This is a genomic window from Phaeobacter sp. BS52, assembly GCF_045040595.1.
GTDB lineage: Bacteria > Pseudomonadota > Alphaproteobacteria > Rhodobacterales > Rhodobacteraceae > Phaeobacter > Phaeobacter piscinae.
In genome coordinates, this window is record NZ_CP090662.1 from 2,970,686 (window position 1) to 3,028,356 (window position 57,671).

Consider the following 57,671-nt stretch of genomic DNA (forward strand, 5'->3'; position numbering starts at 1 on the left):
CCGGCCAGTCACGGTTAGAGAAGAACTCTTCCCACAGCACTTTGCCAATCATCAACGTGTCAGATCCACCCAGCAGTGATGGGATCACAAATTCGCCCAACGTCGGAATGAAGACGAGGAAACAGCCCGCGATAATACCTGCGCGGGACAGGGGAATAGTGACTAGCCAGAAGGCCTCCATGCGCGAGCACCCCAGATCTTCGGCAGCCTCAATGAGCGAGCCATCCAACCGTTCCAGCGCAGAATAGATCGGCAGGATCATGAACGGCAGATAAGTGTAGACGATGCCGATATAGACAGCGGTATTGGTGTTCAGGATCGTCAGCGGTGTATCAATCAGCCCGGCCCATATCAGGAACTGATTCAAAAGACCCTCGTTCGACAGGATTCCCATCCAGGCATAGACCCGGATCAGAAAGCTGGTCCAGAACGGCAGGATCACCAGCATCATCAGCGTTGGGCGCCATTCCGAAGGCGCGCGTGCCATGCCGTAGGCCATCGGATAGCCGACCAGCAACGTCAGAATTGTTGAGACGACCGCAATGCGCAGCGAGCTGAGGTAGGCTTTCCAGTAGAGATCATCCTCGGTGAGCCACGTGAAATTCTCAAAATCAAGATCCGCAAGGAAGGCGCCGATACCGGTGACCCAGTCGAACTGCGGCATATAGGGCGGGCGCGCAACGGCGGCATCCGACAGCGAGATTTTGAAGACGATGGCGAAGGGCACAAGAAACAGCGCCAATAGCCAGGCATAGGGTATGGCGATCAGGATGAAGCGGCGCATCAGTTCGCCAGCAGAACACCGGCGGTGGCTGTCCAGGACAGCCAGACCGGGTCTTCCCAGGTAAAGGCGCGGCGTGCAATGCGACGGGTATTGGCGGCCTGTGCCTTGATCACCGCACCGGAGGGCAGCTCAACATGATAGGTGGAGATATTGCCAAGGTAGGCGATATCGAGAATGCGCCCCTGCACCGTGTTGTCAGCCTCCGCCGGGCGCTCCGCGCTGATCGTGACTTTCTCAGGGCGGATCGCCAGATGGCAGTCCTGCCCATCGGAGAAGTATGCCTGACTTTTGACCGTGAGCGGGGCGGCGCCGTCTTTCCAGTTGACCGCGTATTGTTCGGGGCCGGTGGGGGTGGCTGTGCCGCCGATGATGTTCACATCGCCGATGAAATCCGCAACATACAGAGAATTTGGGGTCTCATAGATCCGGTCTGGCGTGGCCACCTGCACGATCCGACCATTGTCCATCACCGCCACGCGGGAGGCGACAGTCATCGCCTCTTCCTGATCATGGGTGACAATGACAAATGTGGTGCCGGTTTTTTCCTGAATATCCATCAGTTCAAACTGGGTATCCTGGCGCAGCTTCTTGTCGAGCGCGCCGAGCGGTTCATCCAGCAGCAGCAGTTTCGGAGCTTTTGCCAGCGACCGGGCCAAGGCAACCCGCTGACGTTGGCCACCGGAGATCTGGTGCGGTTTGCGACGGGCGAATTTCTCAAGCCGGGTCAGCCGCAGCATTTCCTGCACCCGTTCGGCGATGTCATGCTTGGGCTTATTCTCGCGCTTCAGTCCAAAGGCGATATTGTCCCAGACGCTCAGATGCGGAAACAGCGCGTAGGACTGGAACATCATATTCACCAGCCGCTTATTCGGGGGGACCGGGGCAATATCCTGACCTGAAAGGAAAATCTTGCCTTCGGTTGGGGTCTCAAACCCGGCAAGCATCCGCATCATTGTTGTTTTGCCACAGCCCGACGGGCCAAGCAGGGCAAAGAACTCTTTCTCGTAAATCCCGAGCGTCAGATCATCAATGGCGGTGAACTCGCCAAAGCGTTTGGTGACGTTCTGGAATTGGATCAGGGGCTTGGCCTCCGGATCGTTCCAGGGTTCAAAAACAGGAATGGTCACGCGAGCCCCCAATAATAGACACAGGTTGTGGAACGGGCACGGAACAGCTGCCGACGTCCCCAAAAGGTAAAACGCGGGGCACATACGATGCCCCGCGTGATCAGCAGTGCCGGATCAGGTCCCGGACTTGATCTTGGTCCACATGCGGGTGGCCTTGCGCTGTACCTTGGGCGGATAGGCTTCTTTGATGTAGAGGTTTTTCAGGGTCTCTTCGCTTGGGTAGATCGCGGGATCACCGATCACATCTTCCTCAAGGAACTCTTGGCTCGCCTTGTTGCCATTGGCGTAGTAAACGTAGTTGGAGGCAGCCGCCATATTCTCGGCTTCCATTATGAAGTTCAGGAACTTATGCGCAGCCTCTGGGTTTGGGGCATCCACGGGGATTGCCATCTGGTCGAACCACATCAGAGCGCCTTCCTTGGGGGCGTTGAAGACGATTTCGACGCCGTTGTCGGCCTCATCCGCACGGTCACGGGCCTGCAGAATGTCGCCAGACCAGCCAAAGGCGACGCAGATATCGCCATTTGCCAAGGCGTTGATGTATTCGGAGCTGTGGAATTTCTTCACATAAGGACGGATGGACATCAGCACCGGCTCTGCCTTGGCCACAACATCGGGGTCCATGCTGTTGGGATCTTCGCCAATATACTTCAGCGCCGCTGGGATCATCTCATCAGGTGCATCCAGGAAGTAGACGCCACAATTGGCCAGTTTTTCCATGTTCTCTGGGTTGAACACCAGTTCAAGCGAGTCGATCGGTGCATCGGCCCCCAGCGCTTCCTCCACCTTGGCCGTGTTGGCGCCGATACCGGTCGTGCCCCACATGTAATTCACTGAATAGAGGTTGTCGGGATCATAACGGGCGGTGCGATCCTCGATCACATCCCACATATTGCCTGCGTTCGACAGTTTGCTCGTATCCAGTTTCTGAAACGCACCGGCCTGGATCTGTCGCGCCAGGAAGGACCCGGTTGGAACCACGACGTCATAGCCCGATCCGCTTAGCCAGCATTTTGGTTTCCAGCAATTCATTGCTATCGAAGACGTCATAGATCAGATCGATGCCGGTTTCGGCTTCGAATTTTTCCAGCAGGTCTTCGTCGATATAGTCGGACCAGTTGTAAACGCGAACTTCTTCGGCGACGGCGGCCGCACTGCTCAGCGCCACGATGGCGGTCAATGTCATCGTCTTGAGTGTCATGAGTATCTCCCTGTGCGTGCCGGTTTCCGTGCCCGGCTGGTAAGGATTTGATCAAGTTTTGCCTCATTCGGCAATACTGTTTATGTTTTCACCTGGGAAAACTTGGTGCAAGCTGCCCAAAATTTAGGAGGGATTCCGAAGGTGAACCTGAGCCAACCAGACGCATCATCCGTCAGTCAGCCGACCGCGAAACTGCTTGGCGCATGAAACCGTCTATCAGACCTTGCGTGGGCAGATCCTGTTCGGCGATCTGGCGCCGGGGCAGGCGGTGACCATCCAGGGCCTGGTCGAGTCGCTGGGGGCTGGCATGACCCCTGTACGAGAGGCGATCAGGCGGTTGATTTCAGACGGGGCGCTGGTGTTTCAGGGCAATCGGCGTGTCTCTGTCCCGATGCTGCAGGAAAGCGACCTGAGTGAGCTGATTTATGCAAGAAAAACAATTGAGTGTCAGCTTGCGAGATTGGCGACAGAACGGGTTTCCCCAACGGATATCTCAGCCTTGGAAGCAATAGACACGGCCTTGGATCAGGCGATCTCTGCAGGGGATGTGGCGGGCTATCTGGTGCAGAACTACCAATTCCACACACGGCTCTATGCCCATGCCGACGCGCCAATCCTTACAGATCTTGCGGATCGGCTCTGGCTGCGCTTTGGTCCGTCGCTGCGGGTGGTCTGCGGGCGCCTTGGCACCCAGAGCTTTCCTGATCGCCATAAAGACATTCTGGAAGCCCTGCATCGCAAGGACGCAGATCTGGCCGCCTTGGCAATGGAACGAGATGTGGCCCAGGGGATGGATCAGGTGCGACAGGGGCTCACACAGGCAGGCTGATTCGATTGACATGGTGGAATTTGATCATATTCTGGGGCCAATCTCTTCTTTCAGGAGTCTGTCCCATGACTGCGATTACAAATCACCTGCCCACAGCCGAGCTTCAGGCGCTGGACGCGGCCCATCACATGCATCCTTTCACCGCCAATGGCGAGCTGGCTGAAAAAGGTGCGCGGATCATCGCCCGCGCCCGCGGCGTCACGCTGACGGACAGCGAAGGGAATGAGATCCTGGATGCCATGGCTAAGCCTCTGGTGCGTGAATATCGGCTATGGCCGTGACGAGCTGGCGGATGTCGCGGCGCGCCAGATGCGTGAGCTGCCGTATTACAACACCTTCTTTCAGACCACCCATGCGCCAGCAATCGCGCTGGCGGCGAAGATCGCTGAACTGGCGCCTGAGGGGCTGAACCATGTGTTCTTTGCCGGGTCAGGATCTGAGGCAAATGACACCAACATCCGCATGGTGCGCCACTATTGGGCGATGAAGGGCAAGCCGACGAAATCGGTGATTATCAGCCGCAAAAATGGCTATCATGGTTCCTCTGTCGGCAGTGGCAGCCTCGGCGGTATGACGGCGATGCATGAACAGGGCGGCCTGCCGATCCCGGATATTCATCATATCAATCAGCCGAACTGGTGGGCCGAAGGCGGCGATATGTCGGCTGAAGACTTCGGTCTCGTTCGGGCGCAAGAGCTGGAGCAGGCAATTCTTGAGCTGGGCGAAGATCGCGTTGCGGCGTTTATTGCCGAACCGGTGCAGGGTGCCGAGCGGTGTGATTGTCCCCCCCGCAACCTATTGGCCGGAAATCCAGCGCATCTGTGACAAATACGAGATCCTGCTGATTGCAGATGAGGTGATCTGCGGGTTTGGGCGGACCGGAAATTGGTTTGGTAGCCAGACTGTGGGCATTCGTCCCGACATCATGACAATCGCCAAGGGGCTGTCCTCCGGCTATGCGCCGATTGGCGGCTCGATTGTCAGCGATGAGATCGCGTCGGTGATCGGGTCCGGCGAATTCAATCACGGATACACCTATTCGGGCCACCCGGTGGCGGCGGCTGTTGCACTCGAAAACCTGCGTATTCTGGAAGAGGAAGACATCGTCGGCCATGTGCGCGATGTGGCCGCGCCTTATCTCAAGGAAAAATGGGAGGCGCTGGCAGGCCATCCGCTGGTGGGGGAGGCCAAGATTGTCGGCATGATGGGGTCTATCGCGCTAACCCCGAACAAGGAGACACGTGCGGCGTTTGCTGCTGAGGGCGGCACGGTCGGGTATATCTGCCGTGAGCGCTGTTTTGCCAACAATCTGGTGATGCGCCATGTCGGTGACCGGATGATTATCTCGCCGCCGCTGGTCATCACGCCGGAGGAGATCGACACCCTCATCGCGCGGGCGCGTCAATCCCTCGATGAATGCTATGCGGCCTTGCAGGAACAGGACATGCTGCACAGCGCCTGACATCAGGCTTGCGACTGACTGAAGAGGGCGCCAGTTCCAGCTTGGAACTGGCGCCTTTATTACGTCTGCGAATCCGTTTCGCGTAGTCAAATTCATCTATTGAAGTGTTTCCGGTAACGGTTTGCTGTGTTCAATCACGGCGTGCATGGATAGATTTTCCATTTGATCTGGGTGCGGACAATTGTCGTTTTTCAGCACTGGCCCGTCGTAAAACATACCGTCAACCGCACTGTCGGCCCTAAGGTAAATTGCAGAGATGATCCGGACGATCCGGTTGCGCACCAACACTCGGGTGTGCTTACATCGCGACAGAAGTGCAGAGCCAATCTGCCGAACCAAACCAGGGAGCCTCACTTGGCTGATGCGTCAAACACGAGCGCGTTCGTTGAATTCGAACGCGTGCAGAAGAGTTATGACGGCGAGAACCTCGTTGTCAAAGATCTGAACCTCACCATGCCGAAAGGCGAATTTTTGACAATGCTGGGCCCGTCCGGTTCGGGTAAGACAACCTGCCTGATGATGCTGGCGGGGTTCGAGACTGCGACCCATGGTGATATCCGGCTGGGCGGCGTCTCGATCAACAATATCCCACCCCACAAGCGCGGCATCGGGATGGTGTTTCAGAATTACGCGCTGTTCCCCCATATGACCATTGCCGAAAACCTCAGCTTTCCGCTGGAGGTTCGCAACATGGGCAAATCCGAGCGTGAGCAGAAAGTGAAACGCGCGCTTGATATGGTGGAGATGGGCGCCTTCGGGGGCCGTCGGCTAAGCCCAATTGTCCGGTGGTCAGCAACAGCGGGTCGCCTTGGCACGGGCACTGGTGTTTGAACCGGAACTGGTTCTGATGGACGAACCACTGGGGGCGCTGGACAAGCAGCTGCGGGAAAAGATGCAGTTCGAAATCACCCATCTGGCACATCAGTTGGGCATCACCACGGTTTACGTGACGCACGACCAGACCGAAGCGCTTACCATGTCGGATCGCGTCGCTGTCTTCAACGACGGCCGTATCCAGCAGCTGGCGCCGCCGGATCAGCTGTATGAAGAACCGTCCAACAGTTTCGTTGCGCAGTTCATCGGCGAGAACAACACGCTGGAAGGCACTGTAAAAGAGGTCAACAACGGTATCGCGCTGGTGCAGCTGGACGATGGCGAGTTGATCGACTGCAAACCGATCAACGTGTCCAAGCCAGGTGAACGGACCCGTGTTTCGATCCGTCCCGAACGCGTCGAATACAATAAGGACCGGATGCAGGAAGGCGCTCATACGCTGAAAGCGGAAGTGCTGGAATTCATCTACATGGGCGATATTTTCCGCACCCGCCTGCGGGTTGCCGGCAATGATGAGTTCATCATCAAAACCCGTAACGCCCCCGATCAGGAACGGCTGAAGCCCGGTCAGCAGATCGAAATCGGCTGGCTGCCTGACGATTGCCGCGCGTTGGACGCCTAAGCCTCCACGCGTGCCCGAACCCCCGGCAGTGAACGACCGGGGGACGACGATCAAGACAAATAATAATTTCAACAAGGAGTAGAGTGTCTATGAAACTCACCAAACTGACTGCCCTGGCGGCCACCACGGCGTTGTGTGCGCCGATGGCGATGGCTGCCGATATGGCCAACGAAATGACCATCGTGTCCTGGGGCGGCGCCTATCAGGAAAGCCAGCTGAAGGCATATGTCGAACCCTATCAAGAGATGCACCCTGATCTGAAAGTGATCTGGGACGAAAGCTCGGCTGAAGCGACCGCAAAAATGCGCGCCATGACCGAAGCGGGCAATGTGACCTGGGATCTGGTCGACGTGGTTGCCTCCGACGCCATGCGTATGTGCGACGAAGGTCTGGCCGCTGAGCTGGATCACGACGAAGTGCTGGCTGCGGCGCCCGATGGCACCCCCGCAAGCGAAGACTTCGGCGAGCTGATCGTCAGCGACTGCTTTGTCCCGCAGATCGTATATTCGACCACCTTCGGCTACCGCATGGACAAAGTGGGTGACACCCCGCCGTCCTCCATCTGCGATATCTTTGACACTGCAAAATATCCGGGCAAGCGCGCCCTGCAGAAGCGTCCGATCGACAACGTTGAATGGGCTCTCTACTGCGACGGCGTTGCCAAGGACGAGATCTATGATGTGCTGGGCACCGATGAGGGTGTGGAGCGCGCGCTGGCCAAGCTGGACAGCATCAAGGATCAGGTTGTCTGGTGGACTGCCGGTGCAGAAACGCCTCAGCTGCTGGCTGACGGTGAAGTTGTGATGGGCTCGACCTTTAACGGTCGTCTGTTCTCCGCAATCGCCGAGCAGAACCAGCCAATCGACATGCTGTGGGACATGCAGTCCTTTGACCTCGATGGTTGGATCGTGCCTGCTGACCTGCCCGAAGATCGCAAGGCGCGCGTGATGGACTTCCTGAAGTTCGCCACCGACACCCAGCGTCTGGCTGATCAGGCGAAATTCATCTCCTATGGTCCGGCACGTGCATCGTCGGCACCGCTGGTTGGTAAGCACGCCGTTCTGGGTATCGATATGGCGCCGCACATGCCGACCGATCCGGCAAATGCCGGCAACGTGCATGTCTATGACTACGAATGGTGGGCCGATAACCGCGATGATCTGGACGCAAAATTCCAGGCATGGCTGGCCAAGTAATCTGTTCCTGAACAGACACTGACATCATCGGGAAAGGGCTGTGTGCCTGGCGCACGGCCCTTTCTCCACCAACAAAAAATTCCGACGGGGGCTCCTACCCATGAGCGATACCACCCACACCGGACCGGTCCTGGCCGCCGATGGCACGCCGCTGAAGCGTAGCCTGGCCCGAGCTCTCCGGATGCAGAAAATCCGCGCCCTGATGTTGATCGCGCCGCTTCTGCTGTTTGTTCTTCTGACCTTCATTCTCCCGATTGCCGACATGTTGTTCCGCTCGGTTGAGAATAGGATCGTCTCTGATACCTTGCCCAAGACCGTGGTTGCGCTCCAGGACTGGGATGCAAATTCGGGCGTGACGCCGGATGAGGCGATATTCGCGGCGCTGGCTGCTGACCTTCAGGTGGCCGCGCAGGAAAAAACTCATACCCGTGTCGGTTCGCGCCTGAACTACGAAAACCCAGGTATTTCCTCGCTGTTCCGCAAGGCTGGGCGCAAGGTCAAGCGCTGGGATCTGGCTGAGGATGGCCCGTTCAAGCAGCAGTTCCTCAAAATCGACGAAGATTGGGCTGACCCCGAGGTCTGGCGCACCATTCAGACCTATTCCGGCGCCTATACCAACGGGTACTTCCTGAATGCTGCCGATTTCCAGAAAGGTGCCGAAGGGGCTGAACTGCGACCGGAAAACGAACGCATCTATGGCACGCTGTTCTTGCGCACCCTGATCATGTCGCTGGCGATCACTGTGAGCTGTATTATCCTGGGCTATCCCGTGGCCTGGATCCTGGCGAATTTGCCGTCGCGTACCGCAAACCTGCTGATGATCCTGGTACTCCTGCCGTTCTGGACATCGCTGCTGGTGCGGACCTCCGCCTGGAAAGTCATGTTGCAGCAGCAAGGTGTCATCAACGATACGCTGGTCTGGTTGGGACTGGTTGCAGATGACGCACGTCTGGTGATGATCAACAACCAGTTCGGCACGATTGTGGCGATGACCCACATCCTGCTGCCGTTCATGATCCTGCCGATGTATTCTGTTATGCAAACGATCAACCCCTCCTATCTGCGCGCGGCCAAATCTCTGGGCGCGACCAATTGGACAGCCTTCTGGCGGGTCTATTTCCCGCAGTCGGTGCCGGGTATCGGTGCGGGGTCGATCCTCGTCTTCATTCTGGCGATTGGCTACTACATCACGCCGGAGCTGGTTGGCGGCACCAAGGGTGTCTTCATCTCCAACCGGATTGCCTTCCACATCTCGCAATCGCTCAACTGGGGTCTTGCTGCGGCACTTGGCAGTATTCTGCTGGTCGTCGTCCTAGCGCTCTACTGGGCCTATGACAAGATTGTCGGCATCGACAACGTGAAACTGGGATAAGACACATGGCTTTGACACCTGTTGAAAACCAAACTCCCGGTTTTGTCGCGCTTGTTGCGGCGGCTGCCGGGGCCTTCTTCGGCCTCTTCGTGGGGACCGCCCAGGGCTCCGGGCTTCTCGGGGTTCTGATTGGGGCGGCTCTTGTCGGCGGGCTTGGATTTGCCCTCGCCGGGATGCGCGATCAGGAGCGGCCGATCCGCTGGGTCCTGATCGCAGCCTTCGCTGTTGCGGGCTTCGTGATGGGCGGTCTGCTTAGCCGCTGTAATGGGATTGCTGTTCGGCGCTTTTGTCGGCTGGTTCATTTTCTGGCTCTCGACATCGCGCTACCGCGTTCACTTGGCGCCATATCTCACTCCGGGGCAGGTGCTGTGGCACTATACGTTCCGGGTGATTTGTGGGGCGATCTTCATCTTCCTGATTACGCCGATTCTGGTGGTGATGCCGCTGTCGTTCAACGCACAGGACTTCTTCACTTTTACGCCGGAAATGATCCGCTTCGATCCTGAAGGCTATTCGCTGAAACACTACCGCGATTTCTTCACCAACGCGGATTGGCAGCAGGCGATGTGGAACTCCATCAAGATCGCACCGATGGCGACCATCCTGTCGGTGGGCTTCGGCACGCTCGCCGCGATTGGCCTCAGCCAACCGCATGTGCCGTTCCGTCGCGCCATCATGGCCATTCTGATCTCGCCCATGATCGTGCCGCTGATCATTTCGGCTGCGGGTATGTATTTCTTCTACAGCCGGATTGGCCTGCAGGGGACATATTTTGGTGTGGTTCTGGCCCATGCGGCATTGGGGATCCCCTTTGTGATCATCACCGTGACTGCAACGCTGGTTGGTTTTGATCGCTCGCTCACACGGGCTGCGGCGAATATGGGGGCTGGTCCTGTGACCACCTTCTTCCGCGTGCAGATGCCCCTGATCCTGCCCGGTGTGATCTCCGGCGGTCTGTTTGCTTTCATCACCTCGTTTGATGAGGTTGTGGTTGTACTGTTTGTCGGCTCGGCCGGACAGAAAACACTGCCCTGGCAAATGTTTATCGGCCTGCGTGAACAGATTTCCCCCACCATTCTGGCGGTGGCGACCATTCTTGTTGTGGTCTCGATCTGTCTGCTCACAGTGGTTGAGATGCTGCGCCGTCGTTCCGAACGCTTGCGCGGGATGAGCCCGAGCTAAGATATATGTCACCCAATGAAAAAGGCCCCGGTCTTCACCGGGGCCTTTTGCGTTTCGGGGGCTGGGATCAGAGACGTTCGATTGCCAGGGCAATGCCCTGACCGCCGCCGATGCACATGGTGATGAGCCCTTTGGAGCCACCGATGCGCTCCAATTCATAAAGTGTCTTCAGCGTGATGATCGCACCGGTCGCACCGACAGGATGGCCAAGCGCAATGGCTCCGCCATTCGGGTTCACCTTCGCAGGATCCAGCCCCAGCTCCTTGTTCACGGCAAGCGCCTGCGCCGCAAAGGCTTCGTTTGATTCGATCACATCGAAATCAAAGGCGGACAATCCGGTTTTCTTCAGCAGGTTCTGCACTGCGGGAACCGGGCCAATGCCCATGACCTCGGGGCGGACACCGGCGTGCGCGTAGCCCAAAATGCGCGCTTTGGGTTTCAGCCCGGCCTGCCGCGCTGCGTCGGCCGTGGCCATAACGATGGCAGCCGCGCCGTCGTTGATACCGCTGGCATTGCCGAGCCGTGACGCGGCCGTCTTTCTTGAACACAGCTTTCAGCCCGCCCAGTGTCTCTAGCGTGCTGGCTTTGGGATGTTCGTCTACGTCAAACGGCACCATGTCCCGCTTTACCTTCACTTCAACCGGGGTGATCTGGCTGGCGAAATATCCGGCCTCGATCGCTGCGGCAGCGCGGGTCTGGCTGGCGAGGGCAAATTCATCCATCTGGGCGCGGGTAATGTCATGTTCATCCGCGACGTTTTCGGCGGTCACCCCCATGTGGCCGGTTCCGAACGGGCAGTTCAGCGCGCCCAGCATCATGTCCAGTGCCCGCGCATCACCCATTTTCTGACCCCAGCGTGCGCTTGGCACGATGAAGGGGCTGCGCGACATATTTTCGGCACCACCGGTAAGGGCAAATTCCGCATCCCCCAGCATCAGTGACTGGATGCCGGAGACAATCGCCTGCGCGCCAGATCCACAAAGCCGGTTGACGTTCATCGCTGGCGTGCCGTTGGGGATGCTGGCCTGCATCGCCGCCACGCGGCTCAGGTACATGTCGCGGGGTTCGGTGTTGATCACATGGCCAAAGACCACATTGCCGATCTGTTCGGGCGCGACGCCGGAACGTTCCATGGCGGCCTTGGAGGCCACGGTTGCCAGATCAATCGGCGTGGTGCTGGCAAGCGACCCGCCAAAGGTGCCGATGGCGGTGCGGGCGCCATCCAGGATCACGATATCGGTCATTTCTCTCTCCTCATAGGTTTGGCGCAGAGTATGCAGATGCAGCATGGCCTGTCCCGCAGAACGTGCCGTCAAAACACGACGGCCGTGCCACGGCGTCTGTTTGACAAATAGGTCGTAAAGGCGCAGTGATTCCGTCATGACGGAACATGTAGACGATATCCTAACCTTGCTGCCTGCCCGCCTGAAAGAGGCGCGCCGGGCCCAGGGTCTCAGCCTTGAGGCGGTGGCGAATCTCTCTGGGGTGAGCCGCTCTATGGTGAGCCAGATTGAACGCGGTGAAAGCTCCCCGACGATTGCGACCCTATGGAATTTGACGCGCGCGCTTCAGGTTGATTTTGCCGGGCTGTTGGACAGCAATGAGGCGCAGGACAGTATCGAAATCCTGCGCGATGGCGATGTCCCGTCGATTGAAAATATGGGCGAGGGGTGCCTGATCCGCATTCTGTCCCCGCCGGAAGACGCTGGTGGCCACGAGGTCTACGACATCCGGCTCAAGGATGGCGGTGCGCTAAACAGTCAGCCGCACGGGCGGGGGACTGTTGAGCATGTAACCGTGCTGGAAGGGGCCGTGGCGCTCACCTCCGGCAGTGCGACCGATCGGCTGCATGCAGGGGATACCGCACGATATGCCGCAGATGTGACCCATTCTATTGCAGCATTGGGCGGTGCGGCCCGCGTTTTCCTGATCGTGAAAAACGCATGACGCAAGTTTGTCGCGGGGATTGTCCATTTTGACGGATATACATCCGCTATCCTGAAATCTCCTATTTCGGAAATTCATCCGTTATGCTAGAACTCCGACTCGAAAGAGAAGGAGTTCCCGCATGTCTACTGATTTTCTGACCGACATCTCCAAGACCCTGGAAGAGATCAAAGCCGATGGTCTCTACAAGCGGGAACGAATGATCACCTCCCCTCAGGGGGGCGAGATCCGGGTTGGGGATGCTGAGGTCATCAACCTTTGTGCCAACAATTACCTGGGCTTGGCAGACCATCCCGACCTTATTGCTGCGGCACGCGGCGTGATGGATGACAAGGGTTTTGGCATGGCCTCCGTCCGCTTTATCTGCGGCACGCAGGATATCCACCGGGAGTTGGAGCAGCGTCTGGCGAAGTTTCTCGGTAAGGATGACGCGATCCTGTTTGCGGCCTGTTTCGACGCCAATGGCGGGTTGTTTGAGCCTCTGTTGGGGCCGGAGGATGCGATCATCTCCGACAGTTTGAACCATGCCTCGATCATCGACGGCATCCGCCTGTGCAAGGCGAAGCGCTATCGTTACCTGAACAGCGATATGAACGACCTTGAGGCCTGGCTGAAACAGGCCCGGGAGGATGGCGCGCGGCATATCATGATCGCCACCGACGGCGTGTTCTCGATGGATGGTTATCTGGCAAAACTGCCTGAGATCCGCGCGCTGGCGGACAAATATGATGCCATCGTGATGGTGGATGACTGCCATGCCACCGGCTTCATGGGCGCCACGGGTGCGGGCACGCCGGAGCATTTCGGGGTGGATGTGGATATCGTCACCGGAACATTGGGCAAAGCACTTGGGGGGGCCATCGGCGGTTATATCGCCGGGCCGCAGCCAGTGATCGACCTCCTGCGGCAGCGGGCGCGGCCCTATTTGTTCTCCAATTCGCTGCCGCCATCCATTGTGGCCGCCGGGCTGGAGGCGATCCGGCTGGTGGAAGAAGGGAACGACCTGCGGGCGCAGCTGTTTGAGAATGCGCGCTACTGGCGTGCGGGGTTGGAAAAACTGGGCTTTGACCTCCTGCCGGGTGAGCATCCGATCATTCCAGTGATGCTGGGCGAGGCACAGCTGGCGCAGGATATGGCCTCCCGGCTGTTTGACGAGGGTGTCTATGTCTCCGGCTTCTTCTTCCCGGTGGTGCCGCGCGGCCAGGCCCGCATCCGCACCCAGATGAATGCGGCGCTGACGCGGGACGATCTGGACCGCGCATTGGCTGCTTTTGGCACGGTCGGCAAGGAGTTGGGGATCGTTTCATGAGCCTGCCCAACACGATGAAGGCGCTGGAAAAGAGCCATCCGCAGGAAGGCCTCTGGATGGTGCAGGCGCCGGTGCCGGACATCGGCCCGGACGAGGTGCTGATCAAGATCAGAACCACCGGCATCTGTGGCACGGACATTCATATCTGGAACTGGGACGAATGGGCTGCCCATACGGTGCCGGTCCCGATGATCACCGGTCATGAGTTCGCGGGCGAGATTGTCGAGATTGGCCGCAATGTCACAGATCTGGCAGTTGGGCAGCGCTGCTCCGGCGAGGGGCATCTGATCCAGACGGATTCGCGCCAGTCCCGGGCGGGCAAGTTCCACCTGGATCCTGGCACCCGCGGCATCGGGGTGAATGAGCAGGGCGCGTTTGCGCAGTATCTGAAGCTGCCTAGCCTTCAATGTGGTGCCGCTGCCGGAGGAGATCCCGGATGAGATTGGCGCCATCCTCGACCCGCTGGGGAATGCTGTCCACACTGCGCTCAGCTTTGATCTTCTGGGCGAAGATGTGCTGATCACCGGGGCCGGTCCGATTGGTATTATGGCGGCTGCGGTGGCGCGGCATGCCGGCGCGCGGCACGTGGTGATCACCGACATCAACCCAGACCGGCTGGCGCTAGCGCAGCACGTGGTGCCGACCGTGCGCGCGGTGAATGTCGCACAGGAGGATCTGCAGGACGTGGTGCACGACCTCGGTATGAAGCAGGGTTTTGACGTCGGGCTGGAGATGTCAGGGTCGCAGGCGGCGCTGGATCAGATGGTGGAGGCGCTGGTTATGGGTGGCAAAATTGCCCTGCTGGGCATTCCGCCCGGCAAATCTCCCGTTGATTGGTCGCGCATCGTGTTCAAGGCGATCACCATCAAAGGCGTCTATGGCCGCGAGATGTTCGAGACCTGGTACAAGATGATCGCAATGTTGCAGAACGGGCTGGATGTCAGCCGGGTCATTACCCATCGGTTTGATGTCGAGGATTTCGCGGAAGGTTTCACCGCAATGAAGTCCGGCCGCAGCGGCAAAGTCGTGCTGCACTGGCCCTGATAGACTGGAGTGATCGAGTTCGGGCCTGTGAGCGCTGCGATCCTATAGTGCCTCACGCGGGCATTTTGACATGCGATCTATCCGGCCACATCCACAGCTTTACCGTTTCGGGATGTTGACCGAGGCAACACGGTATATATGTCTAGCCAGATGATAGAGACAGCCGACATAAAAGACCGCTTGATCGCGCAGGCGCTGGCGGAGGGGTTTGTGGCTTGCCGGATCTGCCGCCCGTCGGACGTGCCGGAGGTGCCAGAGCGGCTGCAGGCGTTTCTGGACGCGGGGTATCATGGCCAGATGGGCTGGATGGAGGAACGCAGCCATTGGCGTGGCGACCCAGCCCAGCTTTGGCCGGAGGCACGCTCGGTGATCATGCTTGCCGAAAGCTATACACCTGACGTCGATCCGATGGACATTGTCGGACAGGCAGATCGGGCAGCGATTTCGGTCTATGCGCGCAACAAGGATTACCATGATCTGGTGAAAAAGCGCCTGAAGCGATTGGCCCGTTGGCTGATTGCGGAGGCCGCGCGTACCGGTGATCCTGCCGAGGTCAAGGTCTTTGTCGACACCGCGCCGGTGCCTGAGAAACCGCTGGGGCAGGCGGCGGGTCTTGGCTGGCAGGGGAAACACACCAATCTGGTGAGCCGGGACTGGGGCAATTGGGCCTTCATAGGCTCTGTTTTCACGACGCTCGACATTCCCACCGATACTGCTGAACCTGATCACTGCGGCTCGTGCCGGTCCTGCCTGACCGCTTGTCCGACCGATGCCTTCCCGGCGCCCTATCAGCTGGATGCGCGGCGTTGCATCTCCTATCTGACGATTGAGCATAAGGGGCCCATCGATGAGGAGCTGCGCGGCAAACTGGGCAACCGGATCTATGGCTGTGACGATTGTCTTGCGGCCTGCCCTTGGAACAAATTTGCCGTGGCTGCGAGTGACATCCGCTATGAGGCGCGCCCGGAATTCAACGCGCCCAAGCTGGCGGAACTGGCCGCTCTCGATGATCCGGGCTTCCGCGCGCTGTTTTCCGGCTCTCCGATCAAGCGGATCGGCCGGGACCGGTTTGTGCGCAACGTGCTTTATGCAATCGGGAATTCCGGCCTGCCCAAGCTGCGCCCGACCGCAGAAACCCTGACCGAAGATTCTGATCCCACCGTGGCGGATGCCGCCCGTTGGGCCGTTCAGCGACTGACGTGACGCAAACAGGATGGATCGGCGGCAGGGCTGCGCTAAACCGGTGACCAAGATCAAAGAGATGGTGAAGGGAGAACGGCCATGGCGCTTTTGCTTGGGGTCGATACAGGCGGCACCTATACGGATGCGGTTCTGATCCGCGATGATCGCGATGTGCTGGCCAAGGCCAAGGCGCTGACCACCCGGCAGGATCTGGCCATCGGCGTGGGGGAGGCGGTTGCCGCAGTGCTGGCAGAGGCTGCGGTGGAACCGGGAGAGATTGCGCTGGCAGCGCTGTCCACAACGCTGGCGACCAATGCGCTGGTGGAGGGGCAGGGAGGGCGCGTCGCGCTGATCTATATCGGCTTTGGTGAGGCGGATCTGGATCGTCACGGCCTGCGTGAGGCGCTGAAGGGTGACCCGGCGCTGGTTCTGGCTGGCGGACACAGCCATTCCGGCAGTGAGGCAGCGCCGCTGGACACAGAGGCGCTTCGCGCGTTTCTGCAACGGGAGGCGGCCTCGGTCAGCGGGTTTGCCATTGCCGGTCAGTTTGCAACCCGCAACCCCGCCCATGAGCTGGAGGTCGCCCGCATTATTGCCGAGGAAACCGGCGTTCCCGTCACCTGCTCACATCAACTGTCCGCACGGCTGAACGGGCCGAAACGCGCATTGACGGCGGTTCTGAATGCGCGGCTGATCGGGATGATTGACCGGTTGATCGGGCGCGCTGAGACGCGTCTGGCTGACCTTGGGATCACCGCCCAGATGATGGTGGTGCGCGGCGATGGCGCGCTGATGTCCTCAGCGCAGGCACGGGCGCGCCCGATTGAGACAATCCTCAGCGGTCCGGCGGCGTCTTTGGTGGGGGCGCGCTGGTTAACTGGCGTCGACAGTGCCTTGGTCAGTGATATTGGCGGCACAACCACCGACGTGGCGCTGATCGAAAACGGGAAGCCCAAGATCGACCCGGCAGGCGCGCAGGTGGGCGGTTTTCGCACCATGGTGGAGGCTGTGGCGATGCGCACCAGCGGTCTGGGCGGCGACAGTCAGGTGCATCCGGTTGCCGCCGGGCTGAGCGGCGGCGTCAGCCTTGGGCCGCGCCGGGTGCTGCCGGTGTCCCTGGTCGCGACGATGGCGCCGGATGTGGTGCATGCCGCGCTGGATACGCAGTTGCGCGCTGCCACAGTCGGTGAATACGACGGCCGCTTTGTGCGCGCCATTCCCGGCCAGCACTGTCTGGGGCTCAGCGACAGGGAAGCCCGGGTGTTGGACCGGATCGGAGACCAGACACATCCCCTGGGTGCTGTGCTACAGACCCGCATCGAGCAGGGCGCATTGATGCGGTTGGTGGACCGGGGGTTGGTGCAGGTGGCCGGGGTCACGCCGTCGGATGCCAGCCATGTGCTTGGGCGGCTGTCCAGCTGGGACAGTGCGGCAGCTGAGAAGGCGCTGACGCTGTTTGCCCGCCGCCGTGTTGGGTCCGGGGATCGTCTGGCGCCGGATGCGGAGATCTTGGCGCAGATGATCGTTGATCAGATGACGGAACAGACCTCTTTGACCTTGTTAGAGACTGCATTTGCGGAAGAGAGCAGCCCCTTTGGACCGCCGCCGGATCAGCTCGCACGCCATGTGCTGATGCAGCGCGGGCTGACCGGACATCGAGGGCTTGTCGCCATCAAGGCAGGACTGAATGTGGATGTCGTGGGCCTTGGCGCCTCCGCGCCCAGCTATTACCCCGCTGTTGGGGCTCGCCTTCACTGCCGGATGATCTTGCCGGATCATGCCGGTGTCGCCAATGCCATCGGGGCAGTGGTGGGCCGCATCACCATGCGGCGCAGCGGCACCGTGACCGCGCCGGAGGAAGGCCGATACCGGGTGCATCTGGAGCACGGCCCGCAGGATTTCGCCGCCTCGGAGGAGGCCCTGATCTGTCTGGAAACCGAATTGCGCGCGGAGGCCCGCGCCGCGGCGGAGGCTGCGGGTGCGCAGGATATCTCCATCCAAGTGGACCGTGATATTCGCGTTGCCGAGGTGGAGGCGCGGCAGGTGTTTGTCGAGGCGTTCCTGACGGTGGAGGCCAGCGGTCGCCCGCGTATTGCACAGGGTTAACCACCACTGCTGACCACCGCCTTAACGCAGAAGGCCCCGCCGGATGACGGGGCCTTTGTGGTTCAGGGCTGCCCGATACGGGCGGTTTATTCGGCAGCAGTCTCGCTGCGCTTGGGGAGCACCCAATCGGGACGGGCAAAATGGCAGGTATAGCCGTTGGGCTGCCGCTCCAGATAGTCCTGATGCTCAGGCTCCGCCTCCCAGAAATCACCAACCGGTTCGACCTCTGTGACCACCTTGCCGGGCCACAGCCCCGAGGCATCGACATCAGCGATGGTGTCTTCGGCAATCGCCTTCTGGTCGGCATCCACATAGTAGATCGCGGAGCGATAGCTCATCCCCAGATCATTGCCTTGCTGATTGACGGTGGTCGGATCATGGATCTGAAAGAAGAACTCCAGCAGTGCGCGATAACTGGTCTGGCTGGGATCGAACATGATCTCAATCGCCTCAGCATGGGTGCCGTGGTTCCTGTAGGTCGCATTGGGCACATCGCCGCCGGAGTACCCGACGCGGGTGCTGATGATACCGGGGCGCTTGCGGATCAGGTCCTGCATTCCCCAGAAACACCCACCAGCCAGGACGGCACGTTCTGTCGTGCTGCTCATCTTCTATCCTCCACTTGATCTATATAATCGCCGTAGCCTTCTGCCCGCATGTCGTCCAGATGTACGAACCGCAGGGAGGCTGAATTGATGCAGTATCGCAGGCCGCCACGGTCTGCCGGACCGTCCGGGAACACATGCCCCAAATGGCTGTCCCCATGGGTTGAGCGGACCTCGGTACGGATCATGCCAAGGGTCCGGTCCTCCAGCTCCTGCACATGGGCAGGCTCAATGGGCTTGGTGAAACTCGGCCAGCCGCAGCCGGATTCATATTTGTCGGCAGAGGCAAACAGCGGCTCGCCAGAAACGATATCGACATAGATACCGGGTTCCTTGTTGCCGAGCAGCTTGCCGGTGCCGGGGCGTTCCGTACCGGCGTTTTGGGTGACGTAGAATTCTTCTTCCGAGAGGGCCGCAATGGCGTCCGGGTCTTTGGAATAGCTGCGCATCATGTCCTCCGATCGTGCTTGTGTTGCTGTAAATGGGGTCGTTCGGGGCAAAAGCAAAGCTGTATTTCAGCGGCTCGCGTTTGCGTGTGTGGTGTCAGAGCGCAGGGCGATGTCATGGCTTTGGTGTGCGCTGCGCGGACTGCCGCGCCAATTGCACCGCCAGAATGCCAAAGGTGACGATCCCGACGCCGATGATATCCAACAGCCCTAATTGCTCCCCCAGCAGGGTGCTGGCCACCGCGACGCCGAAGACCGGGTTGAGAAAATGGAACGTCGCGGCGCGCACTGCGCCAATCCGGTTCAACAGCAGCACCCAGATGAAAGTGGCAGTCAGACCAGGGACAAGTGTGGTGTAGACAAAGGCCAGCGCCAGCGGCCAGCTGGGCGTCAGGCGGAAGGTCTCGACCATCGGGGCCGCCACAAACAGAACGGCCGAACCGACCAGCATTTGCAGCCCCACCACCATCATGTAGTTGCCGCCGGAGGTCGCGCCGCGCAGGGCCAGCGTCGCCAGTGTTAGGGCCAGCACACCGATCCCGCAGAGCAGAACACCAAACAGATCAACCCCGGCGCTGATGCGGGTGCCCATGATCAAGGCGACGCCCAACACCCCCGCCAGCAGTCCCACAACTCCCAGCGCAGGCAGCCGTTCTCCGTAAACCAGCCACAGCGCAATGGCGACCAGCATCGGCATCGTTGAGGCGATGATCGCCGCCAGAGAGGCCTCGATGGTTTCCATCGCGACGAAGTTCAGGCCGAGATAAAGCGCGTTCTGGCAGATGCCAAAGATGATTGTTGCCTTCAGCTGGCCGCGTGTCAGACGCCAGCTCTGTCCCATGTAGCGGGCAACCGCGACGCCGATCAGACCGGAAACCAGAAATCGGAATGCCAGCGAATACAGCGGTGAGGCATCGGCCACGATGATCCGCGCCGAGGTGAAGGCAGACGACCACATGAAGGCAAAGGCCAGCCCCATCGCCAAAGCGCGCAGATCCATGATTATGCCCCCCTGCCGGTCAGCCACCGGTCCCTACCGTCACCCGGTCAGGCGCAGTTGGAATATGTTTAGCAAGGCAAGCATTCGCAGGAAACCGAATTCGCGCCCCCGCGTCCGGCCGCCCGCATCAGCCGCGCAGCAGATAAGGTGGCACAAAAAAGGGCCGCCTGAAAAGGCGACCCGCAACACGGTCAACCGTGCCGTAACCCTTAGCCGTTCACGCTGTCTTTCAGCGCTTTGGCGATGGTCATCTTGACCACCTTGTCGGCCTCTTTGGTGAACTTCTCACCGGTGGCCGGGTTGCGCACTTCGCGCTCGGGGCGCTCGCGGCAATAGATCTTGCCAACGCCGGGCAGAGTCACAGCGCCACCGCCGGATACTTCGCGAGTGATCAGCGCGCAAACAGCGTCAAGCGCTGCGCCTGCGGCCTTCTTATCGCTGTCCATCTCTTCAGCCAGTGCGGCAACAAGCTGGGTCTTGGTCATCGGTTTGGACATTCTTAGGTCTCCTTGTCACTGCCCGAGTTATGGGGCCTCATCGCGTAACTCTAGCGTTATGTAGTGTACGAACACAACGAGTAGTGTTGTCAAAAACCCCATAAAATAGGGGTTTTCGCAGAATTAGAGGCAAAATAGCCCTCAAAGAAAGGCAGTTTCGTCAAAGGAACGCAGTTTTCGGCTGTGCAAACGTTCCAGTGGCATGCCGCGCAGCTGCTCCATCGCCTTTATCCCGATCTGCAAATGCCGCGCAACCTGCGTGTGATAGAACTCAGACGCCATACCGGGCAGCTTCAGCTCGCCATGCAGCGGTTTGTCGGAGACACACAGCAGCGTGCCATAGGGCACCCGGAAACGATAACCGTTGGCGGCGATAGTGGCGCTCTCCATATCCAGCGCGATGGCGCGTGATTGCGACAGCCGCTGCACCGGGCCGGACTGGTCGCGCAGTTCCCAGTTGCGGTTGTCGATGGTCGCGACGGTGCCTGTCCGCATGATCCGTTTCAGGTCGTAACCTTCCAGCTCTGTCACCTCTGCCACCGCATCCTCCAGCGCGACCTGAATCTCCGCCAGCGCCGGAATTGGCGTCCAGATCGGCAGGTCGTCATCCAGCACGTGATCTTCGCGCAGATAGCCATGGCCCAGCACGAAATCGCCCAGCGTCTGGGTGTTGCGCAAACCGGCACAGTGACCAACCATCAGCCAGGCATGCGGCCGCAGAACCGCGATATGATCGGTGGCGGTCTTAGCGTTGGACGGGCCGACACCGATATTGACCAGCGTGATGCCACTGCCGTCTTCCCGTTTCAGGTGATAGGTCGGCATTTGCGGCAGTTTTGCAATCGCGGGGATCTCCGCTTCGGCCTCGGTGATCTCGTGGTCGCCGGTGCTGACAAAGCTGCTGTAGCCCGATGCGGGATCCGCCAGTTGCGCCCGGGCGTAGGCTTCGAATTCGGCCACATAAAACTGGTAGTTGGTGAACAGAACGTGGTTCTGGAAATGGCTGGCGTCGGTCGCGGTGTAATGGGCGAGGCGGGCCAGCGAATAATCCACGCGCTGCGCCGTGAACAACGCCAACGGCCCGGTGTCATCGGTTGATTTATAGGTGCCGTTCACAATGTCATCATTGGTCGTGGCCAGATCCGGCACATCAAAGACATCGCGCAACGTGAACCCGGCCGCACCTTCCTGCGGAACGGTCAGGCTGGGATCCGCCGCCACCGCAAAATGCACCGGGATCGGGGTGTCAGAAACCGCGATGGTCACAGGCTGGCCGTGATTGCGGATCAACAGGCCGATCTGCTGGGTCAGGTAGTGCCGGAACAGGTCGGGGCGGGTCACCGTGGTGGCATAGGTGCCGGGGGCTGAGACATGGCCGTAACTCAACCGGCTGTCCACCTGCGCAAAGGACGATGTGGTAAAGCGGATCTCGGGGTAGAACGCACGAATGCGATGGGTGGTGCCGGTGCTGCCGACCGCTGGGCCATCGCTCAAAATCCGCGAGAATTCAGCGCAAAGAAACTGTGTCGCCTCGCGGTACAGAAGCTCCAGCCGGGCGACAGCTGCCGCCGCATCCGTGAACTCTTCCGCCGCCGGGAGTTGAGGGGTTTTAACTGTTGTCATGAGTATGCTCGATCACTGGAAAACGGGGTCCGCTGTGCGGTTCAGAAGGTCGGTTGAAACGGGTGGGCGGTCAGGCGGGTTGGGCACTCACGATCACCGGGATCTGTTCAAAACTGCGCACATCCACCAGCCCCAGATCGGAAATCCGCAACTCGGGGATCACCACCAGCGCCAGCAGCGAATGCTGCATATAGGCGTTGTTGAGGCTGCAGCCGCAGGTCTCCATCGCTTCCACCATCTTTTGCGCCTTTGCGGCAACTTCGGTGGCGGGGCTGTCGGACATCAGCCCGGCAATGGGCAGTTCCACCAGTGCCAGTTCGGCGCCATCGCGGAAAATGGTGATGCCGCCGCCGACCTCGGCCAGACGATTGGCGGCCAGCGCCATCTGGTCGCGGTCTGTGCCGACGACAATCATATGATGGCTGTCATGCGCCACGGTGGAGGCCATCGCCATCCGTCCATTGTACCCAAAGCCCGAGACAAAGGCGTTGGTCACACCGCCCGTCGCACGGTGCCGTTCCACCAATGCGATCTGGCAGACCTCCTGGTTGCCTTCAACCAGCCCGTCGACCACCGGCAGCTCTGCCTGTAGCGCCTTGGTGGGGGCCTGGTTCTCCACGACACCGATCACATTCGCAGTCACGGCATTGGCGCCGTCCGGCGCGCTGATTTCGAAATCCGCTGCACTCAATTCATGCCCCAGATGCACCGTGCCCCGTGCGCTGTCCGGCCAGTCCAGATGCGGGCAATCAACGGTGATCTGATCATCCTTGGCAACAATCTGACCACGGGCCATCACCACATCAATCGGCAGGGTTTTGAGGTCAGAGGTCAGGATCACATCGGCGCGCCGCCCCGGTGTGAGGGAACCGATATCCCGCTCCAGCCCGAAATGTGTCGCGGTGTTGATCGTCGCCATCTGGATCGCAATCAACGGATCACAGCCACAGTCGATGGCGTGGCGCACCACCCGGTTCATATGGCCATCATTGACCAATGTGCCGGAATGGCAGTCATCGGTACACAGGATGAAGTTGCGCGGATCCAGCCCCTTCTCGGTGATGGCGGTGATCTGCGCCTCAACGTCGTACCAGGCCGACCCCAGCCGCACCATCGCGCGCATCCCCTGCCGCATCCGGGCGATGGCATCCGCCTCGCAGGTGCCTTCGTGGTCGTCGGCCGGACCGCCCGCCACATAGGCCGCGAAATCCGGCCCCAGATCAGGGGAGGCGTAATGCCCGCCCACGGTTTTGCCCGCGCGCTGTGTGGCCGCGATCTCGGCCAGCATCTTCGGATCACCCGCCGCCACGCCGGGGAAATTCATCATCTCGCCCAGGCCGATAATCCCCGGCCAGCTCATCGCCTCTGCAACATCCTCGGGTGAAATTTCATAGCCGGTGGTCTCCAACCCCGGCGCGGAGGGCGCGCAGCTGGGCATCTGGGTGAAGATATTGACCGGCTGTAGCAGCGCCTCGTCATGCATCAGACGCACACCTTCCAACCCCAGCACATTGGCGATCTCATGCGGGTCGGTGAACATTGACGTCGTGCCGTGCGGGATCACCGCACGGGCGAATTCTGCGGGGGTCAGCATCCCGGATTCAATATGCATGTGCGCATCGCAGAGGCCGGGGATCATATAGCGCCCATCGGCGTCAATCACCTCGGTGTCGGGACCGGTGCAATAGCTCGCGTCGGGACCGACATAGGCGATGCGCCCTGCAACGATGGCGATGTCATGATCGGGCAGTTGTTCGCGGGTGTGAACATTGACCCAGATCCCCTTGCGGATCACCGTATCCGCAGGGCGGCGACCTGCCGCGACTTCGATCAATTGGGGGGCAACGTCGGGCCAGCTTGGGAATGCGATATCTGTCATGGCCCAATTGTTCTGATAACCCGGGCAAGCGCAAGGCCTCTTAACTGCGAGCGCAAACAATAGCTGCTTTTTGCAAAACAAGAAGACCGCTGCCGGGAGCCGCCAATGCTATCTTCGGGCGGCGCGCAGGGCGCGCGGCGTTGTCGCAAAGGCGCTGCGAAAGGCGCGGGTCAACGCGCTGGGATCCTCATATCCGCAGCGTAACGCAATCTCTGTGACACTAAAATCAGTCTCTAAGACAAGGCGTTTCGCCTGTTTTAGCCGCAAATGCCGATAAAGCGCCTGCGGTGTCGTGCCCAACTCGCCCCGCGTGCGGCGTGCCAGATCCCGCAGGCTGCGCCCTGCATGACGTGCCACCTCTTCCAGCGGTAGCGGCGCTTCCAGATTGGCCTCCATCGCCCGGATGGCCCGGGCCACGGAGGTGCTGCGCACAGGGGCTGATCGGCCGCTCCCGGTTTGGCTTTCGCTCAAAAACAGGGCTGCCACATCCAGCCGCAACGCCTGCCCGTGCTGCTGTGCAATCATGTCGAGAACCCCGTCAAAGGCTGCCATGGCGCCGGAGCAGGTCAACCGGTCACGATCCCAGAGAAACCGATGCGTCTCCGCCTGTACCGCCGGAAACATGTCGGCAAAAGCCTCCAGTTCTGAGCTGTGAATGGTGGCGCGATAGCCATCCAGCAGCCCGGCCGCCGCCAGCAGCCAGGCGCCCGTGTCAAACCCTGCCAGAACGTCATAGCGTTGCTCTGCCGCCCGCAACCCCCGCGCGGTGGTCTCAGTTGCGTGGCGCAGATAGCCATAGCTGGGCATCGCAATCAGCATATCGCCCTCGGCCTTGCGCAGCGGCATCTGCGCGGTGACCTCCATGCGGGCAGACGACATCGCGGTGCCGCCGTCCGCCGTAACAAACCGCCAGGAATACACCTGCCGCCCGGCAAAGCTGTTCGCCGCACGCAGCGGCTCAACTGTATTGGCGAGGCAGTGGCCGGAGAACTGGTCAAACAGCAGCAGGTCGATCTGCTGCGGCGCGGCGTAAGGTTTCTTCCAACTTGGCATGAAAATGTCCGTTTCTGCACGATAGTAGCCTCTCCCAGCCCTAGACTCGGGTCAAGAGCAACGCAGAAATCCACCAAAGGGGGGAGCGGAAATGCAGTTTGGCCTGTCCGAAGAACAGTCGATGATCGTGGACACCACGCGCGCCTTTGTCACCAAGGAGCTTTATCCGCATGAACTGGAGGTGGAGCGCAGTGGCCATTTGCCAATGGAGCTGGTGCGCGAGATCCAGGCCAAGGCGATTGAGGCAGGATTATATGCCGCCAATATGCCTGAGGAGGTCGGCGGTGCGGGCCTCGATACGCTGACATGGCTGCTCTATGAAAAGGAGCTAGGCCGCGCCAATTATGCCCTGCATTGGACCTGCGTTGCGCGCCCGTCGAACATCCTTCTGGCGGGCACCGAGGAGCAGAAAGAGAAATATCTCTACCCCTGTATCCGGGGCGAAAAATGGGACTGTCTGGCGATGACAGAACCAGGTGCTGGTTCCGATCTGCGCGGCATGACCGCCACCGCCCATCGCGATGGCGATGACTTCATTCTGAACGGCACCAAGCATTTCATCAGCCACGCGGATATCGCCGATTTCGCAATCGTGTTTATGGCCACCGGTGAGGAGGACACCCCACGCGGGCCCAAGAAGAAAATCACCGCCTTCTTCGTTGATAAAGGCACGCCAGGTTTCACCATCCGCGATGGCTACCGCAACGTGAGCCACCGGGGCTACACCAATGCGGTGCTGGAATTTGACGATTGCCGCCTGCCCAAATCTGCGGTTCTGGGTGAGGTCGACAAAGGCTTTGATGTGGCCAACACTTGGCTGGGCGCCACCCGGCTGCAGGTGGCCGCGACCTGTATCGGACGGGCGGAACGTGCGCTGGATCATGCGATCTCCTATGCCGCTGAGCGCCGCCAGTTCGGCCAGCAGATTGGTAAATTCCAGGGCGTTTCCTTCAAACTGGCCGATATGGCAACGGAGCTGAAGGCCGCGAACCTCCTGACCTGGGAGGCCGCCTGGAAGTTTGATCAGGGCAGTGTGACCGAAGCCGATATGTCGATGGCCAAACTCAAGGCGACGGAGATGCTCGCCATGGTGGCGGATGAGGCGATCCAGATCCATGGCGGTATGGGGCTGATGGATGAGCTGCCACTGGAACGCATCTGGCGCGACGCGCGGGTGGAGCGGATCTGGGAAGGGACCAGTGAAATCCAGCGCCATATCATCAGCCGCGAGTTGCTGCGTGCGAGGGGAGGGTGATGACGGGCAGGCATGGTGCTGTCCCTGTCATGCGGCAGGGATGTCAGCAGCCGGGTCCATTTCGCCGAAGGCATCCTTACTTCAGACTGATCGGGAGCATCCGCGATGAGGCGTGATTTCAACAGGCTGTTCCGCCCCCGCACAATCGCCGTTGTCGGCGGTGGGGCCTGGTGCCGCCAGGTGATCCAGCAGCTGCAGAAGATGGGATTTTCCGGAGATATCTGGCCGGTTCATCCCAAGGCAACGGAGCTTTGCGGTTTGCCGGTCTTTGCCTCTGTCGAGGCTCTGCCTGCAGCCCCTGATGCAAGTTTCATTGGGGTCAACAGATACGCAACCGTTGAAGTTGTGGCCGCACTGTCCCGGTCCGGAGCCGGAGGCGCCGTCTGTTTTGCGTCCGGTTTTCTTGAGGCGCAGAAGGAGGCATCGGACGCCGCTGATCTGCAGCAGGACTTGCTACAGGCGGCTGGCGATATGCCGATCCTTGGCCCCAATTGCTATGGGTTCATCAACTATCTGGATGGCGCCCTGCTCTGGCCGGATCAGCATGGCGGTGCGCAGGTCGCGCAGGGTGTCGCCATTCTCACCCAGAGCTCCAATATCGCTATCAATCTGACCATGCAGGCACGCGGGTTGCCGATAGCCTATATGATCACCGTTGGAAATCAGGCGCAAAGCGATATGGCGGAGATCGCGCGGGGCCTGTTGGATGATCCTCGCGTCACTGCCATTGGCCTGCATATTGAAGGTATCCGTGATCTGCGCGCGTTTGAGGCGCTGGCGCAGGAGGCTGCCGCTTGCGGCAAGCCGATTGTGGCGCTGAAGGTGGGGCGCTCGGATCAGGCCCAGGCCGCGACCCTGTCGCATACTGCATCGCTGGCGGGGCAGGAGGCGGGGGCGGCCGCCTTCCTGCGGCGCTGTGGCATCGCGCGGGTCGATGATTTGCCAGTGTTCTTGGAAACGCTGAAAATCCTGCATGTGCTTGGGCCCCGGCGGGGATCACAGGTTGCTACGATCAGTTGTTCCGGTGGGGAGGCCAGCCTCGCCGCGGATCTGGGACAGGCGCAGGGCGTCACCTTTCCGCCGCTGTCTGACGGGCAGCATCAGGCGCTGCGGGCCGCACTTGGGCCTATGGTGGCGCTGGCCAATCCGCTGGACTATCACACCTACATCTGGCGCGATGTGCCTGCGATGACACAGGCGTTCAGTGCGATGGTGCATCCTGATCTGGATCTGTTGATGCTGATTGTGGATTTCCCACGTGAGGATCGGTGTAGTGCTGCAGATTGGGCGTGTGCCATTGAGGCCGCCGTGGCCACGCGGATGCACACTGGCGCTCCTTTGGCCATGGTTGCGACACTGCCCGAACTTATGCCTGAGGAAATCGCGCACCGCCTGCTCGCAGCGGGGGTGGTGCCGCTTTGTGGTCTGCGGGAGGCAATGAGCGCCACGGTAGCCGCCAGCCAGATCGCAAGCCCGTCGGATGTGCCTGCGCTCCTGCCCTGGCCGGACCTTGATGGGGTGAGCTCTGACATACCACTTGTGCCGGAAGGCATCGCCAAACAGCGCCTTGCCGCAACCGGTTTGCGCATTCCACGGAGCTGTCGTTTGTCCCGGGTAACGCTGGACGAGACGCTGGCTGAGGCAACATCCCAAGTTGGCTTCCCCCTTGTGTTGAAGGCCGAAGGCCTTGCCCACAAAAGCGAGGCTGGCGCGGTGCGGCTTGCTCTTGGCTCACAGGAGGCTGTCGCCGACGCCGCGTGGGAGATGCCGGGGGACCAGCTATTGCTGGAGGAAATGATCACCGGGACGGTTGCGGAGCTGTTGATTGGGGTCACGCGTGATCCGGCGCATGGGTTTGTGCTGACACTGGGTGCTGGTGGTGTGTTGACCGAGCTGCTGGAGGACAGCGTGTCGCTGCTGCTGCCGGTCAGCGACACCATGTTGGAGGCGGCGCTGGATCAACTGCGGATCACCCGGTTGCTTGACGGGTATCGCAGTGCCCCGGCAGCGGATCGTCCGGCTGTTCTGCGGGCGGTGCGGGCGGTGGAACGCTATGTGCTTGCCCATTCGGACACAGTTGAAGAAATTGAAATCAACCCGCTGATTTGTACGCCCAGCGACGCCATAGCGGTGGACGCGCTGCTGCGAGAAAAGGAACTGACCCATGACTGATACCCCCATCCGGACGCGCCGCGACGGCGCTATTCTGGAAATCACACTGGATCGGCCAAAGGCCAACGCCATTGATCTGAAAACCAGCGTTGCGATGGGCGAGGTGTTTCGGGAGTTTCGCGATGATCCTGAACTGCGTGTGGCGATTCTGACCGGCGGCGGTGAGAAATTTTTCTGCCCCGGTTGGGATCTGAAAGCGGCGGCCGACGGAGATGCGGTTGACGGAAATTACGGTGTTGGCGGCTTCGGCGGGTTGCAGGAGCTGCGCGATATGAACAAGCCGGTGATCGCCGCCGTGAACGGTATCGCCTGCGGTGGCGGGCTGGAACTGGCGCTGTCGGCGGATATGATCATTGCCGCAGATCACGCCACCTTTGCGCTGCCGGAAATCCGCTCCGGCACGGTGGCGGATGCCGCCTCGATCAAATTGCCCAAACGCATTCCCTATCACATCGCCATGGAGCTGTTGCTGACGGGACGTTGGTTTGATGCTGAAGAGGCCCATCGCTGGGGCTTGGTGAATGAAATCGTAGCGGCTGATCAGCTGTTGGACCGCGCCTGGGAATTGGCCCGCCTGCTCGCCTCTGGCCCGCCATTGGTTTACGCCGCAATCAAGGAGATCGTCCGCGACGCTGAGGATAGTAAATTTCAGGACGCCATGAACCGCATCACCAAACGCCAGCTGCGCAGTGTTGATGTGCTCTATGACAGTGAGGACCAGATGGAAGGCGCGCGGGCCTTTGCTGAAAAGCGTGATCCTGTCTGGAAGGGCCGCTAAATAGGGGCGTGGTCCGGTGTTCGGGATCCTATGCGGCGATGAATGGCGGGGAGTATTGATTGATCGGTACTCCCGCCCGCTTCGGGTGACCTGATGGTCCCCCTGTGCCGTTGGGCGTGGCGCTGCGCCCTATGGCGCAGCGGGCCTCTCAACATATCAGCCCGAACCGTGGATCACGGGCGCCATGTGCGCTGGCGCTAGACCTTGGAAAACAACGCAATCAGTGCCGTGTCCGCGCTATGGGCGCCGGTCGCCTTGGCACCGTAGATGGCGACCTCAGGCAGGGTCAGGTTGCGGATCCACCCCCCGTCCTGCAACCGCTCCAATGCTGAGGCAAAGCCGGACCGGGCCGAGAAGCGCGCATTCACAGCCAGCGCAAACACCGCGCCGGGGCGCGCAAGGCGCAGCAGGCCCGGCAGAACCTCAGGGCCAACATGGCCATGGGTGAAGGTGCCAGAGGAAACCACCCCGGCATAAGCGGCACGCGGTACCGGCACGCCCACCGTCAGATCCGCCTCGATTACATCGCGATAGACATCCTTGCGCAGCGCCTGTGCCAGCATCTCGGGACTGATATCCGTGGCATCAATTGGCGCGATCCCGCGCCGGTTTAGCGCCACGCCACACAGCCCGGTACCCGCCCCGACATCCAGTACGGGGCCACATCCCTCCGCCGCGGCAAACAGCCCGGCAACCTGATCCGGCAGGATATAGCTCGTCTCCTGTGCAAAGCTCTGGTCGTAACTTTCGGCCCAGTCGGCATAGAGCTGCCGGGAATGGTCCGGCGTCTCCAGCCCGTAGGCGGTGGTCAGGGTGATCGGTTTTTGCGCCATGGGTACAGGAAATGCGGTTTTGGCCCGTGAATCAACCCTTGCACCCGCAGAGAGCCGCGCGCATCTATGAGCCATGATGAAAACGTTGCTCTGTCTTGGATTTGGCTATACCGCCCGCGCATTGGCTCCCCGGCTGCTTCAGGCCGGTTGGCGCGTAATTGGCACCACCCGGTCGGTCGAGGATGCGGTGCCGGTGCCCGGTGTCGACCTGATCACTTGGCCCGGTGCGCCTCTGTCGCTTGATGGGGTGACGCATATCCTGTCGTCGGTTGGCCCGACGGAGGCAGGAGACCCGGTGCTGGCGGAATTTTCGGATGCGTTGGCAGCTGCCGCTACTGGTGACACTTTGGAGTGGGTCGGCTACCTCTCTACCACCGCGGTCTATGGTGATCATGATGGCGCCTGGGTGGATGAAAACACAGCCGTCACCCCCTCCAGTCAACGCGGTCGCTGGCGCGCGGCTGCTGAGACGGGTTGGCAGGCCATTCCCGATCTGCCGCTTCACATCTTTCGCCTCGCTGGGATCTACGGCCCCGGACGCGGCCCCTTTGCCAAGCTGATGGCCGGGAAGGCGCGGCGTATCGTGAAACCGGGGCAGGTGTTCTCGCGCATTCATGTGGATGACATTGCGCAAGCGCTAGCCGCCTCGATTGCGCAGCCCGACCCCGGCGCGATCTACAACCTTTGTGATGATGACCCGGCCCCGCCGCAGGATGTGCTGGGCTTCGCCGCCGAGCTTTTGGGCCTGCTGATCCCCGCTGAGGTCCCTTTCGATGAGGCCGGCATGACCCCCATGGCGCGCAGTTTCTACGGCGAAAACAAGCGCGTCGCCAATCAGCGCATCAAGGAAGATCTCGGGGTGGAGCTGCTCTATCCCACCTACCGAGAAGGCCTGCGGGCTGTCCGCGCTGCCGAAGACCTGGAAACCTTCGTCCCACCGCAGGAAACGACAGGGGTCTAGGTTTCTTTGGTCCGAAGATGTTTGGACAAATCGCCTGTCAGAGGTAAGCCCTAAGCCCGCTTCTCTCCAATCGACGCTACACCCAGAACCTCCAGCACCTTGGCTTCGATCTGCGGCGCGTTCATGGCGGCGACATTGTACATATCCGCCGGGTTGGCCTGATCTATGAAGGTGTCGGGCAGCACCATGGAGCGGAACTTCAGCCCGCCGTCAAAAACGCCTTCCTCCGCCAGAAGCTGCGCCACGTGGGAGCCAAAGCCCCCCACTGCGCCCTCTTCGATGGTGATGAGTGCTTCGTGATCGGCAGCCAGTTGCAGGATCATGTCGCGATCCAGCGGCTTGGCAAAGCGGGCATCGGCAATCGTCGGGGTGATGCCCTTTGCGCTCAGCGCTTCGGCGGCTTTCCTGACTTCACCCAGACGGGTGCCAAAGGACAGGATCGCCACGCGTTTGCCCTCTTGGATCATGCGTCCTTTGCCGATCTCCAGCACCTCGGGCGCCTCCGGCATATCCACGCCTTCGCCCTCACCACGCGGATAGCGGAAGGCAATGGGGCCGTCGTCATAGGCCGCGGCCGTGGCCGTCATATGCGCCAGCTCGGCCTCATCGGCGGCGGCCATCACCACCATGCCGGGCAGGTTGGCCATATAGGCAATGTCGAAACTGCCTGCATGGGTCGCCCCATCCGCCCCCACCAGACCGGCGCGGTCGATGGCAAAGCGTACCGGCAGGCGCTGGATCGCCACGTCATGGACCACTTGGTCATAGCCGCGCTGCAGGAAGGTGGAATACATCGCACAGAAGGGTTTCATCCCGCCCGCCGCAAGCGCGGCGGCGAAGGTCACGCCATGCTGTTCTGCGATACCGACGTCGAATGTGCGCGACGGGTAGCGTTCAGCCATCAGGCTCAGACCGGTGCCATCGGGCATCGCGGCGGTGACGGCGCAAATTTTGTCATCCTCGGCTGCCAGCCGCACCAATTCCTTGCCAAAGACGGAGGTATAGGAGGGCGCGTTGGAGGGCGCTTTCTTCTGCTCACCTGTCACCATGTCGAATTTGGCGGTGGCATGACCCTTGTCGCGGGCGGCCTCGGCAGGGGCATACCCCTTGCCCTTCTTGGTCAGCACATGGATCAGAATCGGACCGGTGGCGCGGGCCTTCACGGTGCGCAGCACCGGCAGCAGCTGGTCCATATCATGGCCATCAATCGGCCCGAGATAGGAAAAGCCCAAGCTTTCAAACAAGGTGCCACCTACCGCCATGCCCTTCAGCATATCCTTGGCCCGCTTGGCCCCCTCGCGGAAGGGTTCCGGCAGCAGGGATGCAGCGCCCTTGGCCACCGCTTTCAGCTCCTGAAATGGTTCTTCGGCATAGAGGCGCGACAGATAGGAGGACAGCGCCCCAACCGGCGGGGCAATCGACATCTCATTGTCGTTCAGAATGACAATCAGCCGCTTGCCCAGATGGCCTGCATTGTTCATCGCCTCAAACGCCATGCTAAGCCGACATCGACCCATCGCCGATCACGGCAATCGCATCGCCCAGCCCCTCAGGCACCACACCGCCCAGATCGCGCGCCACGGCAAAGCCAAGCGCCGCGCTGATTGAGGTGGAGCTATGCGCCGCCCCAAAGGGGTCAAAAGGCGATTCAGAGCGTTTGGTAAACCCGCTCAACCCGTCCTTCATCCGCAATGTGCGAATGCGGTCGCGCCGTCCCGTCAGGATCTTGTGCGGATAACACTGGTGCGAGACATCCCAGACGATTTTATCGCGCGGGGTGTCAAACACCGCATGCAGCGCAGTGGTCAGCTCCACGACTCCCAACCCGGCGCCCAGATGGCCACCGGTGACGGAGACGGCGGAAATCGTTTCCTGGCGCAACTCCTGTGCAACCTGCGTCAGCTGCGCATCGCTCAAGGATTTCAGATCTGCCGGGCGGGTGATCTGATCCAGAAGGGGGGTCTGGGGCCGGTCTGACATGGCAGCTCCTTGGGCGTGTTGCTTTGGCGGTGCACGCATTGTGCGGCTCAGCTATCGCGCGAGATAACGAAGCGCGCGGCGTCCTTCAAGGTTTCTGCGGCATCGCCATAGGGGGTCAGCGCCTCACAGGCCTGTTCCATCAGGGCGCTGGCGCGTGTTTTTGCGGCGTCCAGTCCTAACAGCGACACAAAGGTGGCCTTGCCCGCATCAGCATCTTTACGGACGGCTTTGCCAACCTTGGCCGCGTCGCCTTCCACATCCAAGATGTCATCTGCGATTTGAAAAGCAAGGCCAAGCGCATCGGCATAGCGTCGCAGCGGGGTCTCATCCGCCCCGGCCATCACGGCACCTGCGGTAGCGGACCAGGAGATGAGACAGCCGGTCTTGCGGTTTTGCAGCTGCGTGATCTGTTCCAGATCCAGCGGCGTGGTGGCGGTTTCTGCAGCGATATCCAGCATCTGCCCAGAGACCATCCCATCCTTGCCAGAGGCTTGCGCCAGACCACGGATCAGCAGCAGCGCCTGCGGGCCGATCCTGGGGTTGGCAAGCAGCTCAAACGCAAATGTCTGCAGGCTGTCGCCTGCCAGCACCGCCATCGCCTCATCCCATTTTTTGTGAACGGTGGGCTGACCGCGACGCAGGTCATCATCATCCATGCAGGGCAGATCATCATGTACCAACGAGTAGGCGTGAATACATTCGATCGCCAGTGCGGCCTCTAGTGCGGCCTCCTCAGCGATGCCATGCAGGCGGGCGCTCTCCAGCACCAGAAACCCGCGCAGCATCTTGCCGCCGGTGACGGCATAGCGCATCGCAGCGTGCAGCGCATCGCCGCCGCCGAGCCGCGCATCCATATGCGCTGTGATCCGGGTCTGCGCGTCCTTCAACGCCTGCGCAAAAGGGCGCGCAGAACTGTGGTGTCGCGCGGTGGCATCTGCGGCGGCAGCCATGGGTCAGCCAGCATCCAGAGGCTGGGTGCCGGTCGGCGTGCCCTTGGCATCCAGCGTGATCGCCGCCACTTTTTCCTCGGCCCGCTTTAGCTCATCCTCGCAGCGTTTCTTCAGCTTGGCCCCACGGTCATACAGAGCGATGGAGGCATCCAGCGCCACATCGCCACGTTCCAGCTGGTCCACCACGGTTTCAAGCGCGCGCATCGCCTGTTCAAAGCTCAGCTCTTCAACGGGGGTCTCGTTGGATGTGTCGGTCATGTGCCTGCCTCTATCAATTCTTCCACATGGGCTTTGGCCGCTGCGGCCAGCGCGTTCAGATCATATCCCCCCTCCAAAGTCGAGACGATACGACCACCGCACAGCTCTGCCGCCAACGCGCAGAGTTCGCGGGTCAACCAGCGGAAATCCTCGGTGCTCCACATCAGTTCTGCCAGCGGGTCGTCCTGATGGGCGTCAAATCCAGCCGAAACTATGATCAGCTCCGGTTTGAAGGCCCGCAACCGGGGGAAGGCCTGATCGACATAGGCTGCTTTCATCTGCACGCCGCCTGATCCGGGCGGCAATGGCAGGTTCAGGATCTGGCCGTGGGCGCCATCTTCTTCTGGCCGACCGGATCCGGGCCAAAGCGGCATCTGCTGGCTGGACATGAACAGCGCGCGGGGCTCATCCCACAACAGATCCTGCGTACCATTGCCGTGATGCACATCGAAATCCACCACGGCCACACGGGCCAGACCGTGGTGATCCAGGGCATGTTTGGCCGTCAGCGCGGCATTGCCGAACAGGCAAAACCCCATCGCAGTGTCGGTTTCCGCGTGATGGCCGGGCGGGCGCACGGCGGCAAAGGCGTTCTGGACTTCGCCGCTGACAACCAGATCCACCGCCCGCACCGCTGCCCCCGCTGCGCGAAAGGCTGCATCCAGCGAGCCCGGTGACAGGAACGTATCGCCATCAATCCGCCCAAACCCCTCCTGCGGCAGCGCCTGGCGCAGATCCGCGAGATAGCTGGCCGGGTGAATGCGCAGGATATCATCCTCCGCCGCCATCGGTGCGGTCACCCGGCGTAGCTCCAGTCCTTCAAGCGCATGCAGCACATGTTCCAGTCGGGCCACTCGTTCGGGGTGGCCGTCAGGTGTGACATGGGTCAGGCAATCAGCATGGGTGATCAAGGCAGTCGTCATGAGGCGTCCCCGTTTGTTCTGGCCGCTTCTTCTGGCCACAAATATCCCCGCCGGAGGCTCACACCATACCGCGCAGCGGTTCCCGGCCCTGAGGCTTAGTCCGGTGCCAGCATATAGCCCGCACCGCGCACCGTCTGCAGGTATTGCGGCTGTTTCGGATTGGGTTCGATCTTGCGCCGCAGGCGGGTGATCTGAACGTCCACTGCCCGTTCCTGCGCCTGCCCTCGATCGCGGCCCAGATCCTCGACCAGTTTGGTGCGGCTCACCGGTTCGCCCGGACAGGCGGAAAAGATCTTCATCAGCTGGTTTTCGGTGCCGGTCAGGCGGATCAGCTCCTCGCCCTGCCACATCTCGCCGCGTTCAATATCATAGCGGATTGGCCCCAGATGCAGCACCTTGGGGGCGGCCTCGCTGGCGGCTCAGCTCCGGCATCCGCCGCAGGATCGCGTTGATCCGCAACAGCAGCTCCTTGGGTTCAAACGGTTTGGCCAGATAATCATCCGCGCCCGCTTCCAGCCCTTCGATGCGGTCTTCGGTCTCTCCCTTCGCCGTCAAAAGCAGGATCGGCGTGGCGATGGTTTCGCGCAGCGACCGGGTGAGAGAGATCCCATCCTCGCCCGGCATCATCACATCCAGCACAATCAGATCAAAATCCAGCCCCGACAGCACCCGCCGGGCATGGGCCGCATCGCGCGCGGCGGTGACCAGAAACCCGGCCCGCATCAGGAATTTCTTCAGCAGGCCACGGATGCGCTCATCATCATCGACAATCAGCAGATGGGAATCGAACTGGGTCATGTGCCACTCTCCCGCAGCTTGGCGTAGGCGCGGCGCATATCGGCATCCATCATCGCCTCCAGCACCCGTTTGAAGCCCTGAACCGCTTCCGGTCCGGCATCCTTATACGCGGTGCGCATCCGGGCGCGCTGGGCATCCGACAGGGTGGCCTCCAATGCGCGCCCCTTATCGGTCAGGAACAAATGCCGTTCCCGTTTGTCAGTGACCCCAACCCGGCTCTCGACCAGACCGTCGCCGATCAGCGCCCGGAGCACGCGATTGAGCGATTGTTTGGTCACCCCGAGAATGGACAGCAGGTTGTTCACCGTCGTGCCCGGTGCACGATTGATGAAGTGGATGGCCCGATGGTGCGCCCGGCCATAGGCCATCTCCGCCAGGATCCGATCCGGGTCTGCGGTAAATCCGCGATAGGCAAAGAACATCGCCTCGATGCCCTGCCGCAACTGCTCATCCGTCAGAAACAGCAGGCTTTCGCCGCCAAATCCCTGCCCCGGTCGCCCTTCTGCCATGGGTCTCTCCCTGTTGTGCTGGGGTCATTTTAAGTCAGCGTTGTTGACATTCCAAGTCCGAAGATGTATCGAATCGCAGGTTTAGCGCAATATTATGTCCGAACCGGTCATATCATGCGCAACTTATGAAAATTCGGCGAGACATTAGGAGGTGCGCCATGGCTGGGTATGATGATCGGGACGGTTTGATCTGGATGGATGGTGAGATGGTCAACTGGCGCGATGCCAAGGTCCACATCCTCAGCCATGCCATGCATTACGCCTCCTCCGTCTTTGAGGGCGAGCGGGCTTATAACGGCAAAATCTTCAAAAGCCGCGAACATTCCGAGCGGTTGATCGCCTCGGCAGAAGCGCTGGACATGCCGATGCCCTACACCGTCGATCAGATAGAAGCGGCGAAGGAGGAAACCCTAAAAGCCTCCGGTCTGCAGGATGCCTATGTGCGCGCGGTTGTGTGGCGTGGCTCGGGCGAGGATATGGGTGTCGCATCGGCGAAAAACCCGGTCCGCATGGCTATCGCGGTCTGGGGCTGGGGCGCCTATTATGGCGACGCCAAGATGCAGGGCGCCAAGCTGGACATCGCGGAGTGGAAACGCCCAAGCCCGGAAACCATTCCGGTTCACGCCAAGGCAGCGGGCCTCTACATGATCTGCACCATCTCCAAGCACAAGGCTGAGGCCAAGGGCTGCTCGGACGCGCTGTTCATGGACTATCGCGGCTATGTGGCGGAGGCGACCGGCGCCAATATCTTCTTCGTGAAGGACGGCGAGGTTCACACGCCGACACCCGACTGTTTCCTGAACGGCATCACCCGTCAGACTGTCATCGGCATGCTGAAAGATCGCGGCATCACCGTGCATGAGCGTCACATCATGCCGGAAGAACTCGACGGGTTTGAGCAATGCTGGCTGACCGGCACCGCGGCAGAGGTCACCCCCGTTGGCCAGATCGGCCCGCACAGCTTTGAGGTGGGGGAACTGACCCAAGACATCGCCAAGGCCTATGAGGAGCTGGTGCGCAGCTGATCATCCAGCCGTTTCACATCCGGTTAAACTGCAAAAGCGCGGAGGTGACTCCGCGCTTTTTCCGTATGCGCCCAGCCCCTGCGTGCAGGGACCGGATGTGCATCAAACCGGGTCTCAGACCAGTTCAGTTGTGACAGTCACATTGCCGCGGACAGCGTTGGAATAAGGACAGATCTTGTGGCCTGCCTCGGTCACGGCCTGTGCCTCCTCGGGGGAGAGGCCGGGCAGCGCCACCTTCAGCGCGACCGTCAGGCCAAAACCGCCCTCGTCACGCGGACCGATGCCGACCTCGGCGTGGACCGACACATCATTCGGGACCTTGGCCAGGCTGTCATCCTGCGTGGTCGCAAATTTCATTGCGCCAATATAGCAGGCCGCATAGCCGACTGCGAACAGCTGCTCGGGGTTGCTGCCGTTGCCGCCGCCACCCATCTCCTTGGGCGGATCCAGATCAAAGCTGAGGTCGCTGTCGTGAATGCTGGCCTTGCCATCGCGGCCACCGGTTGCAGTGGCTGATGCGGTATAGACGGGGGAGACGCTCATGGCGGGATCCTTTCCTGGGTCACTGGTGGAGTTATTTATGTCGTGTGCGATATAAATGGGTCTCCTTGCGCCAAGGTCAAGTCCTTGCAGATGGATCGTGCGCGATTTAAATTATACCTATGACCAATGCGCTGCCTCCTGACATCCCGGATACGCCGGATCTTTTGTGTTTTGCCATCTATTCGGCAAATCATGCGTTGACCCGGCTTTACCGTCCTTTGCTGGCGCCATTAGGGCTGACCTATCCGCAATATCTGGTGCTGATCTCGCTCTATCATGCTGACGGGCAGACCGTCGGCGCATTGGGGCAGCGGCTGGATCTGGAGACCAATACGCTGACGCCCTTGCTGAAACGGATGGAGGTGGCGGGTTTCCTGTCTCGCGTCCCCAACCCAGAGGACGACCGCAGCCGGTTGGTCCAGCTCAGCGCAAAGGGCCGGGATCTGGCGGTGCAGGCAGGCGAGATCACCGCCTGCGCGGTTGAAGAGATGGGCGGCGATCTTCAGGATATTCTGGACCTGCGCGACCGGGTCAATGCGCTGCGGGCACGAATGGCGGTCAAGTAGAGTACGGCTTATCCTTTGGGATCTGTGACAGACCGCGCCTTGCCACGTTCCAGCCCCAACCGGCTTTCGCGCCAGATCACCAGCACATTGCCGGCAATCACCAGCCCGGCGCCAATCAGCATCACCACCGTCGGCAGTTCGTTGAACCAGATATAGCCCAGAAGGATGGCAAACAGCATCGAGGAATAGTCGTAGGGGGCCAGCATGGAGGCGGGCGCAAAACGGTAGGAGGATGTGACAAGGATCTGGGCCACGCCGCCGACCAGCCCCGCGCTGATCAAAAGCGCCAGCGTGGTTGGATCAGGCCAGACCCAGCCAAAGGGCAGCGTGCACAGCGACAGGAGCGACGCTGTGAGCGAAAAATAGAACACGATGGCGGCGGTATGCTCCGTCATCACCATGCGGCGGATGTGGATCTGCACCAGTCCGCGCGCCATCGTGGCGATGAGGATCAGAATGGCGCCGATGGTCGCGGTATCTCCCAGATCGCCACTGCCCAATCGCGGCCAGAGCATCACAAGAACGCCAATCAACCCGATGGTCACGGCGCTGATTCGGATCAGCCTGATCCGCTCGCCCAGCAACAGGGCCGCCAGAATGAGTGTGAAGATCGGGGTGGCATAGCCAATCGCCGTGACCTCGGGCAGCGGCAGCATTCCCAGCCCCATGAAGGTCATGCCCATCGCAGTTGTGCCCAGAATGCCGCGCAGGAAATGCTTGCCCGGATGGGTCGTCCGCAATCCGCGCCCCAGTTCGCCCCGCATGGACAGCCAGACGAGAATAACGGGAATGGCAAAGAAGGAGCGGAAAAACACCGCTTCACCAGCGGGCACCACGTCGGAGGTCGCCTTGATAATCGCCGACAGCCCGGTGAACAGGGCAATCGCGGCCAGTTTCAGCGCGATGGCGCGGCCGGGTTGATGCGATGTTAAGGATTTGACCATGGCCAGACCCTGCGCCGCCGCGTCGAAAAGTGCAACGGGTTGATTTTCCCGCCCGGCTTTGTCCAAGGTCACGCAGCACCGCAATCATCTGTCACCCGCTGCAAGGAGCCCTCCGAATGTATGACGCGAATCCGCTGATCTGCCACCTGCGTGCGGCGTCCCTGGGGCGCGAGGACGCTCTGTTTGCCACCCGTCCCGGCGCGGATCCGGTCAGCTATGGCGATCTCTTTGTGGGGGCGGAGCGTATGGCAGCCGCACTTGTTTCACGTGGAGTCGTGCCGGGCGATCGTGTGGCTGTGCAGGTGGATAAATCCCTTGCGGCACTCCAGCTCTATCTTGGAACGGTGATGGCGGGGGCGGTGTTTCTGCCGCTCAACCCCGCCTATACCGATGCTGAGGTTGCGTATTTCATCGGGGATGCCACGCCATCTGTGTTTATCTGCGATCCGGCGCGGCTGGACGGGGTGCAGGGGGTGGCCGGAAGGGCGCATCTTCTGACGCTGGATGGGGCGGGGCAGGGCAGTCTTGCGGATCTGGCGGCAGGCCAGAGTGGGTTTGACCCGGTCGCGCGCGCGCCCTCTGATCTGGCGGCGATCCTTTATACTTCGGGCACCACCGGCCGGTCCAAAGGGGCGATGCTCAGCCATGAGAACCTCTATTCCAACTCACTGACCTTGCGCGACTACTGGCAGTTCACCGCTGAGGATGTGCTGATCCACGCTTTGCCGATCTTTCACACGCATGGGCTATTTGTCGCGACCAATGTGGCGCTTTTGGCAGGCGCGCAAGTGGTGCTGCTGCCCGGTTTTGATGCGGCGGCGATCTTAGCGGCGATGCCAAATGCCACAGCGCTGATGGGGGTGCCGACCTTCTACACGCGGCTGTTGGCCGATGCGCGGCTGACGCCGGATCTGGCGGCCAATATGCGGCTGTTCATTTCTGGCTCGGCGCCGCTGCTGGTGGAGACCCACGAGCAATGGCAGGCCCGCACCGGTCACCGTATTCTGGAACGCTACGGGATGACGGAAACCAATATGAGCACCTCCAACCCTTATGAGGGCGAACGGATCGCAGGCACCGTTGGCCCCGCATTGCCGGGGGTGGAGGCGCGGGTGACACTGGACAATACGGAAATCCCGCTGGGCGAAATTGGCGTGCTGGAAGTGCGCGGCCCGAATGTTTTCCAGGGCTACTGGCAGATGCCGGAGAAAACCGCCGAGGAGCTGCGCCCGGATGGCTGGTTCATCACCGGTGACCTCGCCAAGATCGACAGCAACGGCTACGTCACCATCGTGGGCCGGGAAAAAGATCTGGTGATCTCCGGGGGATTCAATGTCTACCCGAAGGAGGTCGAGACGCTGATCGACGATCTGCCGGGGGTGCTCGAAAGTGCGGTGATCGGCGTGCCGCATCCCGATTTCGGCGAGGCGGTTGTGGCTGTGGTGGTCCCGGCTGGGGAGGGCACCGATGCGGCAACCATCCAAGCGGCGCTGTCAAAACATCTCGCGAAGTTCAAACGGCCCAAACACATCGCGCTGATGGAGGAACTGCCGCGCAACACCATGGGCAAAGTGCAGAAAAAAGCGCTGCGCGAAACATTCGCCCAGCTGTTTACCTGACTGGAGAAGGTGCCGCCGTCTCGCGTCTGACATCAGGGCGAGACGGCGATCGGATCAACCGCCGATGTGGCCTTGGTTCTCCCCCACCTGACCGCGATGCAGCAACAGGTGGTCCAGGATCACGCAGGCCATCATCGCCTCTGCCACCGGCACCGCGCGAATACCGACGCAGGGGTCATGGCGGCCTTTGGTGATGACCTCGGCGGCGCTGCCATCCTTGCGGATCGACTGGCGCGGCGTCAGGATCGAGGAGGTGGGTTTTACCGCAAAGCGCACCACGACATCCTGCCCGGTGGAAATGCCACCCAGAATGCCGCCCGCATGGTTCGACGAATAAACCGGCTGGCCATCCTCGCCGAGGAAGATCTCATCAGCGTTTTCGGAGCCTTTGAGGACCGCCGCATTCATGCCTTCGCCGATTTCGACGGCTTTGACGGCGTTGATCGACATCATCGCTGCGGCCAGATCGGTGTCCAGTTTGCCATAGATCGGTGCGCCGATGCCTGCGGGCACACCACGGGCGACTACCTCAATCACCGCGCCGACGGACTCGTGATCCTTGCGCAGACCTTGCAGGTAATCTTCCCAGTCCTGCACCGCAGCAGCATCGGGGATCCAGAAATCATTCTGGTCGATGGCGTCCCAGTCAAAGCGGCTGCGGTCGATTTCCATCTCCCCCATGCGGGTCATGTAACCTTTGATCTCCAGTCCGGGGACCAGCGCCTTGATCGCTTCCCGTGCCACACCGCCTGCCGCAACACGGGCTGCGGTTTCGCGGGCTGAGGACCGGCCACCCCCGCGGTAGTCGCGGTTGCCGTATTTCTGGAAATACGTGATGTCCGCATGGCCGGGGCGGAAGGTCTGGGCGATCTCGCCATAATCCTTTGAGCGTTGATCGGTGTTTTCGATCATCAGCTGGATCGGCGTGCCGGTCGATTTCCCCTCGAACACACCGGACAGGATTTTGACCGCATCCGGTTCGTTGCGCTGGGTCATATTCTTGTTCTGACCGGGGCGGCGCTTGTCCAGCCACTGCTGCAACATTTCAGGGTCAATCGCCACATTCGGCGGGCAGCCATCAACCGTCGCACCCAAGGCGGGTCCGTGGCTTTCGCCCCAGGTGGTGACGCGGAACAAATGGCCAAAGCTGTTGATCGACATGGGCGCGGTCTCCTTTGCGGGATTGCTTAGCGGGGGAGGGCGGCTCTCTCAAGGGGTTTCCTGTGTTGCGCGGATCGTTGCGGGCGCTGCCCCCGCCGCCCCTTGGGCGACTCCCCGTGGATATTTTTGGCCAGAAGATCGGGAGGTGTTAACCCGGCTGAAAGGACAGGCAGACTCCCCCAATGTTTCGCGTGCGAAACAATTGGTCAGCCCTTCTGTCGTTCTTTGAGCATATGTAACACCGCAATCGCTTGTCTTTCGCGGGTCTGCCGCTTAGGGTCCGCGCCACCTCGGGGTGCGCCTTCGGCGCTGAGATCACACCCGTAGAACCTGAACCGGCTAGAACCGGCGGAGGGAAGGTATGGACTGGCTCCTCCCTTGCCCCTCGTCGCGATGGAGGATGCCATGAAACATCTTGTACTTGCAGCGGGGCTGCTGGGCGCAACGGCAGCCTATGCCGATACGCCTGAATTGATTGTCTACACCTACGACAGCTTTGTCTCTGACTGGGGACCGGGTCCGGCCGTCGAGAAAGCCTTTGAGGCGACCTGCGGTTGCGATCTGAAGCTGGTCGGCGCAGGCGACGGCGCGGCGCTGCTGGCGCGGGTGAAGCTGGAAGGCGCGCGGTCTGACGCTGATGTGGTGCTGGGGTTGGATACCAATCTGACTGCGGCGGCCAAGGAGACGGGCCTGTTTGCGGATCATTCGGTCAGTGCCGATTATGCGCTGCCCTTCGCCTGGGAAGACGCCATTTTCGCCCCTTATGACTGGGGGTATTTCGCCTTTGTGCATAAGGCCGATGCTGTCGCGCCGCAGAACTTTGGCGAACTGGCTGCGAGCGATCTGAAAATCGTCATTCAGGATCCGCGTTCGTCTACGCCGGGTCTGGGATTGTTGATGTGGGTGAAGGCTGCCTATGGCGACAAGGCGCCTGAGGTCTGGGACGGGCTGGCAGATAACGTGCTGACCGTGACCAAGGGCTGGTCGGAGGCCTATGGTCTGTTTCTGGAGGGTGAGGCGGATATGGTGCTGTCCTACACCACCTCGCCCGCCTATCACCTGATCGCCGAGGAAGACGCCAGCAAGGCGGCAGCAGTGTTTGACGAAGGTCACTACATGCAGGTCGAAGTTGCCGGGAAGCTGGCGAACAGCGATCAGCCGGAGCTGGCGGATCAGTTCCTCGCCTTCATGGTCAGTGACGCGTTCCAGTCGGTGATCCCGACCACCAACTGGATGTATCCGGCAGTGACCCCGGCGGAGGGTTTGCCCAAAGGGTTTGAGACCCTGGTGGCGCCAGAAAAATCACTGCTGCTGAGCGAAGATGAGGCGGCGGCGCTGCGCGATGTGGCGCTGGATGAATGGCTGACCGCGCTCAGCCGTTAAGATCCCGCTGGGGTCTGGGCGTCGCTGCCTGTGTGGCGGCGCTGATCCTTGGTGCGCTGGCCGCAGTGGTCTGGCGTGCCGAGGTGGGGCGGGGCATCGGCCCTGCCGATTGGGCTGCAATCCGGTTTACCCTGATGCAGGCTGTTCTGTCTGCCCTGTGCAGCGTGGTGCTCGCCGTTCCGGTGGCGCGCGCGCTGGCACGGCGGCGGTTTGTCGGGCGACGGGTGCTGATTGCCCTCATGGGTGCGCCGTTTATCTTGCCGGTGATCGTGGCAATCCTTGGCATTCTTGCGGTGTTTGGCCGTTCGGGCTGGCTGAGCGATCTGCTGGGCTTGTTCGGGTTCGAACCGCTGCAGATCTATGGGTTGCACGGGGTTGTGCTGGCACATGTGTTTTTCAATCTGCCACTGGCGACGCGGTTGATCCTGCAGGGCTGGCAGGAAATCCCGGCAGAACGGTTTCGTCTGGCAGCGCAGATCAATGCGGATCGCCGGGCGATGTGGCAGCTGCTGGAGGCGCCAATGCTGCGGCAGGTGGTGCCCGGCGCGCTGGCGGTGGTCTTTGCGATCTGCCTGTCGAGCTTTGCCGTGGCGCTGACGCTGGGGGGCGGGCCGCGCGCCACCACCATTGAACTGGCGATCTATCAGGCGTTTCGATTTGATTTCGATCTGGCGCGGGCGGCGCTGTTGTCGGGCGTGCAGCTATTGTTGACCGGCGCGGCGGCGCTGGTGGCCCTGCGGGTGGCGACGGGCGAGGGGTTTGGTGCCGGATTGGACCGTCCGGTACGGCGTTGGGATGGGCGGGGCGCGCTGGCGCGGGTACTGGATGGTGCCTGTCTGATTGCGGCGGCGCTGTTTTTGCTGTTGCCGCTGAGCGCGATTGTGATTGCAGGGCTGCCGGGCCTGCTGTCGATGGGGGCGTCGGTCTGGCTGGCGGCGGGCAATTCGGTGCTGATTGCAGGGGTGAGCACGTTTGTGTTGCTGGCGATTTCCCTGCCGATGGCGGTGGCCGTGGCGCTGGGCCGGGGTGGGTTGGTGGAGCTGTCGGGCCTGTTGGGGCTGGCGGTATCGCCGCTGGTGATTGGCACCGGCCTGTTTATTCTGATCTATCCGGTGGCGGATCCCTTTGCGCTGGCGCTGCCGGTCACAGCGGTGGTGAATGCGCTGATGTCGCTGCCCTTTGCGCTGCGCATTCTGATCCCGCGGGTGCGGGAGGTGCTGGCGCGCTATGGCCGTCTGTCGCTCTCGCTTGATATGCGGGGCTGGGTGTTTCTGCGCCGGGTGCTGCTGCCCCGTCTGCGCCCGCAGATCGGTTTTGCCGCTGGGCTGGCGGCAGCGCTGTCGATGGGGGATCTGGGCGTGATTGCGCTGTTTGCCGATAGCGAAACCGCGACATTGCCCTTGCAGATCTATCGCCTGATGGGGGCCTACCGGATGGAAGCGGCCTCGGGTGGGGCGCTGTTGCTTTTGTGCCTGTCCATGGGGGCATTTTACATTCTCGACCGGGGAGGGCGTCGACATGCTGAAACTTGAGAACTGCCTATTGGATAACGGCGGCTTTATCGTGCGTGCGGACCTTACGATCAAGGCAGGCCATCGGGTGGCGGTGATCGGTCCCTCCGGGGCGGGCAAGACCACGCTGATCGAGGCCATCGCGGGGTTTGTTCCCATCACGGCCGGAACGCTGTCCTGGCAAGACCGTGCGCTGACCGACGTCTCACCGGGGCAGCGGCCGATTGCGATGCTGTTTCAGGACGGCAATCTGTTTCCGCATCTGAGCGTGGCACAGAACGTGGGGTTGGGGATCCGCCCGAATCTGCGTCTGAGTGTTGAAGAACAGGAAAAGGTGCGCGCGGCGATCAAACGGGTTGGCCTTCAGGGTATGGAAGAGCGCAAGCCCGCCGCGCTGTCCGGTGGCCAGCAAAGTCGCGTGGCACTGGGCCGCGTGCTGGTGCAGGGGCGTGATCTTCTGCTGCTGGATGAGCCATTTGCGGCGCTGGGGCCAGCGCTGAAGGCGGAGATGTTGGATCTGGTGGCGGACCTGGCGGCAGAGACCGGGGCAACCGTGCTGATGGTCAGCCATGATCCGGCGGATGCGCGCCGGATTGCCGATCAGGTGGTGTTGGTGGCGGATGGCGTGGCGCATCCGCCAATGGAGACGGCGGAATTGCTGGACAATCCGCCGCCTGCGCTGAAGGCCTATCTGGGATAGGCCCACGCGTCCTGAGGATTTAGGCGCCCAACGCCGCCTTGCGGGTTTTGATGATCATGAGCGCGGCATTGGCCGCCTCGCGTCCCTTGTCAACAAAATGGGCGCGGTAGATCGCGTTGTGATGATCGGTTTCCTGATAGTGGTGCGGCGTCAACGAGACGGACAGGACCGGCACGTTGGTCTCCATCCCGGCCTGCATCAGGCCGTCCACGACAGCCTGGGCGACAAAATCATGGCGATAGATGCCGCCATCCACCACAAAGGCCGCGCAGGCGATGGCGTCGTATTTGCCGGTCTTGGCCAGTTCTTTGGCCAGAAGCGGCATTTCAAAGGCACCTGGCACGTCAAATACGTCGATCTGCTCGGCGGGGATCAGCTCCTGAAAGCCATCCAGCGCACGGTCGACGATATCGGAATGCCAATGCGCCTTGATGAAAGCGAAGCGGGTGTGTGTCATGATCGATAACTCCTATAGGTTTGACACGTCACCCAAGGCGATCACGAGTGATGAGGGCGCACGTTCCCCGTGGCCCTGTCACACGTTCTCTTCCATCCGGACTATGACCGTCGGCTCTGGAGTTGCACCAGATCTGCTGACATCACTTTTTGCGCATTCACAGCCCGAGATGGGAACCGGTGTTCGGTTCACGCTGTGACGCCACTCAAAATGACCGCTCGCGGGCTTACGGGGCTGGCCCGCTTACCGCCGGTGGGGAATTCCGCCCCGCCCTGAGAACAGCGCGACCATGGCTGCAAGACAGGTCAAAGGCAAGAGAAAGAGCGCCTGCGACGCGCGGCAAAGGGGGTTTTCCCCGCCGAGGTTGTGGCTAGAGTGCGTGATGTTCGATCTGGCGCAGGGCGCATACTAACTGCCTTGCCGAAGAGTCATCGCTGACCGGTCATTGGTTCCAACGAAAAGGATAGTCGATATGAAACTCTATCACGCGCCGACCTCCCCCTATGTGCGCAAGGTCATGGTGCTGCTGCACGAGACAGATCAGTTGGCAGATGTGGAGCTGCGCCCGGTGGCCACGACACCGATTTCCCCGGCGAGCGACCTGAAGGCGGCCAATCCGCTGGCGAAGATCCCGGCGTTGGAACGGGCCGATGGGGCGACGCTGTATGACAGCCGGGTGATCTGCGCCTATCTGGCCGAGCGTGCGGGCAATGCGCTTTATGCTGGCGGTTGGGACACGCGGGTGCTGGAGGCGACAGCGGATGGCATCATGGAGGCGGCGGTATTGCTGTCTTATGAAAACCGGCTGCGCCCGGCGGACAAACAGTGGCCAGAGTGGATCGAAGGGCAGAGCGGCAAGGTGCTGGGCGGTTGTGCGGCGCTGAACACCCGCTGGATGTCGCATCTGCAGGGTCCCTTGCGGATTGGCCAGATCGCGGTGGCCTGTGCGCTGTCCTATGTGGATTTCCGCCATCCGGATATGGGCTGGCGCAACGGCAATGAGGCGCTGGCAGAGTGGTTTGCCGCATTCGATTCGCGCCCGTCAATGCAGGCGACACGGCCGCCGGAAAGCTGAAATCTGGCGCAGGCGGCCCCTTGAATTCGGGGGCGCCTGCGCAAATATGTGAGGCTGTTTGCAACAGTTGCGCATAATTACTTGCGGATGCGTCCATCTGCGCGCCTATGACCGCTGGACGAAAGCCCTTCTCCCCGCTAGATACCCGCGATGAGTCACTGCGTTCTTTGCGCAGTGAATGCGCATGTTTGCCCTAAACGGGCGCTGGAATTGGAGAAAACCTCGTGTCCCACGCAGAAGACAACGAAGGAACCCGGAGAGATTTCCTCTACTACGCCACTGCCGGCGCCGGGGCAGTGACTGCGGGTGCCGCAATTTGGCCCCTGGTCAACCAGATGAACCCCTCGGCTGACGTTCAGGCTCTGTCCTCGATCATCGTGGATGTGAGCGGCGTGGAAGTCGGGACTCAGCTCTCGGTTATGTTCCTTGGCAAGCCGGTGTTCATTCGCCGTCGTACCGAAGAAGAAATCGAAGAAGCCCGTGCTGTCGATCTGGCGGTATTGCCCGATCAGCAGGACCGCAATGCGAACAAACCCGGTCTGGACGCATCCGACGAAAACCGCACCCTGGATGATGCTGGCGAATGGCTGGTGATGATGGGCGTGTGTACCCACCTTGGCTGTGTGCCGCTGGGTGACGGTGCAGGCGATTTCAACGGCTGGTTCTGCCCCTGCCATGGTTCGCACTACGACACTGCCGGTCGTATCCGCAAAGGCCCCGCACCCGAGAACCTGCCGGTTCCGACCGCGGAGTTCATCGACGAAACCACCATCCAACTGGGATAAGGGAGGCACATATGTCCGGCATTCCGCACGATCATTACGAGCCGAAAACCGGTGGCGAGAAGTGGCTTCACAGCCGTCTGCCCATCGTCGGCCTGATCTACGACACCATCATGATCCCCACGCCCAAGAACCTGAACTGGTTGTGGATTTGGGGCATCGTTCTGGCCTTCTGTCTGGCCCTGCAAATTGTCACCGGTATCATTCTGGTGATGCACTACACCCCGCATGTGGATCTGGCGTTCTCCTCCGTTGAGCATATCATGCGCAACGTGAACGGCGGCTTTATGATCCGCTACCTGCACGCCAATGGCGCGTCGCTGTTCTTTATCGCAGTTTATATCCACATCTTCCGGGGGCTGTACTACGGTTCCTACAAGGCGCCGCGCGAGATCACATGGATCATCGGCATGCTGATCTATCTGATGATGATGGGCACCGCATTCATGGGCTACGTTCTGCCCTGGGGTCAGATGTCCTTCTGGGGCGCGACCGTGATCACCGGCCTGTTTGGCGCGATCCCGTTCATCGGTGAGCCGATCCAGACCCTGCTTCTGGGTGGTCCGGCCGTGGATAACGCGACGCTGAACCGCTTCTTCTCGCTGCACTATCTGCTGCCGTTTGTGATTGCCGGTCTCGTGATCGTCCATATCTGGGCGTTCCACACCACAGGCAACAACAACCCGACCGGTGTTGAAGTGCGCCGCAGCTCCAAGGAAGATGCTGCGAAAGACACGCTGCCGTTCTGGCCGTATTTCGTGATCAAGGATTTCCTTGGTCTGGCGGTTGTGCTGGTGATCTTCTGGGCCATCGTCGGCTTCATGCCGAACTACCTGGGGCACCCGGACAACTACATCGAAGCCAACCCGCTGCAGACCCCTGCGCATATCGTTCCGGAATGGTACTTCCTGCCGTTCTACGCGATCCTGCGGGCCTTCACCTCTGAAGTCTGGGTTGTGCAGATCGCGTCCTTCGTCACCGGTGGTATCGTGGATGCCAAGTTCTTTGGTGTTCTGGCGATGTTTGGTGCGATTGCCGTGATGGCGCTGGCGCCTTGGCTGGACACCAGCCGTGTGCGTTCCGGTCGTTTCCGTCCGCAGTTCAAATGGTGGTTCCTGTTGCTGGTCATCGACTTCTTCGCCCTGATGTGGCTGGGTGCGATGCCTGCGGAAGAACCCTATGCGTCGATCTCCCTGGTCGCGTCGGCCTATTGGTTCGGCTACTTCCTGGTCATTCTGCCCCTGCTGGGCGTGATCGAGAAGCCGATGGCCATCCCCGAGACCATCGAAGCCGATTTTGATGCCCATTACGGCAAGAAATCTGGCGCTGACGCCACAGCCGGCTGAGTAATTGAGAAGGACAGCAACCATGTTGAAAAAACTTGCAACCGGTGCCGCCTTCGCTCTGGCGCTCGTTCCTGCCGCATCTTTTGCGGCAGGCGGGGCAGGCCATGTCGAAGACTACGACTTCTCTTTTGAAGGCCCGTTCGGCACCTATGACACCAACCAGCTGCAGCGCGGATTGCAGATCTACACCGAGGTCTGCGCGGCCTGCCATGGTCTGAAACAGGTGCCGCTGCGCACGCTGGCAGACGAAGGCGGACCGAACCTGCCTGCGGATCAGGTCCGCGCCTACGCGGCTGACAACTTCAGCGTTTATGACCCGGAACTGGATGAGGACCGCCCGGCAAAACCGACGGACCACTTCCCGGAGAACAACAACGCTGGTGCTCCTGACCTGTCGCTGATGGCGAAGGCGCGCGCAGGCTTCCACGGGCCTTATGGCCTGGGTCTGAACCAGATGTTCAAAGGCATGGGCGGTGCTGAATATATCGCCTCTCTGCTGGCGGGCTACACGGGTGAAACCAAGGAAGAAGCTGGCACCACCTTCTATGAGAACACCGCCTTCCCGGGTGGCTGGATCTCCATGGCGCCGCCGATTTCGGATGAGCAGGTCGAGTTCATCGATGGCGCGCCGACCGATGTGGAAAGCCTGTCGAAAGACGTCGCGGCCTTCCTGATGTGGACCGCAGAGCCGAAGATGATGGCACGCAAGCAGGCAGGTTTTGTCGGCGTGCTGTTCCTGACGCTGCTGTCGGTGCTGCTGTATCTGACCAACAAGCGTCTCTGGGCGCCGCACAAAGGCAAGAAAACCAGCTAAGCCGGTTCTCTGTCAGTTACGAACATGAAACCCCCGCACGGTCCTGCCCTGCGGGGGTTTCTTTTTGATCCTTAGGACGGGGCGCTGCCCCTCTGCACTGCGGGCATTCACCCCGGAGTATTTTGGGAAAGGTGACGGGGCAGAGGGCGGGGGCAGGGCGCGCTGAGGCTGCTACCCGGCGAAGAAGCAGGAGCGGGGCCTTGGGGTCTGAAGATGCGTGAGGAGCGTTTGGGCCATATCTGTGACCGGTGTGCTGCCGTCAAACTCCAGATCATATAGAAGGCCATCATGGACATGTGCCGCATCTCGTGCGGCGCTGCCTGCTGGTCTGTTGCCGCGGATCTTCTCGCGCTGAGTGAGCGTTGCGAGCGGCGGGCGCAGCCCGACAAAGACAATATCATGGCGGCTCAGCAGGGCCTGTCGCTCCGCGTGCCAGCGGGTGTGTCGAGGATATGTTCGACAATCAGGTCGTTCCCGGCCTCGGCAAAGCTTAGCCAGCATGCGGTGGAAGCTCGGCAAAGAACGCCGGACGCGCTGTGGGCCAATCAGGATAATCCGCAGGCCGCCAGGCGCCACTGTCGCGCAGGTGATCAATGGAGAGATGCAGAAAGGGCCGCGAGGCCTGTTCCCGCAATGCGGTTGCAAGTGTGGATTTACCGCTGCTGGAGGCGCCATGAAGAAAGAGAATGAGAGCCATTGATGCATCTATCTCCCGACGTATAGGCGCGGTCAGCGCGCGATCAGACCGTGAGCTGCGTGCCTGTGATCCCGGTTGGTGTGGCGGTCACGATCTGCCCTTCGACCTGGGGCGAGGCAAAGGTGACTTCGGTGAACTGTTCGGTTCGGCCCATGTGGGGATTTTCCATCAGAATTTGATGAGCTTTGCCCCTTGCGGCGGCCAGATGCGTCTGAACCTGGGTGTCCCCAGCGGCGCGCAGGCGGGCGGCGCGGTCCTTGATCACATTGCCATTGACCTGGCTGGGGATCCGGGCTGCGGGTGTGCCCTCGCGCTTTGAGTAGGGGAAAACATGCAGCCAAGTGAGATCACAGTCGGTGACAAGCTTGAGCGAGTTCTCAAAATGGGCATCGGTTTCGGTCGGAAAGCCCGCGATGATATCGGCACCGAAGGTTATCTCCGGGCGCAGTTTGCGAGCCTCCTCGCAGAAGCGGATCGCATCGTCGCGCAGGTGACGCCGGGCCATGCGTTTCAGAATGAGGTCATCGCCGTGCTGTAGGGACAGATGCAGATGCGGCATCAGACGGGGTTCTGTTGCGATCGCCTGCATCAGGTTTTCATCGACCTCGATAGAATCGATTGAGGAGATCCGCAGGCGGGGCAGATCCGGGACCAGCTTCAGGATGCGCATCACCAGATCGCCCAGCTTGGGCGTGGCGGGCAGATCCGCGCCCCAGGAGGTGAGGTCGACGCCGGTCAGCACCACCTCATTGTAGCCCCGGTCCACCAGCCGTTTGATCTGATCCACCACCACCCCCGCCGGAACCGAGCGTGAGTTGCCGCGACCATAGGGGATGATGCAGAAGGTGCAGCGGTGATCGCAGCCATTCTGGACCTGCACATAGGCGCGCGAGCGGGTGCCGAAGCCATCAATCAGGTGGCCTGCGGTTTCCGTCACGGACATGATGTCGTCGACCTGCACCTTTTCGGTGGTGCCGATGAAATCAGGTCCCTTGGCGATTTGATGCCAGGTGCCCGCCTGCATTTTTTCGGTATTGCCGATGACCTGCGTGACCTCGTCCATGGCGGCAAAGGTCTCGGGCTCGGTCTGGGCGGCGCAGCCGGTGACGATGATCGGCGCATCCGGGTTTTCGCGGCGCAGCTTGCGAATCTCCTGCCGGGCCTTGCGCACCGCTTCTGCCGTGACAGCGCAGGTGTTCACCACGACGGCATTCTGCAGCCCGGCCTGCTGGCTGAGCTCCTTCATGGCTTCGGTCTCATAGGCGTTCAGTCGACAGCCGAGTGTTGTGAACTTGGGGGCGTTGGTCACTTGGAGAGGCTTTCGAGGAATTGGCGGGTAAAATGGCCGTCGGCCACATGCATGGTGGGGCCGGTCATCCAGACGCCGTCTTCGCGCCAGTCGATCCAGAGCGTGCCGCCGTCCAGATCAATCTGCACCTTGCGTCCCGTCAGCCCGCGACGCACAGCGGCCACGGCTGTTGCGCAGGAGGAGGAGCCGGAGGCCAGCGTAATGCCCACACCACGTTCCCAGACCCGCATCCGTAGATGGTCCGGGGCGACCACATGGGCGATCTGCACATTGGTGCGTTCGGGATACAGCGGGTGGTGTTCGTAGCGGGCGCCAAATTCAGCGAGCGGGATCACCTCTGCGTTTTCTACAAAAAAGGTGCAATGCGGGTTGCCCATGCCGGTGGCGGTCGGCGCCCCTTCGATGGGGAGTTCGAGCGTATCGACATCCTCGGCCAGCGGGATATCCTGCCAGTTGAGCTGCGGCTGACCCATGTTGACGGAGGTGAGCCCGTTTCCGGCATCTTCCGCCAGGAGGAGGCCACGATCGGTGGTCAGGCGCAGGTGGGTCTTGCCGCTTTCATCCAGCAGATGGCGTGCAATACAGCGGGTGGCATTGCCACAGGCGGCAGAGGTTGATCCATCGGCGTTGTAGAACGTCAGATGTGCGTCCTCGTCGCCCTTGGTGATGACCGTCAGCTGATCAAATCCGATCCCCATCTGGCGATGGGCGATTCCCTCAGCCATGACCGGGGTGATGTCCCAGGTTTGATCGCGCGCGTCCACCACAACGAAATCGTTGCCGAGGCCATGCATTTTCATAAAGGGCAAGCGGGTGTCTGATCCTATGGTCATTTCGGGCATATAGACCTCCGCCGAAGATGAATCCACCCTTGCAGCAAGAAACTTGAAAAAAGGGGTTGACCGTCTCAGCCCTTACCCCTAGATACGCCGCCTATCGGGACAGCAAGACTGACACGGTCGCGCCGCTCCGAAGCAAATTAAGTGCTTGATCCTTCTGGATTATGTCCTTAAAGAGCGACCAAGGAACGACACATCGTTCCGACGAAGAAGTGGGCCGTTAGCTCAGTTGGTAGAGCAACTGACTTTTAATCAGTGGGTCGCAGGTTCGAATCCTGCACGGCTCACCACTTCCTCTCTTTCCACTGAAAATTGCCAGATAATCTACCAGACACCGCAGCTGTCGCTGCTGGGTGTTTCTCAGTCTTTTCTTGCAAAAGTTTTCTGTTTTCGTGGCTCTGTGGTCGCGGGGGCTTCCTTGGGTTGCTAGGGTGCGGCGAGCGCTAACGCAAAGCGGTGCGGCCTGCGGGCGGTTGCCGGTTTTGTCCCAGAGGTAAGGAGCCTGTGATGGTGTCGCCTATGTTTGAGCTGCCTGCGAATCCCGTGATTCCGGTGGAGGGTCAGGAGACCGGGTTTCCGGTTGGCCGAATCTTTTGTGTCGGGCGCAACTATGCTGCCCATGCGGCTGAAATGGGCGTTGAGGTGGATCGTGAAAAGCCGTTCTATTTCACCAAATCAGCAGCCAACGCGGTGCTGAGCGGTGCCGAGGTGCCCTATCCGCAGGGGACAGAGAATTTTCACCACGAGATGGAGCTGGTGGTGGCGATTGCTGCGCCGTTGCAGGATGCGACGGTGGCGCAGGCGCGGGCGGCGATCTGGGGCTACGGCTGCGCGCTGGATATGACACGGCGGGATCTGCAACTGGGTGAGCGGCAGAAGCAACGCCCGTGGAGCCTGGGAAAGGATCTGGAGAACGGCAGTGTCTTTGCGCCGCTGCGCGCGGCGGAGGAGTGGGGCGCGCCGGGGGAACAGCGGATCTGGTTGCGGGTCAACGATGAGATCTCGCCAGGACGCCTCGCTTGCGGAGCTGATCTGGTCGGTTGAGGACATACTGTGCCACCTGTCACGGTATTATCAGCTGCGGCCCGGTGATCTGGTCATGACAGGCACCCCGGCTGGTGTCGGACCGGTTGTCGCAGGCGATTATATCGAAGGCGGAATTGACGGGTTGATGCCGGTGCGGTTGACGCTGCGCTGAGGGATCGGCGCGCGATATACAGGCGTCATGGTGAGTTTAACATCAATACACACCTATGGCGCGAGTTTAGTAACCGAATTACCGCTTGTTTCGATCATCCTGTAACGTATTTTTCTTTCAACACACCGCGCGGACTGCGCAGGATCGCGAAATCATGTGGCAGAAATGCATAATCATCTGTTGATGGTTACAAATGCACCTAATAGCTGGTGAGGCAAGGGGGTGCTATCGTGGTGATCCGGGACGGGATGACCGCGTTTGCACAGTGTCGCAGGGCAAGGGCGTTTGTTGCATCGGCGGGGTCCGATGGCGATAAATGAAACGAACAAAGGTCAGAGGGAGGAAACACATGACCACTCGGAGAAAGCTACTTGGCGCGGCGGGGGCCGTTGCACTCATGGCGATGGGCGCGACGTCCGCCATGGCGCAGGAGGTGACGCTGAAGCTGCACCAGTTTCTGCTTGGCGCAGGCGAATGTGCCCAAGCTGATTCTGGATGTCTGGGCCGACAAGGTTGAGGCCTCTTCCGATGGCCGCATCAAAATTGACCGCTATCCGTCGATGCAGCTGGGGGGCAAACCGCCAGAGCTGATGGATCAGGCCATTGATGGTGTTGCAGATATCGTCTGGACCGTGGTGGGCTATACGCCCGGTCGCTACCCGTCGACCGAGGTGTTCGAACTGCCGTTCATGATGACCAATGCGCGCGCGGCGTCGCACGCCTATTGGGAGATGTTCGACGAACATATGAAGGACACCGAGTTCAAGGACGTGAAAATCCTGGGCACATGGGTCCATGGTCCGGGCATCATCCATACCACTGATCCGGTGGAATCCCCCGACGACCTGCGCGGTATGAAAATCCGCGGCGGTGGCCGGTCTGTGAATGGTCTGCTGACCGAGCTGGGCGCCACCCCTGTCGGCATGCCGGTTCCGGCCATCCCCGAAGCGCTGTCCAAAGGCGTGATCGACGGCACCACTATTCCGTGGGAAGTCACCACCGCGCTGAAAGTGCCGGAGCTGGTTGAGAACCACACCGAATTCACTGGCCGCGCGCTTTACACGCTGACCTTTGTTCTGGCGATGAACAAGGAGAAGTACGAAAGCCTGCCTGACGATCTGAAAAAGGCTGTTGATGAGAATTCCGGTCTGGAATTCTCCGTCTTTGCCGGTGGGACCATGGCGGATGCCGACACTCCCGCGCGGGAGTTCGCGCTGGACGAAGGCAACAATGTCATCACTCTGGACGAAGAGCAGACCGCGATCTGGCGTGAGGCGTCGCAGCCGATCTACAAACAGTGGCTGGATGATATGAAGGCCAAAGGGGTCGATGGTGACGCGCTGCTGGAGCAGGCCACCTATCTGATCGACAAATACACTGCTCAGTACGACAACTGAGCCAAGACCGGTGGACCTGCGGCTGCGTTTATCCGCAGGTCCACCCCCCACCTGAAAGGGTAGGCTTTCCATGCACAAGCTGATGATGGGACTGGCCAGATCCATGGCCATGGCGGGCGGCGTTGTGCTGTCGCTTCTGATCCTGCTGACATGTCTGTCGATTGCCGGGCGTCTCTTGAACGGGGGGCTGCACGGCGCCCTGATGCAGAGCATCGCGCCGGATCTGGCCGAGTGGCTGATCGCGATCGGTGTCGGGCCGATCAACGGGGACTTCGAGGTGGTCGAGGCGGGCGTTGCCTTTGCGATCTTTGCCTTTCTGCCGCTGTGTCAGATCACGGCAGGCCATGCGTCAGTGGATATTGTGACCAACAGTTTTCCGAGGGGAGCCAAGCGGTTCCTGCGAATGGTGACGGAGATCGTCTTTGCCGCAGTGCTGGTGCTGATCGCGGTCCGGCTTGGGGCCGGTGCGCTGAGCAAGTTCCAGAATGGCGAGACGTCCTTCCTGCTCGAGTTTCCGGTCTGGTGGGCCTATGCCGCCAGCCTCGTCGCGGCCAGCGTGGCCGCCGTGGTGGGCATTTATATGGCCGCCGTACGTACGATTGAATTTATGACTGGCCGCATCCTTGTCTGGGACGGCGTGGAGGGCGAACAGTGACTGCGCTTGAAATCGGGATTGCCTCTTTTCCCGTCCTGATGATGCTGATTTTCCTGCGGGTTCCGATTGGCCTGTCGATGTTTCTGGTTGGTCTGGTCGGGTTGATCATCGTGACCGATGGCACCCAAGTTGCCTTTGGCCGGATGAAAAGCGAGACCTATTCGACGTTCTCCTCCTATTCACTGACCATCGTGCCGATGTTCCTGCTGATGGGCCATTTTGCGACGCTGGGGGGGATGTCCACCGCGCTGTTCAAGGCGGCGGAGGGGTTCCTTGGCCATAAGAAGGGCGGCGTTGCCATGGCCGCCATCGGCGCCTGTGCGGGCTTTGGCGCGATCTGCGGTTCGTCGCTGGCAACTGCGGCCACCATGGGGCGGGTGGCGCTGCCGGAGCTGCGCAACTATGGCTATGCCGGTGGGTTTTCCACCGCGACGCTGGCGGCTGGCGGCACCCTTGGTATTCTGATCCCGCCCTCTGTGGTACTGGTGATCTACGCGATCCTGACCGAACAGAACATTGCCAAACTGTTCTTGGCGGCCTTCATCCCCGGTATTCTGGCGGCCATCGGCTATGTGATTGCAATCTCGATCTACGTCCGCGTCTTTCCCGGAAGTGCTCGGCACCCGCCCGCCTGTGCCATGGGGCGAGCGGTTTGCGGCGCTGTTTCACGTCTGGCCGGTCCTTCTGGTCTTTGGACTGGTGGTTGGCGGGATCTATCTCGGTTGGTTCACCCCGACCGAAGGCGCCGCCGTTGGCGCGTTGGGGACCGGGCTGATTGCCTGGCTGAACGGCGGGCTTAATCGCGAGACCCTGACCGATAGTTTCATGGTGACGGCACGCTCGACCGCGATGATCTTTTTTATCGTGCTGGGGGCCGGGTTTTACAACGGGTTCCTCGCCCTCACCAAGGTGCCGCAGGAGTTGGCTGATTTC

The 57,671-nt window shown here is 60.8% G+C and carries 44 protein-coding genes, 1 tRNA gene, 11 pseudogenes and 2 riboswitches (2 of these 58 running past the window's edge); of the genes and pseudogenes, 30 read left to right on the plus strand and 26 right to left on the minus strand.

Features of this window, described 5'->3' with window-relative positions; translation table 11 throughout:
• The 3 genes and pseudogenes from L0Z65_RS14300 to L0Z65_RS14310 all read right to left on the minus strand — a co-directional run.
• Positions 1-784: the 5' portion of an ABC transporter permease subunit gene (locus L0Z65_RS14300; protein WP_040178925.1), read on the minus strand. It extends 98 nt beyond the left edge of the window; only the first 784 of its 882 coding nucleotides appear in the window; its start codon is at positions 782-784; its stop codon lies beyond the left edge, outside the window.
• Positions 784-1,911, minus strand: a complete 1,128-nt coding sequence (locus tag L0Z65_RS14305; protein ID WP_405108611.1) for an ABC transporter ATP-binding protein — start codon at positions 1,909-1,911, stop codon at positions 784-786. The genes L0Z65_RS14300 and L0Z65_RS14305 overlap by 1 nt, the downstream gene beginning before the upstream one ends.
• A 114-nt stretch (positions 1,912-2,025) precedes the next feature.
• A pseudogene (locus tag L0Z65_RS14310) lies at positions 2,026-3,112 on the minus strand (polyamine ABC transporter substrate-binding protein).
• Positions 3,113-3,308: 196 nt separating this feature from the next.
• Between L0Z65_RS14310 and L0Z65_RS14315 the strand changes: the two are divergent.
• The 6 genes and pseudogenes from L0Z65_RS14315 to L0Z65_RS14340 all read left to right on the plus strand — a co-directional run bounded on the left by L0Z65_RS14315 (position 3,309) and on the right by L0Z65_RS14340 (position 10,609).
• Positions 3,309-3,941 carry a GntR family transcriptional regulator gene (locus L0Z65_RS14315; protein ID WP_405108614.1) on the plus strand — a complete coding sequence of 211 codons (633 nt, stop codon included), beginning with the start codon at positions 3,309-3,311 and terminating at the stop codon, positions 3,939-3,941.
• Between the two features lie 65 nt (positions 3,942-4,006).
• Positions 4,007-5,403: pseudogene (locus L0Z65_RS14320) on the plus strand (aspartate aminotransferase family protein).
• A 354-nt stretch (positions 5,404-5,757) separates the two neighbouring features.
• Positions 5,758-6,859 (plus strand): annotated as a pseudogene (locus tag L0Z65_RS14325) (ABC transporter ATP-binding protein).
• An 89-nt stretch (positions 6,860-6,948) separates the two neighbouring features.
• On the plus strand, positions 6,949-8,055 hold the full coding sequence (locus L0Z65_RS14330; RefSeq protein ID WP_096872917.1) for an extracellular solute-binding protein: 1,107 nt from the start codon (positions 6,949-6,951) through the stop codon (positions 8,053-8,055).
• A gap of 100 nt (positions 8,056-8,155) precedes the next feature.
• Positions 8,156-9,427 (plus strand): ABC transporter permease, encoded by a 1,272-nt coding sequence (locus tag L0Z65_RS14335; RefSeq protein WP_405108617.1) that lies wholly within the window; start codon positions 8,156-8,158, stop codon positions 9,425-9,427.
• A 5-nt stretch (positions 9,428-9,432) separates the two neighbouring features.
• Positions 9,433-10,609, plus strand: a pseudogene (locus L0Z65_RS14340) (ABC transporter permease).
• Between the two features lie 67 nt (positions 10,610-10,676).
• On the opposite strand, the pseudogene L0Z65_RS14345 reads toward L0Z65_RS14340, so the two are convergent.
• Positions 10,677-11,853 (minus strand): annotated as a pseudogene (locus L0Z65_RS14345) (acetyl-CoA C-acyltransferase family protein).
• A 136-nt stretch (positions 11,854-11,989) separates the two neighbouring features.
• Here L0Z65_RS14345 and L0Z65_RS14350 point away from each other — a divergent pair.
• The 5 genes and pseudogenes from L0Z65_RS14350 to L0Z65_RS14370 all read left to right on the plus strand — a co-directional run bounded on the left by L0Z65_RS14350 (position 11,990) and on the right by L0Z65_RS14370 (position 18,197).
• Positions 11,990-12,556 carry a helix-turn-helix domain-containing protein gene (locus L0Z65_RS14350; RefSeq protein WP_014881477.1) on the plus strand — a complete coding sequence of 189 codons (567 nt, stop codon included), beginning with the start codon at positions 11,990-11,992 and terminating at the stop codon, positions 12,554-12,556.
• Positions 12,557-12,677: 121 nt separating this feature from the next.
• On the plus strand, positions 12,678-13,865 hold the full coding sequence (locus L0Z65_RS14355; RefSeq protein WP_118069257.1) for a glycine C-acetyltransferase: 1,188 nt from the start codon (positions 12,678-12,680) through the stop codon (positions 13,863-13,865).
• Between the two features lie 14 nt (positions 13,866-13,879).
• Positions 13,880-14,909 (plus strand): annotated as a pseudogene (gene tdh, locus L0Z65_RS14360) (L-threonine 3-dehydrogenase).
• A gap of 150 nt (positions 14,910-15,059) precedes the next feature.
• Positions 15,060-16,112, plus strand: coding sequence for a tRNA epoxyqueuosine(34) reductase QueG (queG, locus tag L0Z65_RS14365; protein ID WP_405108622.1), 1,053 nt, complete (start codon positions 15,060-15,062; stop codon positions 16,110-16,112).
• A 78-nt stretch (positions 16,113-16,190) separates the two neighbouring features.
• The gene (locus L0Z65_RS14370) at positions 16,191-18,197 is read left to right on the plus strand and encodes a hydantoinase/oxoprolinase N-terminal domain-containing protein (RefSeq protein WP_405108625.1); all 2,007 of its coding nucleotides are present in this window, start codon (positions 16,191-16,193) and stop codon (positions 18,195-18,197) included.
• A gap of 86 nt (positions 18,198-18,283) precedes the next feature.
• Here the strand turns inward: L0Z65_RS14370 and msrA are convergent, their stop codons facing one another.
• From msrA to L0Z65_RS14405, 7 genes are all read right to left on the minus strand, one after another.
• Positions 18,284-18,805, minus strand: a complete 522-nt coding sequence (gene msrA, locus L0Z65_RS14375) for a peptide-methionine (S)-S-oxide reductase MsrA (RefSeq protein ID WP_405108628.1) — start codon at positions 18,803-18,805, stop codon at positions 18,284-18,286.
• Positions 18,802-19,251 (minus strand): peptide-methionine (R)-S-oxide reductase MsrB, encoded by a 450-nt coding sequence (msrB, locus tag L0Z65_RS14380; RefSeq protein WP_014876313.1) that lies wholly within the window; start codon positions 19,249-19,251, stop codon positions 18,802-18,804. The genes msrA and msrB overlap by 4 nt, the downstream gene beginning before the upstream one ends.
• A gap of 112 nt (positions 19,252-19,363) precedes the next feature.
• Positions 19,364-20,248, minus strand: coding sequence for a DMT family transporter (locus L0Z65_RS14385; RefSeq protein ID WP_096872912.1), 885 nt, complete (start codon positions 20,246-20,248; stop codon positions 19,364-19,366).
• 209 nt (positions 20,249-20,457) lie between these two features.
• Positions 20,458-20,745: an HU family DNA-binding protein gene (locus L0Z65_RS14390; protein ID WP_014876311.1), complete on the minus strand. Its 288-nt coding sequence runs from the start codon at positions 20,743-20,745 to the stop codon at positions 20,458-20,460.
• Positions 20,746-20,886: 141 nt separating this feature from the next.
• Positions 20,887-22,368 carry an AMP nucleosidase gene (locus L0Z65_RS14395; protein ID WP_040178912.1) on the minus strand — a complete coding sequence of 494 codons (1,482 nt, stop codon included), beginning with the start codon at positions 22,366-22,368 and terminating at the stop codon, positions 20,887-20,889.
• Between the two features lie 70 nt (positions 22,369-22,438).
• Complete coding sequence (ade, locus tag L0Z65_RS14400; protein WP_405108634.1) at positions 22,439-24,247, minus strand: adenine deaminase; 1,809 nt, start codon at positions 24,245-24,247, stop codon at positions 22,439-22,441.
• 108 nt (positions 24,248-24,355) lie between these two features.
• Positions 24,356-25,300, minus strand: coding sequence for a GlxA family transcriptional regulator (locus L0Z65_RS14405; protein WP_405108637.1), 945 nt, complete (start codon positions 25,298-25,300; stop codon positions 24,356-24,358).
• 91 nt (positions 25,301-25,391) lie between these two features.
• On the opposite strand from L0Z65_RS14405, the gene L0Z65_RS14410 reads away from it, so the two are divergent.
• The 3 genes from L0Z65_RS14410 to L0Z65_RS14420 all read left to right on the plus strand — a co-directional run bounded on the left by L0Z65_RS14410 (position 25,392) and on the right by L0Z65_RS14420 (position 29,505).
• Positions 25,392-26,555, plus strand: coding sequence for an acyl-CoA dehydrogenase family protein (locus L0Z65_RS14410; RefSeq protein ID WP_024098804.1), 1,164 nt, complete (start codon positions 25,392-25,394; stop codon positions 26,553-26,555).
• 105 nt (positions 26,556-26,660) lie between these two features.
• Entirely contained in the window at positions 26,661-28,727 is a 2,067-nt protein-coding gene (locus L0Z65_RS14415; protein ID WP_405108641.1) for an acetate--CoA ligase family protein, read from the plus strand.
• The gene (locus tag L0Z65_RS14420; RefSeq protein ID WP_405108644.1) at positions 28,720-29,505 is read left to right on the plus strand and encodes a carnitinyl-CoA dehydratase; all 786 of its coding nucleotides are present in this window, start codon (positions 28,720-28,722) and stop codon (positions 29,503-29,505) included. Before L0Z65_RS14415 ends, L0Z65_RS14420 begins: the two co-directional genes overlap by 8 nt.
• Positions 29,506-29,702: 197 nt before the next feature.
• On the opposite strand, the gene L0Z65_RS14425 is transcribed toward L0Z65_RS14420, so the two are convergent.
• A complete protein-coding gene (locus L0Z65_RS14425; RefSeq protein WP_405108647.1) occupies positions 29,703-30,338 on the minus strand; it encodes a class I SAM-dependent DNA methyltransferase in 636 nt (211 codons plus the stop codon).
• Between the two features lie 73 nt (positions 30,339-30,411).
• Between L0Z65_RS14425 and L0Z65_RS14430 the strand changes: the two genes are divergently transcribed.
• Positions 30,412-31,299, plus strand: a complete 888-nt coding sequence (locus L0Z65_RS14430) for an SDR family oxidoreductase (protein WP_405108650.1) — start codon at positions 30,412-30,414, stop codon at positions 31,297-31,299.
• A 50-nt stretch (positions 31,300-31,349) separates the two neighbouring features.
• Here L0Z65_RS14430 and dxs read toward each other — a convergent pair.
• From dxs to L0Z65_RS14460, 6 genes and pseudogenes are all read right to left on the minus strand, one after another.
• A pseudogene (gene dxs, locus L0Z65_RS14435) lies at positions 31,350-33,279 on the minus strand (1-deoxy-D-xylulose-5-phosphate synthase).
• Between the two features lie 47 nt (positions 33,280-33,326).
• Positions 33,327-34,229 (minus strand): polyprenyl synthetase family protein, encoded by a 903-nt coding sequence (locus tag L0Z65_RS14440; protein ID WP_102898010.1) that lies wholly within the window; start codon positions 34,227-34,229, stop codon positions 33,327-33,329.
• Between the two features lie 3 nt (positions 34,230-34,232).
• Positions 34,233-34,487, minus strand: a complete 255-nt coding sequence (locus L0Z65_RS14445) for an exodeoxyribonuclease VII small subunit (RefSeq protein WP_040175280.1) — start codon at positions 34,485-34,487, stop codon at positions 34,233-34,235.
• Positions 34,484-35,410, minus strand: a complete 927-nt coding sequence (locus L0Z65_RS14450) for a histone deacetylase family protein (RefSeq protein ID WP_405108654.1) — start codon at positions 35,408-35,410, stop codon at positions 34,484-34,486. The genes L0Z65_RS14445 and L0Z65_RS14450 overlap by 4 nt, the downstream gene beginning before the upstream one ends.
• Before the next feature lie 95 nt (positions 35,411-35,505).
• Positions 35,506-36,208: pseudogene (locus L0Z65_RS14455) on the minus strand (response regulator).
• On the minus strand, positions 36,205-36,717 hold the full coding sequence (locus L0Z65_RS14460; protein ID WP_024098794.1) for a MarR family winged helix-turn-helix transcriptional regulator: 513 nt from the start codon (positions 36,715-36,717) through the stop codon (positions 36,205-36,207). Before L0Z65_RS14460 ends, L0Z65_RS14455 begins: the two are co-directional and overlap by 4 nt.
• A gap of 158 nt (positions 36,718-36,875) precedes the next feature.
• On the opposite strand from L0Z65_RS14460, the gene L0Z65_RS14465 reads away from it, so the two are divergent.
• Complete coding sequence (locus L0Z65_RS14465) at positions 36,876-37,742, plus strand: branched-chain amino acid aminotransferase (protein ID WP_040175287.1); 867 nt, start codon at positions 36,876-36,878, stop codon at positions 37,740-37,742.
• 114 nt (positions 37,743-37,856) lie between these two features.
• Here L0Z65_RS14465 and L0Z65_RS14470 read toward each other — a convergent pair whose 3' ends face one another.
• Entirely contained in the window at positions 37,857-38,285 is a 429-nt protein-coding gene (locus tag L0Z65_RS14470) for an organic hydroperoxide resistance protein (RefSeq protein ID WP_405108658.1), read from the minus strand.
• 119 nt (positions 38,286-38,404) lie between these two features.
• Between L0Z65_RS14470 and L0Z65_RS14475 the strand changes: the two genes are divergently transcribed.
• Complete coding sequence (locus L0Z65_RS14475; protein ID WP_405108661.1) at positions 38,405-38,851, plus strand: MarR family winged helix-turn-helix transcriptional regulator; 447 nt, start codon at positions 38,405-38,407, stop codon at positions 38,849-38,851.
• Positions 38,852-38,859: 8 nt separating this feature from the next.
• On the opposite strand, the gene L0Z65_RS14480 is transcribed toward L0Z65_RS14475, so the two are convergent.
• Positions 38,860-39,795: a DMT family transporter gene (locus L0Z65_RS14480; protein WP_405112570.1), complete on the minus strand. Its 936-nt coding sequence runs from the start codon at positions 39,793-39,795 to the stop codon at positions 38,860-38,862.
• Positions 39,796-39,911: 116 nt separating this feature from the next.
• On the opposite strand from L0Z65_RS14480, the gene L0Z65_RS14485 reads away from it, so the two are divergent.
• A complete protein-coding gene (locus tag L0Z65_RS14485; protein ID WP_405108664.1) occupies positions 39,912-41,414 on the plus strand; it encodes a malonate--CoA ligase in 1,503 nt (500 codons plus the stop codon).
• A gap of 54 nt (positions 41,415-41,468) precedes the next feature.
• Here L0Z65_RS14485 and aroC read toward each other — a convergent pair whose 3' ends face one another.
• Entirely contained in the window at positions 41,469-42,575 is a 1,107-nt protein-coding gene (gene aroC / locus L0Z65_RS14490; protein ID WP_405108667.1) for a chorismate synthase, read from the minus strand.
• Between the two features lie 281 nt (positions 42,576-42,856).
• Positions 42,857-42,949: riboswitch (TPP riboswitch) on the plus strand.
• Between the two features lie 31 nt (positions 42,950-42,980).
• On the opposite strand from aroC, the gene thiB reads away from it, so the two are divergent.
• From thiB to L0Z65_RS14505, 3 genes are read left to right on the plus strand one after another with little or no spacing between them, the layout of a single operon-like run.
• The gene (gene thiB, locus L0Z65_RS14495; protein ID WP_405108670.1) at positions 42,981-43,958 is read left to right on the plus strand and encodes a thiamine ABC transporter substrate binding subunit; all 978 of its coding nucleotides are present in this window, start codon (positions 42,981-42,983) and stop codon (positions 43,956-43,958) included.
• Entirely contained in the window at positions 43,934-45,490 is a 1,557-nt protein-coding gene (locus tag L0Z65_RS14500; protein WP_405108673.1) for a thiamine/thiamine pyrophosphate ABC transporter permease ThiP, read from the plus strand. Before thiB ends, L0Z65_RS14500 begins: the two co-directional genes overlap by 25 nt.
• A complete protein-coding gene (locus tag L0Z65_RS14505) occupies positions 45,477-46,169 on the plus strand; it encodes an ATP-binding cassette domain-containing protein (protein ID WP_405108676.1) in 693 nt (230 codons plus the stop codon). The genes L0Z65_RS14500 and L0Z65_RS14505 overlap by 14 nt, the downstream gene beginning before the upstream one ends.
• 19 nt (positions 46,170-46,188) lie before the next feature.
• Here L0Z65_RS14505 and L0Z65_RS14510 read toward each other — a convergent pair whose 3' ends face one another.
• The gene (locus L0Z65_RS14510) at positions 46,189-46,626 is read right to left on the minus strand and encodes a 6,7-dimethyl-8-ribityllumazine synthase (RefSeq protein ID WP_405108679.1); all 438 of its coding nucleotides are present in this window, start codon (positions 46,624-46,626) and stop codon (positions 46,189-46,191) included.
• Positions 46,627-46,706: 80 nt separating this feature from the next.
• Positions 46,707-46,910: riboswitch (FMN riboswitch) on the minus strand.
• Between the two features lie 188 nt (positions 46,911-47,098).
• Here L0Z65_RS14510 and L0Z65_RS14515 point away from each other — a divergent pair.
• The 4 genes from L0Z65_RS14515 to L0Z65_RS14530 all read left to right on the plus strand — a co-directional run bounded on the left by L0Z65_RS14515 (position 47,099) and on the right by L0Z65_RS14530 (position 50,643).
• Positions 47,099-47,701 (plus strand): glutathione S-transferase, encoded by a 603-nt coding sequence (locus tag L0Z65_RS14515; protein WP_405108682.1) that lies wholly within the window; start codon positions 47,099-47,101, stop codon positions 47,699-47,701.
• Between the two features lie 224 nt (positions 47,702-47,925).
• A complete protein-coding gene (gene petA / locus L0Z65_RS14520) occupies positions 47,926-48,486 on the plus strand; it encodes a ubiquinol-cytochrome c reductase iron-sulfur subunit (RefSeq protein WP_096872895.1) in 561 nt (186 codons plus the stop codon).
• Positions 48,487-48,497: 11 nt separating this feature from the next.
• Complete coding sequence (gene petB / locus L0Z65_RS14525; protein WP_405108686.1) at positions 48,498-49,829, plus strand: cytochrome b; 1,332 nt, start codon at positions 48,498-48,500, stop codon at positions 49,827-49,829.
• A 22-nt stretch (positions 49,830-49,851) separates the two neighbouring features.
• On the plus strand, positions 49,852-50,643 hold the full coding sequence (locus tag L0Z65_RS14530; protein ID WP_096872893.1) for a cytochrome c1: 792 nt from the start codon (positions 49,852-49,854) through the stop codon (positions 50,641-50,643).
• A 171-nt stretch (positions 50,644-50,814) separates the two neighbouring features.
• Here the strand turns inward: L0Z65_RS14530 and L0Z65_RS14535 are convergent, their stop codons facing one another.
• From L0Z65_RS14535 to dapF, 4 genes are read right to left on the minus strand one after another with little or no spacing between them, the layout of a single operon-like run.
• The gene (locus tag L0Z65_RS14535) at positions 50,815-51,144 is read right to left on the minus strand and encodes a hypothetical protein (protein WP_405108689.1); all 330 of its coding nucleotides are present in this window, start codon (positions 51,142-51,144) and stop codon (positions 50,815-50,817) included.
• Positions 51,134-51,340, minus strand: coding sequence for a hypothetical protein (locus L0Z65_RS14540; RefSeq protein ID WP_405108692.1), 207 nt, complete (start codon positions 51,338-51,340; stop codon positions 51,134-51,136). The genes L0Z65_RS14535 and L0Z65_RS14540 overlap by 11 nt, the downstream gene beginning before the upstream one ends.
• Before the next feature lie 43 nt (positions 51,341-51,383).
• Entirely contained in the window at positions 51,384-52,649 is a 1,266-nt protein-coding gene (gene mtaB, locus L0Z65_RS14545) for a tRNA (N(6)-L-threonylcarbamoyladenosine(37)-C(2))-methylthiotransferase MtaB (protein ID WP_405108695.1), read from the minus strand.
• Complete coding sequence (gene dapF / locus L0Z65_RS14550) at positions 52,646-53,491, minus strand: diaminopimelate epimerase (protein ID WP_405108698.1); 846 nt, start codon at positions 53,489-53,491, stop codon at positions 52,646-52,648. The genes mtaB and dapF overlap by 4 nt, the downstream gene beginning before the upstream one ends.
• A gap of 211 nt (positions 53,492-53,702) precedes the next feature.
• Between dapF and L0Z65_RS14555 the strand changes: the two genes are divergently transcribed.
• The 5 genes and pseudogenes from L0Z65_RS14555 to L0Z65_RS14575 form a co-directional block, all read left to right on the plus strand.
• Positions 53,703-53,778 (plus strand) — tRNA-Lys (locus L0Z65_RS14555).
• 217 nt (positions 53,779-53,995) lie between these two features.
• Positions 53,996-54,686: pseudogene (locus L0Z65_RS14560) on the plus strand (fumarylacetoacetate hydrolase family protein).
• Between the two features lie 349 nt (positions 54,687-55,035).
• Positions 55,036-56,083: pseudogene (locus tag L0Z65_RS14565) on the plus strand (TRAP transporter substrate-binding protein).
• A gap of 70 nt (positions 56,084-56,153) precedes the next feature.
• Positions 56,154-56,738 carry a TRAP transporter small permease gene (locus L0Z65_RS14570; RefSeq protein WP_096790079.1) on the plus strand — a complete coding sequence of 195 codons (585 nt, stop codon included), beginning with the start codon at positions 56,154-56,156 and terminating at the stop codon, positions 56,736-56,738.
• Positions 56,735-57,671, plus strand: a pseudogene (locus L0Z65_RS14575) (TRAP transporter large permease); it runs 570 nt beyond the window's last position. Before L0Z65_RS14570 ends, L0Z65_RS14575 begins: the two are co-directional and overlap by 4 nt.

Coding starts and splice junctions, on each gene's coding strand:
- L0Z65_RS14390 (WP_014876311.1), bottom strand. CDS start 20,745: ATGTCCAAACCGATGACCAAGACCCAGCTTGTTGCCGCACTGGCTGAA.
- L0Z65_RS14500 (WP_405108673.1), top strand. CDS start 43,934: ATGGCTGACCGCGCTCAGCCGTTAAGATCCCGCTGGGGTCTGGGCGTC.
- L0Z65_RS14425 (WP_405108647.1), bottom strand. CDS start 30,338: ATGGCGCAAAAACCGATCACCCTGACCACCGCCTACGGGCTGGAGACG.
- L0Z65_RS14510 (WP_405108679.1), bottom strand. CDS start 46,626: ATGACACACACCCGCTTCGCTTTCATCAAGGCGCATTGGCATTCCGAT.
- L0Z65_RS14355 (WP_118069257.1), top strand. CDS start 12,678: ATGTCTACTGATTTTCTGACCGACATCTCCAAGACCCTGGAAGAGATC.
- L0Z65_RS14465 (WP_040175287.1), top strand. CDS start 36,876: ATGGCTGGGTATGATGATCGGGACGGTTTGATCTGGATGGATGGTGAG.
- msrB (WP_014876313.1), bottom strand. CDS start 19,251: ATGCGCAGCTATTCCAAAGACCCGGACGCCATTGCGGCCCTCTCGGAA.
- L0Z65_RS14335 (WP_405108617.1), top strand. CDS start 8,156: ATGAGCGATACCACCCACACCGGACCGGTCCTGGCCGCCGATGGCACG.
- L0Z65_RS14505 (WP_405108676.1), top strand. CDS start 45,477: ATGCTGAAACTTGAGAACTGCCTATTGGATAACGGCGGCTTTATCGTG.
- L0Z65_RS14430 (WP_405108650.1), top strand. CDS start 30,412: ATGATGAAAACGTTGCTCTGTCTTGGATTTGGCTATACCGCCCGCGCA.
- L0Z65_RS14480 (WP_405112570.1), bottom strand. CDS start 39,795: ATGGTCAAATCCTTAACATCGCATCAACCCGGCCGCGCCATCGCGCTG.
- L0Z65_RS14450 (WP_405108654.1), bottom strand. CDS start 35,410: ATGACGACTGCCTTGATCACCCATGCTGATTGCCTGACCCATGTCACA.
- L0Z65_RS14535 (WP_405108689.1), bottom strand. CDS start 51,144: ATGCTGGCTAAGCTTTGCCGAGGCCGGGAACGACCTGATTGTCGAACA.
- L0Z65_RS14415 (WP_405108641.1), top strand. CDS start 26,661: ATGAGGCGTGATTTCAACAGGCTGTTCCGCCCCCGCACAATCGCCGTT.
- L0Z65_RS14540 (WP_405108692.1), bottom strand. CDS start 51,340: ATGGCTCTCATTCTCTTTCTTCATGGCGCCTCCAGCAGCGGTAAATCC.
- L0Z65_RS14385 (WP_096872912.1), bottom strand. CDS start 20,248: ATGGATCTGCGCGCTTTGGCGATGGGGCTGGCCTTTGCCTTCATGTGG.
- ade (WP_405108634.1), bottom strand. CDS start 24,247: ATGACAGATATCGCATTCCCAAGCTGGCCCGACGTTGCCCCCCAATTG.
- L0Z65_RS14515 (WP_405108682.1), top strand. CDS start 47,099: ATGAAACTCTATCACGCGCCGACCTCCCCCTATGTGCGCAAGGTCATG.
- L0Z65_RS14440 (WP_102898010.1), bottom strand. CDS start 34,229: ATGGCTGCCGCCGCAGATGCCACCGCGCGACACCACAGTTCTGCGCGC.
- L0Z65_RS14395 (WP_040178912.1), bottom strand. CDS start 22,368: ATGACAACAGTTAAAACCCCTCAACTCCCGGCGGCGGAAGAGTTCACG.
- L0Z65_RS14370 (WP_405108625.1), top strand. CDS start 16,191: ATGGCGCTTTTGCTTGGGGTCGATACAGGCGGCACCTATACGGATGCG.
- queG (WP_405108622.1), top strand. CDS start 15,060: ATGATAGAGACAGCCGACATAAAAGACCGCTTGATCGCGCAGGCGCTG.
- thiB (WP_405108670.1), top strand. CDS start 42,981: ATGAAACATCTTGTACTTGCAGCGGGGCTGCTGGGCGCAACGGCAGCC.
- msrA (WP_405108628.1), bottom strand. CDS start 18,805: ATGAGCAGCACGACAGAACGTGCCGTCCTGGCTGGTGGGTGTTTCTGG.
- L0Z65_RS14530 (WP_096872893.1), top strand. CDS start 49,852: ATGTTGAAAAAACTTGCAACCGGTGCCGCCTTCGCTCTGGCGCTCGTT.
- petB (WP_405108686.1), top strand. CDS start 48,498: ATGTCCGGCATTCCGCACGATCATTACGAGCCGAAAACCGGTGGCGAG.
- L0Z65_RS14410 (WP_024098804.1), top strand. CDS start 25,392: ATGCAGTTTGGCCTGTCCGAAGAACAGTCGATGATCGTGGACACCACG.
- aroC (WP_405108667.1), bottom strand. CDS start 42,575: ATGTCGATCAACAGCTTTGGCCATTTGTTCCGCGTCACCACCTGGGGC.
- L0Z65_RS14405 (WP_405108637.1), bottom strand. CDS start 25,300: ATGCCAAGTTGGAAGAAACCTTACGCCGCGCCGCAGCAGATCGACCTG.
- L0Z65_RS14485 (WP_405108664.1), top strand. CDS start 39,912: ATGTATGACGCGAATCCGCTGATCTGCCACCTGCGTGCGGCGTCCCTG.
- L0Z65_RS14350 (WP_014881477.1), top strand. CDS start 11,990: ATGACGGAACATGTAGACGATATCCTAACCTTGCTGCCTGCCCGCCTG.
- L0Z65_RS14460 (WP_024098794.1), bottom strand. CDS start 36,717: ATGGCAGAAGGGCGACCGGGGCAGGGATTTGGCGGCGAAAGCCTGCTG.
- L0Z65_RS14445 (WP_040175280.1), bottom strand. CDS start 34,487: ATGACCGACACATCCAACGAGACCCCCGTTGAAGAGCTGAGCTTTGAA.
- L0Z65_RS14330 (WP_096872917.1), top strand. CDS start 6,949: ATGAAACTCACCAAACTGACTGCCCTGGCGGCCACCACGGCGTTGTGT.
- L0Z65_RS14570 (WP_096790079.1), top strand. CDS start 56,154: ATGCACAAGCTGATGATGGGACTGGCCAGATCCATGGCCATGGCGGGC.
- L0Z65_RS14475 (WP_405108661.1), top strand. CDS start 38,405: ATGACCAATGCGCTGCCTCCTGACATCCCGGATACGCCGGATCTTTTG.
- L0Z65_RS14470 (WP_405108658.1), bottom strand. CDS start 38,285: ATGAGCGTCTCCCCCGTCTATACCGCATCAGCCACTGCAACCGGTGGC.
- dapF (WP_405108698.1), bottom strand. CDS start 53,491: ATGCCCGAAATGACCATAGGATCAGACACCCGCTTGCCCTTTATGAAA.
- L0Z65_RS14420 (WP_405108644.1), top strand. CDS start 28,720: ATGACTGATACCCCCATCCGGACGCGCCGCGACGGCGCTATTCTGGAA.